Consider the following 41050-nt stretch of genomic DNA (forward strand, 5'->3'; position numbering starts at 1 on the left):
GGGGAGGGGAGGCTCCTGGCGGCCCTGCCGGTGCGACTGGTGCCGGGCTCCACCTCGGGCGAGGAGGGCTCCTCGGGCGCCCTGTCGTCCCTGCCGCTCGTCCTCACGGTGGCCTGGAGCGGCGTGGCGCTCGCGGGGGTGGCGGTGGTGGCGCTGCTGGTGGGCGTGATGGCGCTGAGCGAGCGACGGGGCGCCTTCGTGTCGGCGGTGACGCACGAGCTGCGCACGCCGCTGACGACGTTCCGCATGTACACGGAGATGCTGGCGGCGGGCATGGTCCCGGACGCCGCGCGGCGACAGGAGTACTTCGACATCCTCCACCGCGAGGCGGAGCGGCTCAGTCACCTGGTGGAGAACGTGCTCGCCTATGCCCGCATCGAGCGCGGGCGCGCGCCGGCCCGGCTGGAGCCCGTGGCGGTGGACGCGCTCGTGTCGCGGATGGAGCCCCGGCTCGCCGAGCGCGCGCTCCAGGCGGGCCTGGTGCTGTGCGCGGACGTGCCCCCGGACGTCACCGTGCTGACGGACCCGTCGGCGGTGGAGCAGGTCCTCTTCAACCTCGTCGACAACGCGTCCAAATACGCCGCCGGCGCCACCGACCCACGCCTGCACCTGGAGCTGGAGCGTCGGGGCCGCCGGGTGGGGCTGGTGGTGAGGGACCACGGCCCGGGCGTGGACCGGGCCACGGCCCGCAAGCTCTTCGAGCCCTTCTCCAAGTCCGTTCAGGCCGCGGCCCGGTCCGCGCCCGGCGTGGGCCTGGGGCTCGCCCTGTGCCGCCAGCTGGCCCGGAGCATGCGCGGGGAGCTGCGCTACGCCCAGGCCCCCGAGGGCGGCGCCCGCTTCGTGCTCTGGCTACCCACCGCGTAGCCCGCGTCCAGATCGACCCAGGACCTCGGGGTCGCCCACCCTCCAGGGCGTGGTGGGAAGCCGAGGCGTGCCCACCCCCCATGCGCGGGGCCCCGAACGCTTCCTCGCTGGCACGTGCGCCAGTCGCCTTTGGAAATGTGGATAAGAGAGAATAGCCCGCGAAGTTGGCGATCCTGCGTTGCGCCAGGACGGCCATGAGCGCAGCTTGGCCATCCCGGCGGGCAGGGAATTGTCGGTATTCACGAAAACAATTCTTTGTTCTCAAGGTTTGCGGGGGATTTCGTTCGACAGGCTAGGCAGGCGTGGCGAAGCGACTCGATGGGATGTGAGACCCAGGAGGACACCATGGGCATGTCGGAGAAGACATCGCTGCTGGAAGGCGCTCGCAACGAAGGAGGAGAGGGCCGGGACGCCCTTCAGGGGGTGGCGTACCAGGAGCTCCGCGAGATGACGCATGCGGCCATGAGCGGAGAGGCCTCGAGGGCCACGCTGCGTCCCATGCTGCTGCTGCGCGACATCTGCGGGCGGTGGGCGGGGGAGTCCGCGGACCTGGAGCGACGTCGCCATGTGCTGGGGGTGGGGGCCCAGGCGATGCGTCGGGCGTTGGTGGAGGCGGTGCGGGTGCGCAACGCCCGCCGTCGGGACACGCTGCGTGAGCCGTTGTACCTGCACGACGAGGTGACGGAGTCCCCCGTGGGCGTCGACATCGACGTGCTGGGGTTGGAGCGGGTGCTGGTGGAGCTGGAGTCGTTCAAGCCCCGGCTGGCCCGCCTCGTGGAGCTTCGTTACTTCGCGGGCCTGGGCATCCAGGAGACCGCCGCGGTGCTGGGCGTGGCGCCCGCCACCGTGCGCCGGGACTGGGCCTTCGCGCGCGGCTGGTTGTGCGAAGGCGTGGGGCACTGACGCTCCCCACGTCGTCGTCCTGGTGCGTGTTGCCTGGCAGGCAACGTCCTGGTTCGCCGTGTTGTCCCCGGGTCCTCGCGGGGTGGTCGCGTCGTCACGCGCCCCCGAGTGACACGCGCCGCGGCACAGCACGTGCTCTGGGGGCCGGCGGGCCGTGCCCGAAGCCGGCCCTCACCAAGGACGAAGCTTCATATGAACCAGGGGAAGAAAGTGGGTCTGTTGGGGAGCCCGCTGCGTTGGGCCGGAGTGTCGATGACGCTGTTGTCGGCGCCCGTGAGCCTCGCGGAAGACTGCCCGACGCCGTCGCTGCAGCAGTGCGTGGACGTCGACTACCGCTCGAGCAAGTGCGGCGAGGCCCACGACGGATATTGCCAGCAGATCATCGAGACGGAGTGGAGGGCGCGCTGGGACAACGCGCCCAAGCGCACGGTGCTGTTGCCGGAGGAGTTCGGCAGCGGGACGGCGACGGTGGCCACCCAGCCCGTGTCGCTCGGCACGACGCGCGTGAGCGGCATGGACCAGGGCCTGTCGGGCCAGGTGCTCAAGGGCCAGATTCTCTACCGCAAGAAGCTGGAGAACCTGACGAAGGCGGAGCTCGCATACCTGGGGCAGATGCAGGCCTGGGACAAGAACGGGACGCAGGTGACGTCCTGCCAGGAGTACGTGGACGAGAAGTACCACGACTACAGCCGCTTCGAGCGGCGCTCGGGCGTGCACGGCGACGACTACCGCGCGCTGTTCCAGTCGGCCTACGAGAAGGAGGGCATCGCCCACCGCACGCTGTACAGCCGCGACGGCAAGAAGCTGGCGTCCATCTGGGGTGAGACGCGGGTGGCGAAGAACGCGTACTTCGCCTTCACGCCCGGCCCCTACCCGAAGGGCGTCAAGCCCTACGAGTTCACCACCGAAGCCGCGCGGCTCGCCAACAACCCGGAGGCCCGGCAGTGGGCGGTGGCCTCGGACTCGTGGCACCAGGAGATGGCCGAGCAGCTCGCGCACATCCCGGATGACGAGCTCACCGTGCGCCAGGAGGAGCAGGAGGGCTTCATCGCGCTGCTCGCCCAGCGCGCGGGCATCTACGCCGACTGGCAGAAGGCGTACGCGCTCTTCCTGAAGAAGGACCGCGACACGAAGGAGCTGAACGCCACCACCGCCGAGCGGCTCTACGCGCTCGACAAGGTCATCGAGGAGCGCCTGGTCCAGGCCGAGGGGCAGGGCTGCCTCGACTCGAAGTACGTGACGTCCTGCGACTGGAGCCCGCGCCGCTACAAGCTGGAGCTGGACGCCGCCATGGGGCCGCGCCGCGCCGCGGACCTGCAGGCGTGCTTGTTCCTGACGGGCAACGACTTCAGCGAGACGAGCTTCGTGCGCAACGCCCACCTGCTCAAGATCTCCACCCTGAAGGAGAAGGACTACACCCTCAACACGACGATGCTGGCCCAGTACGTGCTCGCCTACGGCCAGTACATCCAGGCGCAGCAGGCGCCCACCAACCCCTCCACGGGCCTGGTGCGCCATGGCGGCGAGGCCGGTGACAGTGGCTACGCGGGCGACAGCTTCATGGGCGCCGGCTACGACTACAACGCCGGCTGGGAAGTCACGGCGCCGGGCGCGTCGAGCGCGCGGATGCAGGCGAAGGGCTTCGGCCTGACGGGCCCGTGGTGCGAGTACAACGCGCGCATCTACGGCGAGTTCAACGCCTACGCGAACCTCTTCAGCCCCACGCGCATGGAGGTCATCCACATCGACGGCTCCGCGGGCACCGAGGGCAACGGCATCCGGCTCACCGTGGGGGCCCGCTTCCTGGGGCAGTCCGTCTACACCCACGACCAGACCTACCCGCTGCGCGTCACCTTCGCGCAGACCAAGCCCGTGTACGCGTTCGACGAGGCCCAGACGTCCTACACCTTCATGGTCTGGTACATCCCCGTCACGCTGACGGCGGGCGTGTCCGCGGAGACGGGCGTCAAGTTCGACATCGGTGGCGCCATCACCCGTGACTGCGCGGCGGACCTGCTGGGCGTGGACCTGTTCGGCATCCTCACGCCGTACCTCACCGTCAATGGCTTCGCGTCGGTGGGCATCGGCCTGCCGAAGGTCCAGATTGCCGTCCGCGGCACGGTGGTGCTCACCCGCGCCAACCTCCCGCTGGAGACGGACATCGGCATCTACCTGAGCTCGCCCTCGCACCCGACGGACCCGAACACGCTGTTCCTGCGCCTCACCTCGAAGCTGGACATCGAGACGCGCTTCCTCGACGGGCGCATCTCGCTCTTCGCGCAGCTGTTCGACCTGAAGGCCGAGTTCCCCGTGTTCTCGTGGAGCGGCTTCGGCTTGAAGCACAACATCTACACCGAGACGAAGACGGTGCCGCTGGCGCGCATCTTCTAGTCACACGGTGGGGCCGCTCCGGCGCTCGCGCGTCGGGGCGGTCCTCCAGGGACGCCATGGCCCTCCAACGCCATGGCGCCCCGCCCCAGTCCCTTCCTTTCGAGGTCCTTCATGCGTCGCCCGAGGCTCGCCGTCCGTACGGCCGTGCTGTCCACCCTGCTGCTCACCGGCTCGCTGTCCGCCTGGTACTTCACGCGCCCCACCGTCGTCGCGGGCGAGGGCGCCCCGGTCGTCGTGAGCGACTCCCGCCTGCCCCTGTTCCAGTGGACGCCAGGCGAGGAGCGCGTCTATCGGTTCGCCTGGGATGACCTGCAGCGGGTGGAGCTCCCGATGCCCGTCCCGGGTGGCGTGGCGGCCTCCGGCGCGGTGGAGGGCACGCTGCACCTGGAGGGCTCGCTGGCCCTGCGCGCGCTCGAGGTCCGCCCGGACGGCACGCGGGTGCGGCTGTCGTTGAAGTCCCTGGAGCGACACGACGCGGTGCTCTCCGGCCAGCAGCTCTTCCCCGACGCGGCCTCCGTGGTGACGCAATTGCCCGAATCCGCGTCCGCCTGGGTGGAGCTGGACGCGAAGGGCGCGCTCCTGGCGGTGCGCTTCTCGGAGTCGGAGCCCGCGATGTTCCGCCAGCTCGCGCAGACGCTCGCCGCGGAGCTGTTCCCCACCACCCTGCGCGATGCGGCCGAGTGGGACGTCGTCGAGTCCAACCAGACGGGCGAGGTCCAGGCCCGCTTCCAGTTCGACGGGGACTCCGTCCTGACGCGGCGGCGCACGCGCTACGTGGCGCTGAACGCCGCGGGGAAGGGGCGGCCGTTCCAGCAGGAACTGCGCTCGCTCACCCGCTTCGAGCGCGCGCCGGATGGCCGGATGGCCGGGGTGTCCCACGACGAGTCGCTGGACGCGACGCGGACGGATGGCGCCCCGCTGATGTCGCGCCGGATGCGCCTGCGCGTGACGTTCTCCGCGCGGAGCATGGCGCCGCTGCTGGCGAAGAACGAGGACAAGCCCCTCATCCGCAAGCCCGAGCAGATCATCTTCGAGGGGGACAAGGAGACGGCGCTCCTGCGCAGCCAGGCGGACGGCATGACGGTGGACGAGGTCCTCCGCGTGCTCGCCTCCGCCACGCGCCCGGAGTCCATCCCGGAGCTGGACCGCTTCGTGCGCCGGGCCATCGCCGCGCTCAAGCTGGAGCCCGGCAGGACGCGGGAGCTCGCGGCGTCCTTCCTGCGTCCGGGCGTGAATCCGGGACTGCGTGAGCTCACCATGGACGTGCTCGCGGGCACGGGGCATGGAGCGGCCCAGGCGCTGATGCGCGAGCTGCTCCAGGCCCCCGCGGCGCGCGAGCACGAGACGTCCTACGGGCTGATGCTGCAGCGCGCGGGCTTCCTCGAGGCGCCCGAGCCGGAGACGGCGCGGATGCTGACCATGCTGCGGGAGCAGGCCCGCGCGGGCAACGACGTGGCCACCCGGCGCGCGTCCGAGTACGCGCTGGGCGGCGTGGTGTCGAAGCTCCCCTCCGGGGACCCCAACGTGGCGACCTACCTGCGCCCGCTCCAGGACTCGCTGCGCGACGCGAAGGACCCGCAGGACCGCATGCATGCGTTGCGCGCACTGGGCAACACGCGGCAGGAGGCCGTGTTGGATGAGGCGCAACCCTACCTGCGCGACGACTCCGCCGAGGTGCGCGCCGCGGCGGCCGAGTCCCTGCGCGGCGCGCCGCAGGAGATTGCCACGCGCATGCTGCTCGACTCGCTGGTCCAGGAGCCGGAGCGACTGGTGCAGGCGGCGCTGCTGGACGCGCTGGACGCGCGCAGGCTGGATGGGGCGGACCTGGAGCGGCTGCGCGCCTGGGTCGTCTCAGGGGGGATGGTCTCCGGGGTGGAGGCCACGCTGCTCAACCTCATCACCCACCGCATCGATGGCGGGGGCGCGCCGGTCCTCCAGATGCTCCAGGCGCTCGCGCTGCGCCCGGGCCAGCAATCCTCCACGCGCGCTCGAATCATGTCGCTGATGGCCCAGTCCTCCGCCGAGCTGGGGGGCTGAGTCCCGTCGCGGCCTTCACTTCACTCCCACAACACCTCCGAGAACTTCATGACACGCATCCTCAACGGGCTGGGCCTGGTGGCCCTGCTCGGCCTCTTCCTGGCGCCAGTCGCCCACGCGGACATCGTGGACGACGTGTGGCGCGGCACGAACGTCCGCCTCAACGCCGCGCGCATCCACGTGCGCGGCAACGACTACGCCACGGGCTACTGGCTCTTGCCCAAGTCGGCGGGCACCCTGAACCTGCACGTCCCCGCGCGCACCTTCGGCGTGAACTCCGACCTGGTGCTGAACCTGTGGGGCTCGCGCAGCGGCAACGTCATCACCTGGACCTTCGACGACACGCTGCCCTCGCCGTACTACCTGGGCGACGCCAACAGCGTCACACGCGTGCGCGGCACGCTCAAGGCCTTCGCCCGCCAGGTGCGCGGCGCGGATGACCCCTACTGCGAGAGCGCCTCGTGTCCGCACAACGTCGAGCTGGTGCTGACCGGCGGCAGCCAGGTCTGGGTGGATGGCTACACGGACATCGTCTTCAAGTTCTACTGGACGGAGCCGGTGCAGGTCCGTCAGTTCGTCGCGTATGCGGGCGTACCGCGTCCTCGCCTGGCGGCGCTCCGGGTGCTGACATCCACCAACCGCTGCCCCTCCTCGAGCGCCACGGAGCTGTCGGGTGAGGTCGTCCTGAGCAGCCCCGCGCCCGCGGGTGGGACGCTGGTGGAGCTCTTCAGTGTGGATGCGAGCGTGGGTGTCCTCAACGTGCGCGTGCCCGAAGCCCAGCGCACCGCGCGCTTCGCCATCCGGCTGCCCCCGCATTGGGGTGGACCCACCGTCATCCAGGGCTCCTCGGGCGGCATGCTCCAGTCACAACGGGTCGCCCTCAACCGGTGCGTCACCCAGGTGTTCGAGTTCACCCGATGGCGTCAGCTCCCGGAGGTGGCGATTGCCCGCCTCCTCACCAACGAGGGCGCGGTCATCGCCCGTCTGGCGAACGACGAGTCGGACAGCCTCATCACGAGCAGGTCCACCGTGCAGTCGCTGCGCGAGGCGCTCGGCGCGGACCGCGTCGACGTGAAGGGCGTCAGCGCCAGCGGCGACCTGTTCGCCACCGCGTACTCGTACAAGGGCCCGGCCGCGGTCCGGATGAAGGCGAACGAGGTGAAGGCGGGCGCGCAGCTGCGGGTCGACGGCTACGAGGCCCTGGTGGGCAACGCGCACGGCACGCCGCTGGTGCGCTGGCCCGATGACAAGGACGTCGTCTACGTCGTCGACGAGGTCGGTCCCGCGAAGCGCGAGGCGCTGACGGGGCTCGGCGCCGGGCGCCTGTTCTTCAACGCGCTGGGTGAGTCGGCGGCCGTGGTGCAGACGGAGAGCGGCCCCCGCGCGGCGCTCATCGCCGGCAAGGAGCGTCACCTCCTCCTGGAGCTGGAGGCGGACCTCGCCGCGCTCAACGACGTGGGCACGGTGCTGGGGACCGCGCGCATCTCCAGCAAGCAGAGCCGGCCCTTCCGGTGGACGCGCGAGAAGGGCGGCGAGCTGCTGCCCCTGCCCGAGGGCGCGCTGTCCGCGAGGGCCTGGGGCCTCAACGCCAGCAACTGGGTGGTGGGCACGGCCACGGGCGAGGACAAGTCCCAGCTCGCGTTCATCACCCCGCCGGACGGGGAGAAGAGCTACCCGCTCTCCCAGCTCGCGCCCAAGGAGCTGGAGAAGGCGGGCCTGCGCGTGGTGGAGGCCTTGTCCATCTCCGACAACCTCGAGGTGCTGGTCCGCGCCGTGAATGGCGACGGCAAGTCCGTGCACCTGGTGCTCAGTCCGTGAGCGGCGCGGAGCCGGTGCACCCCATGTCCTTCCAAGCAACGAGGAACCCCATCGTGAACCTGAACTCGCCCCTGCGGGGGCTCCTGATGCTGTGCATGGTCGTCATGGCGGGCTGCGGAAGCTGCCAGGGCGGCAACTCCGGATGCGACCCCAGTCAGTATGGAACCAGCGGCTGCGAGTGCCGGACGGACTCCGCGGGCTGTGACACGGGCCTGGCCTGCAACAGCGGCACGTGCGTGCCGTGCGGCGGCGAGGGGCAGGAGTGCTGCGTCGCCGCCTCCGCCACGTACTGCGGCGGCTCGCTGATGTGCGTGATGGAGTCGGGCGGGGAGCTCTGCCGCAACTGCGGCGACGTCGGCGAGGCGTGCTGCAACTCGTCGGGCAGCCAGGTCTGCAACGCCGGCGGCAACTGCATGGGCGGGACGTGCCAGTCCATTGCCGCCACCGCGTGTGACGCGGGGGGGACGGTGTTCTCCCTGGGCATCGAGACCAAGCAGTTCTGCGCGGTGCGCGTCGTGGACGTGCGTGCGACGTCGGCGCAGAGGGCGATGGAGTGCGCCACCGCCAGCGCGCTGTTCGACCCGATGACGGAGGTGCTCACCGCCACGCCCAACCTCCCCATCCAGGACATCGAGGTCTGCGTGGAGACGGCGGCGGAGGGCCGGCGCACCACCACCGTCCGGGCCTTCGGCGAGTACGAGGCCCAGCGCTGCGCGCGCTTCACGCGCTGCGGGAGCGACGGCTGCCTCTCCGTCCGGCTGGGGGCCTGCCGGTAGCGTGCGAAGGAGAACTGGAGCGAGGCCGCCTTGGGGGGCGACCTCGCTCCCACGGGCCGCGGCGAGGGTCATCGAAGGCCCTCGTCGTGGCCGTGGTTTCAAGGGCTCAGGGCTTGCCCAGCAGCTCCAGCGCGGACGTCGTCAGCGCGGTGACACCCGTGCGCAGCGTGCGCTCGCGGTCCGGGATGAAGCCGGAGGAGTGCAGGGACGGGAGCGGCTCACCCCCTGAGCGGGCCTGGAGGAAGCGCTGCGGCTCCACCGCGCCCAGCCACAGGAGCGCGGCGGGGACTCCGGCGCGGCCGTACTCGGAGAAGTCCTCGCCGCCCATGACGGGCTGGGCCTCTCCGACGTTCTTCTCGCCGAGCACGCGCACCACGGCCTCGGTGAGGCGGCGGGTGAGGGCCGGGTCGTTGTAGGTGGCGGGCGTGCCCTCGGTGACGTCGACCCTGGGCGGCCGCGTGGCGCCGGAGGCCAGGGCCTCCGCCTTGGCGATGCGCTCGATGCCCGCCAGGAGCGCCTTGCGGACCTCGGGCTTGTAGGAGCGCACGGTGAGCTGCAGGCGCACGTCGTCCGGGATGATGTTGTGCTTGGTGCCGCCGTGGATGGAGCCCACCGTCACCACCGCGGGCTCCAGCGGGTGCTTCTCCCGGCTGACCAGCGTCTGGAGCGCGAGCACCGTGCGCGCGGCCATCAGGATGGGGTCCACCGTCGTGTGCGGGTACGCGCCGTGTCCGCCCTTGCCGAAGAGCGTGATGTCCACCGAGTCCACGTGGGCCATGGCGTAGCCGGACACGTACTCCACGCGGCCCGCGGGCGCCGCGGTGGTGTTGTGCAGCGCCACCGCGAAGTCGGGTTTGGGGAAGCGCTTGAAGAGTCCATCCGCGAGCATCTTGCGCGCGCCGGCCCCAATCTCCTCCGCGGGCTGGCCCACCATCATCAGCGTGCCCTTCCACTGGTCCTTCTTGCGCGAAAGCAGCGTCGCCGTGCCCAGCCACACCGTCATGTGCACGTCATGCCCGCAGGCATGCATCACCGGCACCGTCTGCCCGTCGCCGCCCTTCACCTGCACCTTGCTGGCGTAGGGCAGGCCCGTCTTCTCCTCCATGGGCAGCGCGTCCAGGTCCGTGCGCAGCATGACCGTGGGCCCGGGGCCGTTGCGCAAGAGCGCCACCACGCCCGTGCCGCCAACGCCCGTGGTGACGTCGAAGCCCAGCTTGCGCAGCCGCTCGGCCAGCTTCGCGGCGGTCTTCTCCTCCTGGAACGACAGCTCGGGGTGCTGGTGCAGGTCGCGGTACAGCGCGTCCAGCTCCGGATAGAGGCCGTCGAGTCCACCCAGCACGGGGGACGGCTGCGCGCGTGAAGCGGACGCGGTCAGCAGGACGACGAGCACGGCCAGCAGGGAAGGGCGGTTCACCAGGAGGTCTCCGGTCCGTTTCGAGGGCCGGGCTACTACAGCACATCGCGCGAGGCCCCGGCGTCCACGCCCCTTGGTCGCCGGGTCATCCCGGACGCACCGACGCGAGTCGCGCCCGCTCCACGTCCGGCGCGAAGCCCGTGCCGCGCAGGAAGTCGAACCAGCGCTCCAGCACCGTCTCCACCGGCGGCAGCTCCACGCCCATCCGCCGGGCCATCGCGAGTGCGGGCTCCACGGGGTAGCGGGCGGTGTCGAGGAAGTCGAGTGACTCGGTGGCCGCGCCCAGCAGCCGCTCGGGCAGCCAGCGCACCCACGACACGGGCAGTGACAGGCGAGGCGCGCGTCGGCCCGAGCGTCGCGCGGTCCAGCGAATCAGCTCGTGGAACGTGGGCGAGCCCGGGTCCATCAGCGTGTACTCCTGCCCCGCGGCCTCCGGAACCTCCACCACTCCCGCCATGAAGCGCGCCACCGTGTCCACCGCGACCACGGGGACGAAGGTGTCCTTCGAGCCCAGGAGGACGGGCATCTTCCCGGCGTGGACGTGGGCCACGGTGTCGCCGAGCCCCAGGCGCTGCACCGTCGCCCCGGTGCGACTGTCTCCGATGACGGAGGACGGGTGCACGGTGGTGATGGGGACGCCCAAGCTCCCGGCGGTCTCCACCGCCACCTGGTGGGACAGCGCCTTGGATGCCTCATAGGCGCCGGAGTCCTCGAAGCTCAGCGGGGGGGCGGGGACGATTCGCCCCGAGGCGTCGAGCCGCGGTCCGATGCGATAGCCCCCCACGAGCACGAGCCGGCGCAGCGCGGGCAGCTTCGAGGCCAGCTCCACCACGGCGCGGGTCCCCTCCACGTTGGTGCGCTGGGCCTCCTCGGGCGACAGGTGCCAGGCGAAGCGCGCGCCCAGTTGGAACACGTCCCGCACGCCCTGGAGGGCTTGGGTGTCCGCTGGCGTGAGCCCCAGGCCCGGCGCGTCCAGGTCTCCTTCGAGGAACACGAGCCGCTCGGGTGCGCCTCCGAGCGCCGCCACCCAGTCCCGGTAGGGCTGGCTGCGTCCCTGGGCGTTGCGAGCGAGCACGGCGACGTGTCGCCCGCGCCGCGTCAGCTCCGGCACGAGCCAGCGCCCCAGCAATCCCGTGGCGCCGATGACGAGCGAGTCCGGTGACGAATCCTTCATGATGACGACCTCTGTATCTAGACCAGTCTACATATTCTGGAGTCGCGCCGACGCGGCCCATCCGCGCACGGCGTGGGCCGCGCTCAGTCGAGTGAGAGCAGGCGCTCCAGTTCCTTGGAGAGCTCCTCGACGGGAGCCCGGCTGCGGTGGGCACGCATGAGCAGCAGCGCGCCCTCGATGGAGGAGAGCACCAGGGCGGCGCGACGGCGCGACTCGGCGGGCGTGAGTCCTTCGGTCCTGAGCCGCTCGGTGAGCAGCTGCTGCCAGGACTGGAGCGCCTGGGCGGCGGCGGCGCGGACCGGCTCCGGCGTGGCGCCGGAGGACAGCACCACGGCGGAGACGGGGCAGCCCTTCTCGAAGCCGGAGGACTCCGCGCGGTCCGCCAGCTGCGCGAGCGCGCGACGCAGCCCGGTGACGAGGCCCTTGGATGTGGCGAGGTGCTCACCGAGCAGCCGCGTCACCTCCGCGGACGAGGCCTGGAGGGCTTCGATGGCGAGCTGCTCCTTGCCCCCCGGGAAGTGGAAGTAGAGCGAGCCCCGAGGCGCCTTGCCGGCCTCGAGCAGCTCGTTGATGCCCGCGCCGGCGTACCCCGAGCGCTCCAGCATCTCCGCCGCGGCGGCAATCATCCGCCGACGAGTGTCCTCTCCCTTGCTCACGACCGGATGAATATACCAGTCATCATATTCTGTCGAGCCCTTCGACGCCGGGGCTCAGCGGCGGCCCTTGCCCAGGCGGGCGATGAAGAGCACGTGGCGGGGGCCCTTGGTGCCGTGGGCGTGGGGGTGGAGGACCTCCACGGTGAAGCCGCACTTCTCCAGGCGCCGCTCGAAGCCAGGGGCGGGGCCGGCGCTCCAGACGCCGAGCGTTCCCCCGGAGCGCAGGGCGCGCGCCGCGTTGGACAGGCCAGGCAGGCCATAGAGGCCCTGGTTGTCCGGGTGGGTGAGCGCGGTGGGCCCGTTGTCCACGTCGAGCAGGATGGTGTCGAAGGTCTGCGGGTTGCGGGCCATGACGCGGCTGACGTCGGCTTCGACGACGGAGACGCGCTTGTCCTCCAGCGGCGCGCCGGCGAGAGGCGACAGGTGGGGCCCTCGGTTCCAGGCGACGACGGTGGACAGCAGCTCCGCCACGGTGACCTGGACCCCCGGGCCCACGGCGTCCAGCACGGCGCGCACGGTGTAGCCGAAGCCGAGTCCACCGACGAGCACCCGTCCGGTGCCTCGGCTCGCCAGCTCCGCGCAGCCGGCCTTCGCGAGCGCCTCCTCGGAGCCGTGCATGCGGCTGGACATCAGCGTCTGTCCTCGCACGCGCAGGACGAGCTCGTCCCCTCGGCGGACCAGGGTGAGCTCCCCCACGTCCGGGACATTGGCGCTCTCGAGTGTCTCCCAGGGCTTCATGCGCCCGGCTCATCGCCCGGAGCGGGCCCGGGGTCAAGCACTCCGCGCGGCACGCCCGGCCCTCGTGCCTCTGCCTGTGTGCAATGCCCTGTCCCGTCCTCATCCATATCCCCGCGAGGGCGCCAGGTCGCGGCGTCCCACCGGAGGAGGCATCCAGGCCATGAACGAGCGCGAGGCTTACCTGCAGAAGATGGACGCCGAGAAGCAGCGCATCGACGCGCGAATCGCGGAGGTCGAGGCACAGGCTGACATCCGTCAGGCACAGGACGAGATCCAGGAACTGAGGGGCGTGAAGCAGCGCCGCGAGGCATTCCACCGCAAGCTGGAGGAGCTGCGCCAGCGCGGCACCGAGGACTTCGAGCGGGGCAAGCAGGAGCTGCTGCGCGCCTGCGACGACACCCGCAAGTCGCTCGACGACGCGGAGGAGCAGGCGGGCCAGCGCCGCGCGGCCTACGAGCGCAAGCGCGAGGCGGAGCTGCGGCAGTTGGGGGCCCAGTTCGACGGGTACGAGGCGGACATCTCCCGCTCCCGCGCGGAGGACTCGCTGCTCACGAAGGAGGAGCTGCGCTTCCTGCGCTCGTCGTTGTCCAGCACGGGGGAGTCGCTGCGGCGATTGATGAAGGCCCAGGGCGGCGAGTGGGCGAGGCTGCGGGGGGAGTACGAGGCGTCCTGGCGCGAGCTCGTCGAGAACTCGCGCAAGATTCGCGCGGACAGCCCCGATGCGTCGCAGACCCCGCCGTCTCCGTCCTGAGTTCGCGAGGGGACCCAGGACGTCCCATGCGCGTGGAGGACGTGCGCCGGCGTGACGCGGCCCTCATGGCGCGACACCCGGCGCATCCTGTCGGCGCTGGAGACGGGCACGGTACATTCCGAGTCTCTCCCGGAGGCATCGAATGGGCGTGTTCGTCGAGCCGTCACAGTCCTCGCGCGAGTCCACCTCCGCGTCCTCGGCGGGAGGTGGCGCCATGGAGGCGGGCTCGTCGCGCACGAAGTCGCTGGGCGCGCTCCAGCAGGCGCTGGACTCCTCCCCGAGGGTGGTGGCGCAGGCGAAGCAGGCGCAGACGCTCCAGCGCCGTGCCTCGCCGCGCAACGACACGGGCCTTCCGGACTCGCTGAAGTCCGGCGTCGAGTCCCTGTCCGGCATGTCGCTGGACGACGTGCGCGTGCACTACAACTCCTCCGCGCCCGCGCAGCTCCAGGCCCTGGCCTACACGCAGGGCTCGGACATCCACGTGGCGCCGGGCCAGGAGAAGCACCTGGCCCACGAGGCGTGGCACGTCGTGCAGCAGAAGCAGGGACGGGTGCGGCCCACGGCCGAGTTGCGGGGCGCCGCGCTCAACGATGACTCGGGCCTGGAGCACGAGGCCGACGCCATGTCCGCGCGGGCCGCGAGGCTCCCGGCGGAGTCCTCGCATGACGTCGCGACCGCGCAGCTCAAGGCGGCTCCGAGCACCGGCTCATCAGGGGCGAGCCTCCCCATCCAGCGGGTCGCGGTGCAGCTTGGCGCGAGTGCCGCGGGGCGCATCAACCAGGTGAACGTGGGCGGGCGCGCCGGCTCGTTGTGGCCCACGGAGCGCCACCACACCACGCCGTGGCAGACGTACCTCGACACCCTCGACCGCGCCCTGCTCGGCCGGACGCCTGCCACCGCCATCAACAACATGAACACCCTGGACAATCACCTGCACCAGCTACCGGGCTGGGACCTGGTCGACAGCCTCACTGACGACAGGCAGGAAGCCCTCCGGGAGGAGATCGACCTGCTGGCCGCCCATCGCGATGCCGCCAACAACGCGGCTCCAGGGACGATGGCCCAGGGATTCTCGCTCCAGGCGTATGTCCAGCAGTGGTTGGTCGTCCGCAGCAAGCTCCCCCTGTCTCAAGCCAACTTCGGAGGCGGCGCGGGCAATGTCGCGAACGACGCCGCCGTCGCCCGAGCGGGTAACGCGGCCGATGGGGGTGGCGTCACCAACGACGAACTCCGGGACGCGCTGTTCAGCCTCTTCGACTTCGATACCGTCCAGAACTTGCACACGGACGAGGACGGAGAGAACGACGAGGGCGAGTACGCCGCCCTGGGGCTCGACCCCGAACAGACGAACGAGAGCCTGGACGAGCTGCGCGCCATGCTCTTCGAGCAGCACGCCCGCTCCGTCCGGTTGGCCTATCCGGTGGCCTTTGGGAGGCTCTACGCGAACGTTGACGCGATGGTGGCCGCCATGGAGGCCCACTGGGGCGTCGGCGACGAGTCCGAGGCCGAGCTGTCGGATGACTCCGAGATGACGGAGGCCTCCGACTCCGACTGAGCCCGCCCACGAAGAAGCCCCCCGCCCGTCCACGAGGGACGGGGCGGGGGGCTTCGAGTGCTTCCATTCCCGCGGCCGTGCCTACGCCGTGCGCTTCACGTTCTTCGACGCGTCCACCAGCACCTTGGCGAACGTGAGCCCGTTGGGGCCCGCGTCGGCCTGGATGGTGTCGCCCGGCGCGAAGTCGCCGTTGAGGACCTTGATGGCGAGCGGGTCCAGCAGGTTCTTCTGCACGGCGCGCTTGAGCGGACGGGCGCCGTACGTCGGGTCGTACCCGCGCTCCGCGAGCAGCTCCCGGGCCGCGTCCGTCAGCTCCAGCGTGAGGCGCTTGTCCGCCAGCAGCTTGCCCAGCTTCGCCAACTGCAGGTCGACGATGCGGTAGATGTCCTTCTTGCGCAGCGGCTCGAAGATGACGATTTCGTCCACGCGGTTGAGGAACTCCGGACGGAAGTGCGCGCGCAGCGCGTCCAGCACCTCGTCGCGCGTCTTCTCGTCCAGCTCGTCCTTGCCCGCCATGCCCGCCTGGATGTCCGCGGAGCCCAGGTTGGACGTCATGATGAGCACCGCGTTCTTGAAGTCCACCGTGCGGCCCTGGCTGTCCGTCAGCCGGCCCTCGTCGAGAATCTGGAGCAGGATGTTGAAGACATCCGGGTGCGCCTTCTCGATTTCGTCGAAGAGCACCACGGTGTACGGCCGGCGGCGCACCGCCTCCGTGAGCTGTCCGCCCTCCTCGTAGCCGACGTAGCCCGGGGGCGCGCCGACGAGCCGCGCCACCGCGTGCTTCTCCATGTACTCGGACATGTCGATGCGGACCATGGCCGAGTCATCGTCGAAGAGGAACTCCGCCAGCGCCTTGGCCGTCTCCGTCTTGCCCACGCCCGTGGGGCCCAGGAAGATGAACGAGCCGATGGGCCGGTTGGGGTCCTGCAACCCGCTGCGCGCCCGGCGCACGGCGTTGGACACGGCCTCGATCGGGCTCCGCTGACCAATCACCCGGTTCGCCAGCCGCTCCTCCATGTGGACCAGCTTCTGGACCTCGCCCTCCATCAGCCGGGAGACGGGGATGCCCGTCCACTTGGCCACCACGGACGCGATGTCCTCCGAGTCCACCTCCTCCTTGAGGAACTTGTGGTTCTTCTGCAGCTCCATCAGCTTGGAGTTCTGCGTCTGGAGCTCCTTCTCCAGGGACGGCAGCACGCCGAACTTCAGCTCCGCGGCGCGGTTCAAATCGCCCTGGCGCTCGGCCGCGAGCTGGTCGTTCTTCACCTTCTCCAGCTTCTCCTTCAGCGTCCGGATGCCGGCGATGGCGCCCTTCTCCGCGTCCCAGTGCGCCTTGAGCCCGTCGAAGCGCTCGCGCAGGTTGGCCAGCTCCCGCTCGATGGTGGCCAGACGCTCCTGCGAGTGCAGGTCCGTCTCCTTGCGCAGGCCCTCCTTTTCAATCTGGAGCTGCGTCATCTTCCGGCGCATGTCGTCCAGCTCGGTGGGCATGGAGTCGATTTCGATGCGCAGGCGGCTGCCGGCCTCGTCGACCAGGTCGATGGCCTTGTCCGGCAGGAAGCGGTCGGCGATGTAGCGGTGGCTGAGCGTGGCGGCGGCCACCAGCGCGCTGTCCTGGATGCGCACGCCGTGGTGCACCTCGTAGCGCTCCTTGAGGCCACGCAGGATGCTGATGGTGTCGTGCACGCTGGGCTCGCCCACGTACACGGGCTGGAAGCGGCGCTCCAGCGCGGCGTCCTTCTCGATGTGCTTGCGGTACTCGTCCAGCGTCGTCGCGCCGATGCAGTGCAGCTCGCCGCGCGACAGCGCCGGCTTGAGCATGTTGCCCGCGTCCATCGCGCCCTCGGCCTTGCCCGCGCCGACAATCGTGTGGATTTCGTCGATGAAGAGGATGACCTGGCCCGCGGAGTCGGAGACCTCCTTGAGCACCGCCTTGAGCCGCTCCTCGAACTCGCCGCGGTACTTGGCGCCCGCCACCATGGCGCCCAGGTCCAGCGTGATGAGCTGCTTGTTCTTCAGGCCCTCCGGCACGTCGCCGTCGACGATGCGCCGCGCCAGGCCCTCCGCGATGGCCGTCTTGCCCACGCCCGGCTCGCCGATGAGCACCGGGTTGTTCTTGCTGCGCCGGCTGAGCACCTGGACACAGCGGCGGATCTCCTCGTCGCGGCCGATGACCGGATCCAGCTTGCCCGCGCGCGCCGCCTCCGTCAGGTCGCGCCCGTACTTCTCCAGCGCCTGGTACGTGGACTCCGCGTCCTGGCTCGTCACGCGGCCGGAGCCCCGGACCTCCTTGAGGCTCGACAGCACGCGCTCGCGCGTGACGCCCGAGGCCTTCATGATTTCGCCGACGGTGCCCTTGTCCTGTGTGAGCGCCAGCAGCAGGTGCTCGGAGGAGATGAACTCGTCCTTGAGCGCCTTGGCCTCGTCGTCGGCCTTGTCGAAGGTCTTCAGCAGGCGCTGGCCGAGCATCGCGCTCTCACCGCCCTGCATCCGCGGCAGCTTGCCGAGCGCCTCGCCCAGACGGGACGCGAACAGCTTCACGTCCGCGCCAATCTTGCGCAGCAGCGGGTCGACGAGGCCGTCCTTCTGACCCAACAGCGCGGCGGCCAGGTGCTCCGGCTCGTACTGGGGATTGTCGGCGCGGCGGGCCAGCGTCTGGCCCTCTTGGATGGCTTCCTGGGCCTTCACCGTGAACTTATCGAGTCGCATACACTCAACGTAAGAGTCGCGGAGGGCTTGGCAAGTTGGTGCGGTGCGTCACGAGTCGCGGCTTGGGCTGCGCCGGAAGCGGAATACTTTGGACTCCTGGTAGCGGCTGGCTTTTCGAGGTGCCTGGGTTGCCACGAGGGACGTGGCTCGGTTATAGGCGGCGCGCACCCGCGGGGGGCTGAACCTGGAAGCGCACGGCGGCTATCTCATTCGACTCGAAAGCTTCGGCGGGCTGGAGTTGCTCCGGCAGGCCCGCGAGGCGCTGCAACTGGACGGCGCGTCGGGCGCCACCGGGCTGCAGGTGTCGGTCAACCGTCGCCGCAAGGTGGTCCGGCTGGCCTACGTGGCGCCCTTCACCCAGGGCCGGCCCGGCGCCCACTGGTACGCGGCGCACCATGCGCTGCCCCGGCTGCTGTCCCGCGCGGCCAACACCACCGTGCACGCGTACGTGTACGACCCGGACGAGGGCGAGGAGGTCATCGCCTACGGCAACGGTCGGCGCGTGGGCGGCGAGCGGGTGGTCTACGACAACGTGGACCTGCCGGAGGGCCGTCCCGAGGATTTGGACGAGGCCGCCTTCCTGCACATGCAGTCACGCTGGCCCATGGGGCACCTGGCGCACGTCTTCGGGCTGTCGCGGCAGGCGCTCCTGAAGCTGCCCGTGACGGGGCAGGTGCTGGGGCTGGAGGACTCCACCGCGGACGTGGAGGCGGTCCTGGAGTCCCTGCTGCCGGGCTCCGTGGCGCCCCACGCCCACTGAAGGACGGCTAGCCGTCGACGGCGCCGTCCTGGGTGACGAGCGCCTGGCGCACGGACTCGCTGCGGAAGAACTGGCCAATCACGGCGAAGGTCCCCGCGATGAGCGTGGTGCCCGCCACCGTCATGCCCAGGGCGAGCCAGGGAGCCACGGTGGTGACGGCCTCGGCGGCGGAGGGGTTCTGATACTCGGGGCGCTGGGCGAGCGTCTGGGCCAGGGTGACGCCCACGCGTCGGGCCACCACGGCCCACTGGGCGCCGTCGATGGTGCGCAGCACCGCCACCGTGACGGCGGCGCGGCCGAGCATCCGTCCCATGGCGCCCCGGGGCAGGTCGCCGGGGCGGAGCATGCGCAGGGCGGACACGAAGACGAAGGCACACGCCACGGCGAGCACGCCCATCAGCGCGGCACGCGGCTCACGCATGGGCTCGAGCGCCTGGTACTGCGTCTCCAGCAGGTGCTGGAGCACGGCCGGGTCATTGCCGAGCAGCAGCGGCGGGCCCTTCTCCAGGTGCTGGGAGCGCACCTCGTAGAAGTGCGCCAGCTCCGTGGCCTCGTTCAGGGATGCCCAGCCCGTCAACGCGGCGAGGATGCAGGCCACCAGCGCCGCGAAGCGGATGTGCCCGGGCAGCGAGCCCGAGCGGGGAGCAGACACCGTCACCGCTTGCTTGCCTCCACGAAGCGCAGTCGCAAGTCGGCGAGCAACCCGTCGAAGAGCTTCTCCTCTTCGGCTGTCAGGTTGCCCCGCGTCTTCAGCCGCAACATCGACAACAGGTCCAGGTTCTGCCGGGCCAGCGGCAGGTCCTTCGTCGTCTGGCCCGTTTCGGGGTTCGGCGCATCACCCAGGTGGATGAGCACCGCGGTGCCCAGCCCCATGATGAACGTGGTGAAGCCGATGGGCTCCTCGGACGCGGAGCGCGCTTCCCCCCGCATGACGAAGGTCTCGCCGCGCTTCTCGTCCGCGGGGCTCATGGATTGTTCGGCTCGTCTTCGGAGGAGGAAGCGACGGCGGCCAGGTCGGCCTCGTCGTTGTTGGTGACGGGGGCCTCGTCGTCCGCCTCGTCGGCCTCATCGGACTCGTCCACGTCGTCCGTCTCGTCCTCGTCGTCGTAGTCATCCTCCACGTCGTCGAGCATGAAGGTCTCCACCGGGACGGACTTGTCCGCCACATCAGGCAGGCTCTCGAGGTAGCGCTTGTGCGCCTTCTCGTCCAACTGGCCCGAGCGCAGGTACCGCTCCGCGGTGCGCTTATCGAGGTGCTTGGGGTCCACCGTGTCCGCCATGTTTCAAATCCTCAGAATTGCTTGGAAAACAGCGCGCCACCTTATAGCAGAGGGGCCGCCTGTCAACGCCGCCGTCCCGTCTTCCCAGTGCCGATGAACGTCCCGCCCCGTCCGCTGCTTCCCCCCGGCCTCTATCTGTTGTGCGACGACACCGTGTTGCCGGGCATTCCGCTGGTGGCCAAGGCGGAGCGCCTGCTGGCGGGCGGCGCGCGGGTGGTGCAGCTGCGGATGAAGCGCACGCCCGTCCGCGAGGCGCTGGAGGTGGCGCGGACGGTGGTGTCGCTGTGCCGGAGCGCGGGCGCGGTGTGCCTGCTCAATGACCGGGTGGACCTGGCGTTGTTGTCGGACGCGCACGGGGTGCACGTGGGGGATGAGGACCTGCCCGCCCGGGATGCGCGGGCGCTGTTGGGGCCCGGCCGGCTGGTGGGCGTCACGGTGAGGGATGAGCGCGGCGCGCGGGAGGCGCTGGAGGCGGGCGCGGACTACGTGGGCGTGGGGCCGGTCTTCGGCACGACGACGAAGGCGGTGCCGGCGCCGGTGCTGGGGTTGGAGGGGCTTTCGCGCGTGGTGAAGGGCAGCGCGTTGCCGGTGGTGGGGATTGGCGGCGTGGGGCTCGCCAACGTGGCGAGCGTGGCGGCGACGGGCGCGCATGGCGCGGCGGTGGTGTCGGACGCGCTGCTCGCCCAGGACATCGCCGAGCGGGTGCGGCTGCTCGCGGGCGCGTTTGAACGAGGCCGTGTGGGGGGGTAGGTTCGTCCGACGGACTCCCCCATGAACAATCATCCGCGACACCACGGTCAGCCGCCCCGGCGGCCCAACATCGGCATCACCCCGGACTGGAGCCAGCCCGAGGACCAGCCCTTCGCGAGGTACGAGCTGAAGGTGCCCTACGCGGAGGCGGTGCTGCGCGCCGGAGGGCTTCCCTTCGTGTTGCCGTACGCGGACGACCCCACGTGCGTGGAGGCGTATCTGGACCGGGTGTCGGGACTGCTCGTCACCGGCGGCGCGTTCGACATCCCTCCCGAGGCGTATGGCGAGACGGCGCGCGAGGGGCTGGGCGCGCTCAAGGAGGGGCGCACCGCGTTCGAGGCCGCGCTGATGCGTGGGGCGCTCAAGCGGAACATGCCCGTGCTGGGCATCTGCGGTGGCATGCAGCTGCTCAACGTGGTGCTGGGCGGCACGTTGTTCCAGGACATCGGCCGCGAGGTGCAGGGCGCGCGCGAGCACGAGCAGAAGCACGACCGCACCCAGCCGCAGCACCCGGTGGACGTGCGCAGCGGTTCGCTCCTAGCGGAGGCGGTGGGCCACGGCCAGCTGATGGTGAACTCCACGCACCATCAGGCGGTGCGCACGGCGGGCAAGGACGTGAGCATCTGCGCGATGGCGCCGGACGGTGTGGTGGAGGCCATCGAGTCCACCGCGCACGCGTTCGCCGTGGGCGTGCAGTGGCACCCCGAGTACATGTCCACGACGATTCCCGTGCACGTGGGGCTGTACAAGACCTTCGTGCAGAAGGCGCGTGAGCATCGGCGATGAGCCCGAGGGTGGTGCTGCTCGCGGGGCTGGAGCCGACGGGGCGGGCGGGGCTGTTGGCGGACGTGGCCGCGGTGCGCGCGCTGGGTGGGCAGCCCGTCGCGGTGCCGCTGGCGCAGACGGCGCAGGGCCGGCGGACGTTCTCCTGGACGGCGTCTCCTCCGCGGGTGGTGACCGCGCAGCTCACCGCCGCGCGCGAGCTGGGGGAGGTGCACGCGGTGAAGTGGGGGATGGTGCCGGGCCTGCCGCAGCTGGAGGCCGCGAGCCGCGCACTGAAGAGCGCGAAGGCGTGGTGGGTGGTGGACCCGGTGGTCTTCACATCACGGGGGCAGCGGCTGTCGCGCCTGTCCGCGCGGCGCTACCTGGCGCTCGCGGGGCCGCGGGTGGTGCTCACGCCGAACCTCGATGAGGCGGGGTGGCTTCTGGGGCGGCCCGTGCCAGAGGACGTGGCGGGTGCGCGCGCGGCGGCGACGGAGCTGCTCTCGCATGGCTTCGGCGGGGTGCTGGTGAAGGGCGGGCATCTGCCCGACACGGGGGCGCTGGCGGACGTGCTGGCCACGCCTGATGGCGTGCTCGAGGTGAAGGGCCAGCGGCTCGCGCGCTCCCCGGAGAAGCGCGGGACGGGGTGCCGGCTGGCGTCGGCGCTGGCCACGGAGCTGGGGCGGGGCCAGTCGCTCGAGGCGGCCACGCGCACCGCGCGCAAGCTGGTGATCCGCTACCTGAAGACAGGCCGCGAGTAGGGCTCCACGAGTCGCGCTGGCCGCGGCAGCGCACTGGCGGCGTCGAGGTGAAGTCGGGCCGCGAGTAGGGCTCCACGGGTCGCGCTGGCTGCGGCAGCGCACTGGCGGCGTCGAGGTGAAGTCGGGCCGCGAGCAGGTGCATTCCTCGGGGCTGAGCTGGCTGCGGCAGCGCACTGCCGACGTCGAGGCGCGTGCAGCGGCGTCGAGGTGAAGCCGGACCGCGAGCAGGCGCACGCCTCGGGCCGCGCTGGCTGCGGCAGCGCACTGCCGACGTCGAGGCGCGTGCGGCAGCGTCGAGGGGAAGCCGGACCGCGAGCAGGCGCACTCCTCGGGGCCGCGCTGGCTGCGGCAGCGCACTGCCGGTGTCGAGGCGCGTGCGGCACCGTCGAGCTGAAGCCGGGCCGCGCGTAGCCGCACGCCTCGGGCCGCGCTGGTGCGGTGCGAGGCCCAGGGCGTCATCACGCACTCACTGGCAGCGCGACTCGCGCAGCGGCGCCGAGCCCCGCGGCGCCATGAGCCGTCGTGAGTCCGGCTCCGCCCGAGGTCCGGGCGGGGGACCTACTCGCCGCGGCTGCGGCTCTCGAAGCGGGTGTACTCGGCGAGGAACACCAGCGGGATTTCGCCGATGGGGCCGTTGCGCTGCTTGGCGATGATGAGCTCGACGGGGATGACGGTGGTGGCGCCCGTCGACGGGGGCGGAGCCTCGCCGCCTTCCTCCACCTCTTCACGGTGGATGAACATCACCACGTCGGCGTCCTGCTCGATGGAGCCGGACTCACGCAGGTCCGACAGCATGGGCTTGCCGCCCTTGCGCTCCTCGACCTTACGGCTGAGCTGACTGAGGGCGATGATGGGCACCTCCAGCTCCTTGGCCAGCTGCTTGAGCGCACGGGAGATTTCGGCGACCTCCAACTGGCGGCTCTCCACCTTGCCCTTCTGATGCATGAGCTGGAGGTAGTCGATGATGAGGAGCGACAGGCGCGGGTCCTTCTGCTTCACGCGCCGCGCCTTCGCGCGCAAGTCGAACGGCGACAGACCGCCGGAGTCGTCGATGTAGATGGGCGCGTTGTAGAGCGCGCCCGCCATCTCCTGGAACTTCTCCTCGTCATGCGGAGAGAGCCGGCCGCCACGCAGCTTCTTCATGTCCACCCGCGCGGTGGACGCGAGCAGACGCATGAGCAGCTGGTCGGCGGGCATTTCCAGGCTGAAGATGCCGACGGCCTTGTTGTCCTTGAGCGCCGCGTGCACCGCCATGTTCATGGCGAACGACGTCTTGCCGACACCCGGACGGGCCGCGAGGATGATGAGCTCGCCGGCGTGCAGGCCCGTGAGCTGGTTGTCCAGGTCGATGTATCCGGTCGACAGGCCGGTGATGCCCGTCGCCGCCGACTTCATCTTGTCGAGCAGGTCGAGCGTCTGCTCCATCAGCTCGCTGACCGGACGCAGATCTCCTTCGCGCTTCTTCTCCGCGAGGAGGAACACCTTGCGCTCGGCCTCGTCGAGCAGCACCTCCAGCTCGCCCGTCTCCTGGCTGGCGAGCTCTTGAATCTCCCGGCCCACGTTCGCGAGCCGGCGCCGCAGCGCCTGGTCCTTGACGATGTTCGCGTACTGGACGGCGTTGGAGGCCAGGGGGACGACCTGGTCCAGCCGCATCAGGTACGCGGGGCCACCCACGGCGACGAGCTGCCCGAGGACCTTCAGCTCCTCCGCCAGCGTCAGGTGGTCGACCTGCTTGCTCTGGCCGTCCAGGCGGATCATCGCCGCGAAGATCTGGGCGTGCGCCGGGCTGGAGAAGTCGTCCGCGTGGACGACTTCGCCCACCGCGGCGATGAGTGAGTTGTCGGCGAGCACGGACCCTAGGACCGCGCGCTCGGCGGCGAGGTCCTCGTGGACCTTTCGCCCGTCTCTGACGTCGAGGGAGTTCTCCATGGCTGCCCGTCCACTCTACAGGCGGCTCTGACATCCCCCTATTTTTCCGCCACAGACCTGTAGCAACGGGTGGGCACAAGGCGTCTTCCACCCCACCAGGTCACCCCTCCAAGCCCCAGCGCCGCAGGAAGGCTTCACGCCACGTGCGGCTGAGCACCACCGTCGTGCCGTTCTTCAGTACGAGGATGCCGTCGCCGTGCGTCCAGGGCTCCAGCCGGGCCACGGCCTCCAGGTTGATGATGTCGCCCCGGTGGATGCGCACGAAGCGCTCCGGGTCCAGGCGCTCCTCCAGGGCGCGGAGGCTCTGGCGGACCAGGTGCTCGCCGCCGGCCGTGTGGACGCGCACGTACTTGTCCTCGGAGGACAGGCGCCACACCTCCTCCAGGCGCAGCGGCACCCAGGCCTCGCCGGACTTCACCACCAGCCGCTCCAGCGCGCGTCGGGGGGCCGCGGTGGCCACCTCGCGCAGCAGCGCCTGGAGTCGCTCGGCTTCGCCCCCACCGCCGAGGAGCTGGGCGTGGGCCTTGTCCAGGGCGCGGGTGAAGCGCTCGCCGTCGTAGGGCTTGAGCAGGTAGTCCACCGCGTGGGCCTCGAAGGCCCGGAGCGCGAAATGGTCATAGGCCGTGGAGAAGATGACGGCGGGGCCCGGCTCGGCGCCGACTGCATCGAGCACCTCGAAGCCCGTCAGTCCCGGCATCTGCACGTCGAGCACGACGAGGTCCGGCCGGAGCGCCTCGATGCGCTCCAGCGCCTGCGTTCCATCCTCCGCCTCGCCCACCAGCGTGAAGCGCGTCTCGTGCTCGAGCAGGCGCTTGACCTTCGCGCGGGCGGGCGCCTCGTCATCCACCACGAGCAGTCGGAAGGTCGTCATGGCGTCAGGCTCCGTCCCTTCGTCCGAGCGAGGCTCGCGGCCTCCGTCGGCACGCCGCGCGACGACTCCCTCGCCTCGCGGGAACATGCGCCTCGTCGACCACCCATGCGCGTCCTCATGGCATGCCGCTCCGAGGCAGCGTGAGCGCCACGTGTGCGCCGCCCTCGGGCCCGCGTCCGCGCTCCAGTCGAGCCCGTCCCCCGTGCAGCAGCGCCAGCACCTGCCCCAGGTGGGAGAGCCCCACGCCCGGCCCCGAGGCCGGTGAGCTCTCGCCGAAGCCTCGCCCGGTGTCCTCCACCTCCAGGCGCAAGTCACCGCCGCTCTCGCGAGCGCGGATTCGCACCTCCAGCGGCTCGCGGCGGTCCTGGTTGTGCTTCACCGCGTTCTCCACCAGCGTCTGCAGGGCGAAGCAGGGCACCCGCGCCGAATCGAGGGCCGGCGCCACGCTCCAGCTCACCCTCAAGCGGTCCCCGAAGCGCGCGGACAGCAGCGCGATGAAGCGCTGCGCATGGGCCCGCTCCTCCGCCAGCGTCCACGTGGGCTCGGCCCGCTCCAGGCTCGCGCGCAGCAGCTGCCCCAGATCACTCAGCAGCCGGTCCGTGCGCGCCAGGTCCTCGTACATGACGGAGCTGATGGTGTGCAGCGAGTTGAAGAGGAAGTGCGGATGGAGCTGGCCGGTGAGGGACTGGAGCTGGGCGGCACGCAGCTCGCCCTCCAGCTCCGCCGCGCGCAGGGCCCGGGCCTGTCGCTCACGCCACGAGGCCAGCAGGATGACGAAGGCCGCTGTCAGCCCGTAGACGAGCACGTCCTTCACCATCTCCATCGGCAGCCGGAAGCCCAAGGGGCCGTAGTCGTACCGCCCCCAGCCGAGCAACACGTAGAGCGGATGGCGCGAGCCCATCATGAAGAGGATGTGCGCCGTCGTGTAGAGCGCGAAGCACACCGTGTGCAGCCCCACGAAGCGGGGCCAGCCGGAGGACCGGGGCGACGGCGCATTGAGCGCCGCGAACAGGATGAAGGGCGCCGCGAGCCACCCGGAGAGCGCTCCGGTGAGCTCCCACAAGTAGGCCCGTGACGCGGGCAGGGAGGTGAGCCCGTTGGCCAGCTGGTCCAGCCGCACCGCGGTGCCATACGACAGCCCGATGAGCAGGCTGAGACCCAGCGTCACGAGCACCGGACGGACACGCAGGTGTGGCCAGCGCCACGCGGGCTTCACGAGGGTGGGGGCGTCCATGAGGTCCTCGTCACGCAGTATGCCCCGGAGCCGCCACGCCCGGCGCGTGCACCCGGTGTGACGCACGGGCCTTCATCCCGAAGAGCGGCCTCAACCAGGGCAGGCGGGCGATGCCCTCGCTCAATCCCCAGGAGAGCAGGAAGGACACCGCGAGGACGCAGCCGAACAGCGCCCACGGCCCCACCGGCAACTTCAAGAGCGCGAAGCCCACCACGATGATGACCGTCTGGTGGACGATGTAGAACGGATAGGACAGCTCCTGCGCGTGCTTCAGCCACGGGCGCGAGGTGGTGATGGCGCGCCGCGCCCAGCCCAACGCCGTGAGGATGAACAGCCACTGGGAGGCCACCCGGCCCAGCGTCTCCGGAATGCGCGGGTACTCGTTCGGAGGCACCATCACCGCGAAGAGCACGGCCGACAGCCCCAGCAGCGCCCACCTGCGCTCCACCAGCGCGTCCCACAGGCGCGCCGTCCGCCCCATCAGGTGGCCCACCAGGAACAACAGTCCGTAGTGGCCCAAGGTCAATGGGTCATCGAACAGGCCGTGCGTCACCGGATGCCCGTGCAGCAGCACGTCGTTGAGCGCCAGCGGCACCCCCAGCCACAGCACGTTCAGGCCCCGGCACAGCCAGGCCTCCAGCCGCTCCACCCACGCGCGGGCGCGCGTGCTGCCCAGCCACGCGAACAGCGGCAGCGCGAGCATGCAGTAGACGAAGAGGTAGACGACGAACCACAGGTGATGCCAGCTCAGGCTGCCGCCTCGAGGGTAGGGCACGAGCTGGAACACGGAGGGGTAGAAGTCCGCGTAGCTCCCCTGGAACTGCCCCTGGAGCACTCGCTCCACGTAGATCTGCGGCGGGACGACGACGAGCATCCCGAAGAGCACCGGCACCAGCAGCCGCCGCACCCGGTCCGCCGCGAAGGCCCCCGTCGAGCGACGCCGCAGCGCCAGCGCCGTGCCGATGCCCGAGATGACCATCAACAGCGGCATGCGCACCAGGTGGAGCACCTCCATCGTCGGCTCCAACACCGGCAGCGCGACGGGCGACTTCACGTGCCAGTCCCACGTGTTGAACATCATCCCCGTGTGGAACAGGTGCAGCACGAGGATGGCCACGACGCGCAGCCAGTCCAGGTCCGGGTGATGGGCTTCGGAAGACGTCGTCGGTGCGGGCGTGCTCATGGGCGAGCCTCCTGTCCCCACCGGGATACGCACCCCGCGCTGGCCCCTCCACGCGTCTGTCGTGGGACGGACCGGCGACGGCGCCAGCCGGACAGGGCAGGGGACCGGAAATGAAGAGGCCGCCCGGGTTGCCCCGGACGGCCTCTTCGATGCGACGAGGGTGAAGGCGACGCGCCGTTACTCGGCGGCGACCTCGACCTTGATCTTCGCCGTCACCTCGCGGTGCAGGCGCAGCTCCACCTCGTAGTTGCCGAGCGTCTTGATGGGCTCGGGCAGGTGGATGGCGCGGCGGTCCACCGTCTGACCCTGGGCCGCGACGGCCTCCGCGATGTCCAGCGCCGTGACGGAGCCGAACAGCTTGTCCTGCTCGCCCACCTTGCGCTTGATGGTGACCTTGATGGAGCCGACCTTCTTCGCCTGCTCCTCCGCGGCGCCCTTCAGCTTGGCGTTGCGGGCGGTGATGACCGCCTTCTCGTGCTCGAGCTGACGGAGGTTCTGCTCGCTGGCCAGAACCGCCTTCTTGCGCGGCAGGAGGTAGTTGCGGCCGAAGCCGTCCTTCACGGTGACGAGCTCCCCGGACTTGCCGAGGTTCTCGATGTCCTCACGCAGAATGACCTTCATGTTCAGTCTCCTGTGCGGACCGGCGCTCAGCCGACCACCGCGTTGTAGGGGAGCAGCGCGATGCCACGGGCGCGCTTGATGGCCGTCGCCACCTCGCGCTGGTGCTTCGCGCAGTTGCCGGAGATGCGGCGGGGGATGATCTTGCCGCGCTCGGTGACGAAGTACTTCAGCGTCGCCTGGTCCTTGAAGTCCACCGAAGCGTCCTTCTCCGCGCAGAAGCGGCAGACCTTCTTGCGACCGAAGCCACGGCCACCGCCGCGCTTCTCGTCGTCACCACCCATGCCGCCGCGATCACCGCGGTCGCCACCACGGTCACCGCGGTCGCCACCACGGTCACCCCGCGGCCCACCGCCGCCGAAGCCGCCACTGCGGCCGCCCGACGACGCGCCCGTCTTGCTGTCCGTACCGTTGCTCATGAAATTTCTCGTTTCCTGGATAGGGCCCTAGAGAATGTCCCGGGTGGCGCTCAGGCCTCCTCGGACGACTCCTCCTCCGACTCGCCAACGGCCTCCTCGCCGCCATCGCCGCGGAAACCACCCTCGCGGTCGGCGGGAGCCCCAGGACGCGTCTCCTCCACGTCGCCAGCCAGCTTCAGGTCCTCGAGGACCGGGCGCGTGTCGGGGTCCACCTCATCCGCCTTCTTCACGGAGATGTAGCGGGTGACCTCATCCAGGTTCTTCAGGTTGCGCTCGATCTCCGCCACCAGCTTCGAGCCGCCCAGGTAGCTGGCGTGCACGTAGATGGCGCGGGGCTGCTTGGCCACGGGGAACAGGGTCTTCTTCTTGCCCCACACCGTGAAGCGGAGGACCTTGCCGCCCTCGCGGTCGACGATGCCACGGACGCGCTCCTTGAGCTTGTCCACGTTGTCGTCCGTCAGGTCCGGCTTGACCAGGAAGATGGTCTCGTACTCACGAAGCCGCTTGGCGGCCTGCGTCTCTGCCATGTTTTCTCTCCCCTTGGGGTCGAGTGCCCCTCGGACCATCCGAGGAGCGGGGAAACGGCGAGCGGCCTGGAGGGCCACCACCGGGGACGGGAAACCGCGCGCCCGTCACCTTCGCGCTACGTCCCGTGCAGAACACGGGAAGCTGGAAAAGAACATCCCGCCAGAGCAGCCTCCAGCGAGCGAACGGGCCTTCTAGGAGGCGCCCCAGGGCAAGTCAAGCACCCGGAAAGCCCGCCCGGCCGCTTCCCTGGAGGATCAGGCCTTCCGGTTGAACCGGTTCATCGCCACCGACAGCCCCTCCCGCACCCAGCACTCCGTCATGTCCAGCGCCCGGGGGATGAGGTCCTCCAGCTGGCGGCGCTCCCCGTCGTCGAAATTGGACAGGACGTAGCCGGCCACCCGCTCGCGCGCGTTGGGGCCCTCCGGCTTGTCGATGCCGAAGCGCAGCCGGATGAAGGCCTCCGAGCCCAGGCTCGAGACGATGCTCTTGAGCCCGTTGTGGCCCCCCGAGCCGCCGCCCGCTTTGAGCTGCAGCCGCCCCATGGGCAGGTCCAGCTCGTCGTGGATGACGAGCACGTCCTCGGGGGGGATTTTGTAGAACCGCGCCGCCTCGGCCACCGAGCGGCCCGACAGGTTCATGAACGTCTGGGGCTCCACGAAGAGCACGCGCTCGCCCGCGAGCGTGCCCTGGCCCACCCTGGCGGCGAACTTCTCCTGGTTCAGCTCGGCGCGGGCGCGCGACAGCATCGCCTCCACCACCATGAACCCGATGTTGTGCCGGTGCCGCTCGTACTCGCGCCCCGGGTTGCCCAGCCCGCAGATGAGCTTCATGGGAACTCCAAAAAGAAACGGGGCCCGCCTCCGACGAGGCCGGCCCCGTGTCCAGGGTACACCGGAAGAGGACTACTTCTTCGCGGGAGCCTTGGCCGCCGCCGCGGGGGCCGCCTTGTCGCCGGCCTTCGCCGCCGGAGCCGCCGCGGGAGCCGCCGCCGCCGGAGCCGCCTCGGCGGACTCGGGCGCGCTCAGCACGGCCAGCGTGTAGTTGACGTTCGTCTTGATGGAGACGCCCGTGGGCAGCTTCACGTCGTTGACGTGCAGCGCCTCGGCGATCTTCATCGCCGTCACGTCCACCTCGATGCGCTCCGGGATGGCGTTCGGCAGCGCCCACACCTCGAGCTCGCGGCGGGCCTGGGTGAGCAGACCACCGTCCGCCACGCCCTGCGCCTTGCCCGTCAGCACGAGCGGCACGTTCACCTTCACCTGCTCGTTCTCACGCACGCCGATGAAGTCCACGTGCAGGATGGCGCGCGTGACCGGGTCCATCTGGTAGTCCTTCAGGAGGACCTGCTGGTCGCCGCCGGCCAGCTTCAGCTGGATGAGCGTGTTGAACTTGTGCGGCGTGTTGATGGCCGCCTTCACGCCCTTGGGGTCCACGGCGATGTGCACCGGCTTCTCCAGGTGCTTGCCGTACACCACGGCGGGGACCAGACCCTGGCCGCGCAGACGGCGGGCAGAGCCCTTGCCGGAACCTTCACGCGCCTTCGCCTCAAGGGTGCTCTTGTCGGTGGACATGGAAATACCTTTGTTGGGGGATGCAACGACGGTTGCCAACAGCCCCCGGCGCCCTCGGCATCCCGCCCCAGTGGCGGGCCCCGAAGACGGCGCCCATGGAAAGAGGCCGTTGGAGGAGGCCGGACATGCCAGCCCCCCGACATGGAGTCAAGTCGCCCGGTGGCCGGGCGACTGGCTCCTCAGACGAACAGCGAGCTGAGCGAGTCGGCCCGGTGGATGCGGGCGATGGCTTCCCCGAAGAGGCGCTCGGTGGTGAGCACGCGGATCTTCGAGCAGGCCAGGGCCGCGGGCGACAGCGGCACCGTGTCCGTGAAGACGACCTCCTCCAGCACCGAGTCCTGGATGCGCTGGATGGCGGGGCCGGAGAGGATGGGGTGCACCGCGTAGGCGACCACGCGGCGGGCGCCCTTGGCCTTGAGCGCCGCGGCCGCCTGGGTGAGCGTGCCGGCGGTGTCCACCATGTCGTCCACCAGCACCGCGTCCTTGCCCGTCACGTCGCCGATGAGGTTCATCACCTCCGAGGCGTTGGGGCGCGGGCGGCGCTTGTCGATGATGGCCAGGCCCGTGTTCAGCCGCTTGGAGTAGGCGCGCGCGCGCTCGACGCCGCCGGCGTCCGGCGACACGATGACGAGCTCCTGCGACTCCGGGAAGCGCTTGCGCAGGTCCTCCAGGAACACCGGCGAGCCGTACAGGTGGTCCGAGGGGATGTTGAAGAAGCCCTGGATCTGCCCGGCGTGCATGTCCATGGACACCACGCGCTCGGCGCCCGCGACCTCCAGCAGGTCCGCGATGAGCTTGGCGGTGATCGGCGTGCGCGGCGCCACCTTGCGGTCCTGGCGTGCGTACCCGTAGTACGGAATCACCGCCGTGATGGAGCCCGCGCTCGCCCGCTTCAGGGCGTCGCACATGATGAGCATCTCCATCAGGTGGTCGTTGGCCGGCGGGCACGTGGACTGGAAGATGAAGACGTCGTGACCGCGGACGTTCTCTCCAATCTCGACGTGGATTTCACCGTCGGAGAAGCGACCCACCTCGGCCTTGCCGAGCGGACGCTTGAGGTACTCGCAGATTCGGTGAGCCAGGCCGGGATTCGAGCTCCCGGCGAAGATCTTGAAGTCGCGCGGCTGCATGATGGAGCCGCTGACTAACCTGGACACGCGCCGATGTGAAGGACGTTAGTCGAGATCCGCTGGCATCGGACCGAGCATCCCGGCTTGCGCCTGATGGAGGTGCCGCTCGTACTCCATGAGGATGACGCGCTCCATCTGACTGCGCGTATCCGCGTTGAGCGGGTGGGCTATGTCCTTGTACGTCCCATCTTTCCGCTTCTTCGCCGGCATCGCGATGAACAGCCCCGAGGAGCCGTGGATGACCTTCAAGTCGCGAATGACGAAGCAGTGATCCAGGGTGATGGTGACGTACGCCTTGAGCTTGTCCTCTTCGACCGGAAACACCCGGACGTCGGTGATGTTCATGGTCCCCCCCCGAACCCGAAAGGTCGGAGCTGGCGGGAAGCCTGGGACATCCCGGGTGCAAAATGCAAGTGTATGGTGATGGCTTCGTGTTGCGATTGTTCCACTCGCGCACAGTCCGACAGGCGCGAGCGGGACTACCCGAGGGCTCCCGGCCAGTGCAGGACCAGGTGGGTCAGAAAAGCCAGATGGTAGACCACGATGATGCCGTACACGACGGCGCCCGCCCGGATGGCGACGCGGCTGGCCCTCAGCCGGCGGTGCAGGCACAGGAGCCACAGGCCCGCGTTCACGATGAGCAGCTTGGAGAACATGAAGAACATCGGTGACTGCTCGTAGGCCAGGCGCATGAGCGGGTTGAGCTCCTCCGCCACGCCCAGCTGCAGGAACAGCAGCGTGAACAGCCCGTCCATCAGGTTGAGCATCAGCAGCGCCACCGACGCCGGTGACGCATAGAAAGAAGCCCGACCACCCTGGATTGCGCCCTGGACCTGCTCCACCGTCGTCGTCGCCACGCCCCACCTCCCCGCCCACGCCTGCGTCCGGACCACTCCCTTTCAAGCGGCTTGCCAGCGCTCGAAGGCGGCGTGGAGGGGCAGGCGGGCGGACGGGCGGGGACGACATGGCGGGCCGTGTCACGGGCACGCGGATGGCGGTTGACTCCAGCGGGGGGGTGACAGACTATCCGCGCCCCTCCGCCCCCAGGCCAGGCGAGCTAACTTGCACCAATTCCCCAAAGATATCGGGTGGATAGAGGTCATCTGCGGTTCGATGTTCTCCGGTAAGACGGAGGAGTTGATCCGCCGCGTCCAGCGTGCCGTGTACGGCAAGCAGAAGGTGCAGGTGTTCAAGCCCCGCATCGACAACCGGTACGACGAGACGTCGGTCGTCAGCCACTCGAAGCTCCGGGTGACGTCCACGCCGGTGGAGCGGGCTGAAGAGATTTTTTACCGGTTGGCGCCCGACACGCAGGTGGTGGGCATCGACGAGGTGCAGTTCTTCGGCACCGAAGTGGTCGCGGTGGTGGAGGCGCTCGCCAACAAGGGCCTGCGGGTCATCTGCGCGGGGCTGGATCAGGACTACCAGGGGCGCCCGTTCGAACCGATGCCGCAGTTGATGGCCGTCGCGGAGTACGTGACGAAGGAACTGGCCATCTGCGTGGTGTGTGGGAATCCGGCCAATCGCTCCCAGCGCATCGTGTCCAGTGGTGAGCGGGTGGTGGTGGGCGCTGCGGGCGCGTACGAGCCGCGCTGCCGCAAGTGTCACGTGCCGGAGCCCTCCGAGGGCACGCCGCCGCAGACGCTGGAGTTGTTCGACTGACAGCAGCGTGGGCGCCCGCGGGGGCGCGGGCGCGAGAGGAGACGACCGGATGCGCGACACCCTGTACGCGAACGTGCCCTTCAAGCTGAACGAGATGACCCACCACTATGGACCCAACGTCCACCTGGTGGGCAATCCGTTCCTGCTCTCCCAGCTGGCCACCCTGTGCGCCAAGGGCGTCATCCAGCCGCAGATCAACCGGCTGGTGGAGACGCTCTACATTGATTTGGTGAAGACGGTGGTGAACGCGGAGTTCCCCCGGAAGATGGTGAGCCTGCCCACCCGGATGATCGACTCCACGCCGCAGGGGCTCTACCAGGGCGAGGTCATCGACCCGCAAGTGCGGGTGGTGACGGTGAACATCGCGCGGGCGGGCACGCTGCCGTCGCAGGTGACGTACGACCTGCTCAACGCGACGGTGGACCCGACGGTGGTGCGCCAGGACCACATCATCATGAGCCGGATGATCGACGCGGCCGAGGCGGTGGTGGGCTCGCAGATCGGCGGCGCGAAGATTGGCGGGGACGTGGATGACGCGTTCGTGCTCTTCCCGGACCCGATGGGCGCCACGGGCGGCAGCCTGTCCACGGCCATCACGCTTTACAAAGACAAGGTGCCCGGCACCCCCCGGCGCATCATCACCCTGAACCTCATCGTCACGCCGGAGTACCTGCGGCGCATGACGACGGACCACCCGGACGTCATCATCTACGCGCTGCGGTTGGACCGGGGGTTGTCCCCGCCGGAGGTGTTCGGCACGGCGCCGGGCGCGCTCTGGGAGAAGGAGCGGGGCCTGGATGACAGGCAGTACATCGTCCCCGGAGGCGGCGGCTTCGGGGAGATCATGAACAACGCCTACGTGTAGCGCGGAGGAGACCTTGGCGTTCTACGAGCAGGAAGTCGGCGTCCTGATTCCCGAGGACAAGCTGCAGGCGCGCGTGAAGGAGCTGGGTGCCGAAATCACCCGGGACTACGCGGGCAAGGAGCTCACCCTCGTCTGTGTGTTGAAGGGCTCCACGTTCTTCGCCATGGACCTGGCGCGCGCGGTGGACCTCCCGCTCACGCTGGAGTTCCTGGGCGTGTCCAGCTACCAGGGCGGAACGGAGACGACGGGCGAGGTGCGCATCACCACCGACGTCAGCAAGCCGATGGCGGGCAAGCACCTGCTCATCATCGAGGACATCATCGACACGGGGCTCACCATGAGCTTCCTGTTGGAGAACCTCCGCGCGCGGCACCCGGCGTCGCTGAAGCTGTGCTCGCTGCTGGAGAAGCCGTCGCGGGCGCGCACGAAGATCGACATCGACTACAAGGGCTTCATCATCGACGACCTCTTCGTCGTCGGCTACGGCCTGGACTTCGCGGAGAAGCTGCGCAACGTGCCGTTCATCGGCGTGATGAAGGGCAAGTAGGCCCAGGCGGGACCCGGCCGTGTGGGAGGAGGCCCGTCCTCCCGCCGGCTCGAGGGTGACGGCGCCTCGGGCGCTCCGCGTGACAACTGGCCCCCGAGCATGGAGCGGGGTGGCGCTTTGTCACCGGAGCGTGCGTGCACAGCGTCCCGGTTGGGACTGCTGGCGCCGCGAGGCGCCGGGCGCGAGTGTCCGTGTCCGGCAGGAGCGCGGCGAGAGAGGATTCGCATGCGTTCGCCGACGGACAGAAGGACCCCGGCTGCGGTGTCAGCCGGGGTGAATGACGGGATGCGGAAATACCTGGCCGAGTTCATCGGGACGTTCGTCCTGGTGCTCGGCGGCGTGGGAGCGGCCGTGCTGGCGGGGGACCGCATCGGTTTCCTGGGCGTGTCGTTCGCCTTCGGGCTGTCCTTGCTGGCCATGGTGTATGCGATTGGCCCCATCTCCGGCTGCCACGTGAATCCGGCGGTGACGGTGGGGCTGACGCTGGCGGGCAAGTTCGAGACCAAGCACATCCTGGGCTACGTGGTGGCGCAGTGTCTGGGCGCGGTGCTGGCGGCGGGCGTGGTGCTGCTCATCGCCAAGGGCGTGCCTGGGGGCTACCAGGCGTCGGTGGCGGGGCTGGGCTCCAACGGGTACGGCATCGCGTCTCCGGAAGGGTATGGCGCGGGGGCGGCGTTCCTGGCGGAGGTGGCGCTGACGTTCCTGCTGGTGCTGACGGTGCTGGGCGCGACGGACGCGCGGGCGCCGGTGGGCTTCGCGGGGCTGGCGATTGGCCTGGTGCTGACGCTCATCCACCTGGTGGGAATCCCCGTGACGAACACCTCCGTGAACCCCGCGCGCAGCCTGGGGCCCGCGGTGTTCGCGGGGGGGCAGGCGCTGGGCCAGCTGTGGATGTTCATCATCGCGCCGCTGCTGGGCGGTGGCCTGGCGGCGGCGGTGTACCGCTCCGTGTTCGCGCCGGCCGCGGCGATCTCGGCGCGCACGGCGGAGCGCTCGCTGGACGCCGAGCGGGCGGAGCGCATCGCCCAGGACCGGAGCCGCACGCGCTCGCCGGTGTGAGTCCGGGTCGCGGTGCGCGTCACCGCATCGCTGAATCAAGGGCCCGTCGCCGGGAGGTTCACGGTGGCGGGCCTTGCTCGTGGGGGGAGGCGCTCGCGCTCCGGGCGCCTTAGCGGAGGACCGTGGTGCCCAGCAGGTAGACGACGTAGCAGGCCCAGGGCAGCGCGAAGGCCATCATCAGCAGGTTGAGGCTCGCGGCCCAGACGGGCACGCGCTCGCGCTGGTTGCGCCACGGGAGCATCACGAGCGAGCCGCCCGCGAGCACGGGCAGCGGCAGCAGGTTGGCGGCGGCCACCTTGGCGCTGAGCAGGCCCCAGGCGCGCAGGAACTCTCCGTCGCGCAGCACGGCGACGAAGCGCTCGATTCGCTCCGGGAGGAGCGAGACCTGGAAGGGCAGGGCGAAGCCGGTGACGAAGTGGCGCAGGCCCTCACCAGGGCCCAGGCAGGCCATGGCGACTCCGACGAGCACGGCCCACGGCAGCACGATGGTGGCCGCGTGCAGCGCGACGGGCAGCTGGCGCAGGCGGTTGTCGGCCGGCGCCTTCGAGGACGCCGCGTCCTGCGTCGGGTCCTCGAAGCTCACCGCGCTGCCGAAGGGGACCAGGGGCCGCAGCGCCCACTGGATGCCACCGAGTGACAGGGTGAAGAGGCGCGGGCCGACGCCCAGCTTCACCAGCGTGGGCCGGACGCCGAACGAGCTGGCCACGGCCGCCTGACTCAGCGCCCACAGCGCGTTGACGGTGAAGAAGAGCATCCAGAGCCAGAAGAGCAGGGCGGCGCGGTCCATGGTGTGCCCCCTGTCTATCACGTGACACCCGAGGGATTCACCGCGGGCGCGCTCCGCCGATGGACACCCGCCCGTTCTTCGTCGACGTGCCGCCGATGTCTCGGATTGCGTCCGGAGGTGATTCGTGGCGGCCATGCTGGTGCAGGGGCTCGCGCGCGCTCGGTCTCCTGAGAGGCGGCAGCCGGCGCTTGCTGAGGTAGGTATGGAGGTCGGAGTCGAATGACGCGGTGATGACGCCCTGTCCCTGCAGCTCGATGCGAGTCTGGTTGCCCCAGACGTCGTGGTCATGAGTGTAGACCTGCCAGGTGTCGCAGCTCGTCCAGCGCGCGTGGGTCTTCAAGTCCCACGGGGGCTCGTCATGGGTCATCCGCTCCCAGCTTTGGGCGATGGCCAAGCGCGGCTCGAGGCCCTGTGTGCCTGGAGGCACCGTCAGCTCGATGGAGCAGGCGGCGCAGCCGCCGGGGTCGATGTGCTTTCCAGTACTGACGGCCATGGTCACCTTTTCGCGGAGCAGGGCTTCGCCGACGACAGCGACGTGTCGGGACACGGTGTCGTGCGCCATCCGCTGGATGGTGGTGGATGTCTTCTGTTTGAGCTGTCTCTTGTGGGGGGGATTGAGGGGCCAGCGCAAGCCGAGCCGAAGTGGCCTTTCGGGGCCGCCGTACGTGATGGTGTCGTCTGGCGTTCGAGCACGTCGTGCGCGCGGGGGCGTGGCATCGCGATGTCAAAGACAATCGCCCGGGTGGGGTCTGTTTCGACGTGCCTGGAGGTCTCAGGTCGTTTCGGGATGCGAGGCGCCAGGAGGTGCGCCGTCAGCCTCTACCGAGACGACTTCCCACGAAGAACGACGGGCCCGGTCGTGCTCGGGCCCGTCGTCGAACCGACTCAGAACGTCGCGTCGAGCACGACGTCGCCCGCGGCGCCCACGCCCACCGCGACCTGGTAGGCGGACACGCGGCGCTCGAAGAAGTTGGTGAGCTCCTGCACGTCCTGCAGGTCCATGAAGGACAGCGGGTTCTTCGTCTTGAACACCGGGGAGATGCCCAGCATCTGCAGCCGCTGGTCCGCCGTGTACTCGAGGTAGCCCCGCATCTCCTGCACGGACAAGCCCGCGACGCCGCCGCTCAGGAGGTCCTGCGCGAACTGCGTCTCGCACTCCACCGCCTCGCGAATCATCGCCTCCACGTCGCGCTCCATCTTCGCGTCGAAGAGGTCCGGCTCCTCCTTGCGGGCCACCTGGATGCACTCGAAGGCGAACGCCATGTGCGCGCTCTCGTCGCGGAACACCCAGTTCGTCCCCGCCGCGAGCCCGTTGAGCAGGCCCTTGCTGCGCAGGAAGTACACGTACGCGAAGGCCGCGAAGAAGAAGAGCCCCTCGATGCAGCCCGCGAAGCAGATGAGGTTCAAGAGGAACCGGCGCCGGTCCTCCTTCGTCTTCAGCGTGTCCACGTCGTGGATGCTGTCCATCCACTTCATGCAGAACCGGGCCTTGCGCTGGATGGAGGGGATGTTGTCGATGGCCGCGAACGCCTTCGCGCGCTCACCCGGGTCCGGCACGTACGTGTCCAGCAGGGTCAGGTAGAACTGGACGTGCAGCGCCTCCTCGTAGAGCTGGCGCGACAGGTACATCCGCGCCTCGGGCGCGTTGAGGTGCTTGTACAGGTTCAGCACCAGGTTGTTGCCGACGATGCTGTCGCCCGTCGCGAAGAAGGCCACCAGCCGGTGGATGAGGTGTCGCTCCGCGTCCGTCATCTTCGAGCGGAGGTCCACCAGGTCCGTGGAGAAATCCACCTCCTCCACGGTCCAGGTGTTCTTGATGGCATTCCGGTACATCTCGAAGAAAACCGGATACGCCATGGGGCGCAGCGTCAGGTTCAGGCCGGGTTCGAGCAGCATGGGCGCGATCCATACCATGCAGGCTGCTGCGTGGATCCTCCGCGACCGCTGATTCTCCCGAGGGTCGTGCGCGTCCGCGTGCGCTGAACAACTCTTGCTTACGTGCGCCTTCATGCGGGTTCCGCACCGTGCGTGACACACCCGCACAAAACAAAACGAGCACGCGTTCTCACGCGTGCTCGCCAGGACGAAAAGTCTGTGAATCAGGAACTCTTTACTGGCACGCCTCGCAGGCCTCGGGGTTCTCCAGCGAGCACGCCACGGCCTCCGCGTCCGTCACCTTGGCGGCCTTGGCCTCGGGGGCGGGCGTGACGGGCGCCGTCGCGGTGGCGCCGTTGCCGGCGATGGTCGCCTTGGCGATGCGCGTGGCCGGACGCGAGCGCAGGTAGTACGTCGTCTTCAGCCCCTTCTGCCACGCGTAGAAGTACATCGAGGAGAGCTTGCCGATGTTCGGCGTCTCCACGAAGAGGTTGAGCGACTGGCTCTGGTCGATGAAGGCGCCGCGGTCGGCCGCCATGTCGATGAGCGAGCGCATGGGCAGCTCCCACGCCGTGCGGTAGACGGCGCGCAGGTTCTCCGGCAGCTCCGTCAGGTCCTGCACGCTGCCCTCGGCCAGCTTGATGCGGTTGCGCACCGACTCGTTCCACAGCCCCAGCGCCTGGAGGTCGCGCACCAGGTAGCGGTTCACCTGCAGGAAGTCACCCGAGAGCGTCTCGCGCTTGAACAGGTTGGACACCTGCGGCTCGATGCACTCGTAGCAGCCCGCGATGGACGCAATCGTCGCCGTGGGCGCAATCGCAATCATCAGCGAGTTGCGCAGGCCGTGCTGCTGGATGCGAGCACGCAGCGCCGCCCACCGCGCCGGGTCCTCCGGCGTCACGCCCCAGCTCTCGAACTGCAGCTCACCCTTCGCCGCCCGCGTCTCCGGGAAGGACGGGTGCGCGCCGAACTGCTCGGCCAGCTCGCACGAGGTGGTCAGCGCCGCGAAGTAGATCTCCTCGGAGATCTTCTTCGACAGGGCCCGCGCCTCGGGCGCGTCGAACGGGAGCTTGAGCTGGAAGAAGACGTCCTGCAGGCCCATCAGCCCCAGGCCCACCGGCCGCCAGCGGCGGTTGGAGTCCGCCGCCGTGGGGATGGGGTAGTAGTTCAGGTCGATGACCCGGTCCAACTGCTTGAGCGCGAGCTGGGCGTTGGCGCGCAGCCGCTCGAAGTCGAACTTCCCGTCCACCACCATCCGGCCCAGGTTCAGCGAGCCCAGGTTGCACACCGCCGTCTCACCCTGGCTCGTCACCTCCAGGATTTCGGTGCACAGGTTGGACAGGTGGATGACGTTCTCCGGACGGCCCGTCTGGTTGCTCTTGCGGTTGCAGATGTCCTTGAAGGTCATCCAGCCGTTGCCCGTCTGGGCGAGCGTCTTCATCATCCGCGCGTAAAGGTCACGCGCCTTCACCTTGCGCATCGCCAGGCCGGCGGCCTCGGCTTCGACGTAGGCCTTCTCGAACTCCGCGCCGTACAGGTCCGTCAGGTGCGGGACCACCTTCGGGTCGAAGAGGCTCCAGTCGCCCTCCGTCTCCACCCGCTTCATGAACAGGTCCGGCACCCAGTTGGACAGGTTCAGGTTGTGGGTGCGGCGGGCCTCGTCGCCGGTGTTGTCGCGCAGCTCGAGGAAGTCCTCGATGTCCGCGTGCCACGTCTCCAGGTACACGCAGCACGCGCCCTTGCGCTTGCCGCCCTGGTTCACCGCGGCCACGGACGCATCCAGCGTCTTGAGCCAGGGGACGATGCCGTTGGAGTGACCGTTGGTGGAGCGGATGAGCGAGCCGCGCGCGCGCACGCGGTGGTAGCCCACGCCGATGCCGCCGGAGAACTTGGACAGCATCGCGATGTCCGAGTACTTCCGGTAGATGGCGTCCAGGTCGTCCGCCGGCGAGTCCAACAGGAAGCAGCTGGACAGCTGCTCGTGGCGCGTGCCGGAGTTGAACAGGGTGGGGGAGCTGGGCAGGTACTCCAGCGAGCTGAACAGCCGGTACAGCTCGATGGCCTCGCGCGCGTTGTCGCCGCTGAGCGCGCACGCCACGCGCAGGAAGAACTCCTGCGGCGTCTCCAGCACCTCGCGCGTCTGCGGGTTCTTCAGGAGGTAGCGGTCGTAGACGGTGCGCAGGCCGAAGTACTCGAACAGGTCATTGCGCGACGGGTCGATGGCCGCGTTGAGCTTGCGCGCGTTGGCCTGGACGAACTGCAGCAGGCGGTCCGCGATGAGGCCGTGCTTGTGGCCCGCCGCCACCGACTGGCTGAAGGAGTGGATGTCCTGGTTGCTGACCTCCTTCTGGATGAACGTGGCGAGCAGCCGCGCGGACAGGCGCGCGTACTCGGGCTCCTCGACGATGAGCGCGGCGGCGGTCTGGATGGACAGGCTGTCCAGCTCGCGCGTGGTGGCGCCGTCGTAGAGGCCGGAGATGGTCTTCGTGGCCACGCGCATCACGTCCACGCGCGACAGCCCCACGCAGCTCTTGCCCACCGCGCGGACAATCTTGTTCAGGTCCACCGACTCGGCGGTGCCGTTGCGCTTGCGCACGCGCATGGTGGTGGGGGCGAACTCGCTCTGCGTGGGCTCGGGGGCCGCGACGGGTGCCGTACTCGCGCCCGGTCCGGATT

The 41050-nt window shown here is 69.8% G+C and carries 40 protein-coding genes; 16 read left to right on the plus strand and 24 right to left on the minus strand.

Features of this window, described 5'->3' with window-relative positions:
* The 6 genes from FL311_RS11745 to FL311_RS11770 all read left to right on the plus strand — a co-directional run.
* On the plus strand, positions 1–864 hold an 864-nt coding region (locus FL311_RS11745; RefSeq protein WP_141325130.1), incomplete at its 5' end, for a sensor histidine kinase KdpD.
* A gap of 351 nt (positions 865–1215) precedes the next feature.
* Positions 1216–1767 (plus strand): ECF-type sigma factor, encoded by a 552-nt coding sequence (locus FL311_RS11750; RefSeq protein ID WP_141325131.1) that lies wholly within the window; start codon positions 1216–1218, stop codon positions 1765–1767.
* A gap of 252 nt (positions 1768–2019) precedes the next feature.
* Positions 2020–4158, plus strand: a complete 2139-nt coding sequence (locus FL311_RS11755) for a hypothetical protein (RefSeq protein WP_228556824.1) — start codon at positions 2020–2022, stop codon at positions 4156–4158.
* Between the two features lie 111 nt (positions 4159–4269).
* Entirely contained in the window at positions 4270–6195 is a 1926-nt protein-coding gene (locus FL311_RS11760; RefSeq protein WP_141325133.1) for a HEAT repeat domain-containing protein, read from the plus strand.
* Positions 6196–6243: 48 nt separating this feature from the next.
* Positions 6244–8013, plus strand: coding sequence for a hypothetical protein (locus FL311_RS11765; RefSeq protein ID WP_141325134.1), 1770 nt, complete (start codon positions 6244–6246; stop codon positions 8011–8013).
* Between the two features lie 53 nt (positions 8014–8066).
* Positions 8067–8789 (plus strand): hypothetical protein, encoded by a 723-nt coding sequence (locus FL311_RS11770; RefSeq protein WP_228556825.1) that lies wholly within the window; start codon positions 8067–8069, stop codon positions 8787–8789.
* Between the two features lie 106 nt (positions 8790–8895).
* Here the strand turns inward: FL311_RS11770 and FL311_RS11775 are convergent, their stop codons facing one another.
* From FL311_RS11775 to FL311_RS11790, 4 genes are all read right to left on the minus strand, one after another.
* Positions 8896–10188, minus strand: a complete 1293-nt coding sequence (locus tag FL311_RS11775; protein ID WP_228556828.1) for an amidohydrolase — start codon at positions 10186–10188, stop codon at positions 8896–8898.
* A 100-nt stretch (positions 10189–10288) separates the two neighbouring features.
* Positions 10289–11377, minus strand: coding sequence for an SDR family oxidoreductase (locus FL311_RS11780; RefSeq protein WP_141325137.1), 1089 nt, complete (start codon positions 11375–11377; stop codon positions 10289–10291).
* An 83-nt stretch (positions 11378–11460) separates the two neighbouring features.
* Positions 11461–12003: a TetR/AcrR family transcriptional regulator gene (locus FL311_RS11785; RefSeq protein WP_141325138.1), complete on the minus strand. Its 543-nt coding sequence runs from the start codon at positions 12001–12003 to the stop codon at positions 11461–11463.
* Positions 12004–12087: 84 nt separating this feature from the next.
* A complete protein-coding gene (locus tag FL311_RS11790) occupies positions 12088–12771 on the minus strand; it encodes a hypothetical protein (protein WP_141325139.1) in 684 nt (227 codons plus the stop codon).
* Positions 12772–12931: 160 nt separating this feature from the next.
* Between FL311_RS11790 and FL311_RS11795 the strand changes: the two genes are divergently transcribed.
* Both FL311_RS11795 and FL311_RS11800 read left to right on the plus strand, forming a co-directional pair.
* Positions 12932–13522, plus strand: coding sequence for a hypothetical protein (locus tag FL311_RS11795; protein ID WP_141325140.1), 591 nt, complete (start codon positions 12932–12934; stop codon positions 13520–13522).
* Between the two features lie 142 nt (positions 13523–13664).
* Positions 13665–15077 (plus strand): DUF4157 domain-containing protein, encoded by a 1413-nt coding sequence (locus FL311_RS11800; RefSeq protein WP_141325141.1) that lies wholly within the window; start codon positions 13665–13667, stop codon positions 15075–15077.
* Positions 15078–15158: 81 nt separating this feature from the next.
* Here the strand turns inward: FL311_RS11800 and clpB are convergent, their stop codons facing one another.
* The gene (clpB, locus tag FL311_RS11805) at positions 15159–17783 is read right to left on the minus strand and encodes an ATP-dependent chaperone ClpB (RefSeq protein WP_141325142.1); all 2625 of its coding nucleotides are present in this window, start codon (positions 17781–17783) and stop codon (positions 15159–15161) included.
* 238 nt (positions 17784–18021) lie between these two features.
* Here clpB and FL311_RS11810 point away from each other — a divergent pair, with 238 nt between their 5' ends.
* Positions 18022–18543, plus strand: coding sequence for a hypothetical protein (locus FL311_RS11810; RefSeq protein WP_141325143.1), 522 nt, complete (start codon positions 18022–18024; stop codon positions 18541–18543).
* A gap of 7 nt (positions 18544–18550) precedes the next feature.
* On the opposite strand, the gene FL311_RS11815 is transcribed toward FL311_RS11810, so the two are convergent.
* Genes FL311_RS11815 through FL311_RS11825 form a run of 3 tightly spaced genes read right to left on the minus strand, consistent with a single transcriptional unit; the run spans position 18551 to position 19823 of the window.
* Positions 18551–19201: a hypothetical protein gene (locus FL311_RS11815; protein ID WP_228556826.1), complete on the minus strand. Its 651-nt coding sequence runs from the start codon at positions 19199–19201 to the stop codon at positions 18551–18553.
* Positions 19198–19512, minus strand: coding sequence for a DUF1844 domain-containing protein (locus tag FL311_RS11820; protein WP_141325144.1), 315 nt, complete (start codon positions 19510–19512; stop codon positions 19198–19200). The genes FL311_RS11815 and FL311_RS11820 overlap by 4 nt, the downstream gene beginning before the upstream one ends.
* Positions 19509–19823 (minus strand): RNA polymerase subunit sigma, encoded by a 315-nt coding sequence (locus tag FL311_RS11825; protein ID WP_141325145.1) that lies wholly within the window; start codon positions 19821–19823, stop codon positions 19509–19511. Before FL311_RS11825 ends, FL311_RS11820 begins: the two co-directional genes overlap by 4 nt.
* A 93-nt stretch (positions 19824–19916) precedes the next feature.
* On the opposite strand from FL311_RS11825, the gene thiE reads away from it, so the two are divergent.
* Genes thiE through FL311_RS11840 form a run of 3 tightly spaced genes read left to right on the plus strand, consistent with a single transcriptional unit; the run spans position 19917 to position 22096 of the window.
* Positions 19917–20573 (plus strand): thiamine phosphate synthase, encoded by a 657-nt coding sequence (gene thiE, locus FL311_RS11830; RefSeq protein ID WP_141325146.1) that lies wholly within the window; start codon positions 19917–19919, stop codon positions 20571–20573.
* A gap of 21 nt (positions 20574–20594) precedes the next feature.
* Positions 20595–21359, plus strand: coding sequence for a gamma-glutamyl-gamma-aminobutyrate hydrolase family protein (locus tag FL311_RS11835; RefSeq protein ID WP_074956041.1), 765 nt, complete (start codon positions 20595–20597; stop codon positions 21357–21359).
* Positions 21356–22096, plus strand: a complete 741-nt coding sequence (locus FL311_RS11840; protein ID WP_141325147.1) for a bifunctional hydroxymethylpyrimidine kinase/phosphomethylpyrimidine kinase — start codon at positions 21356–21358, stop codon at positions 22094–22096. Before FL311_RS11835 ends, FL311_RS11840 begins: the two co-directional genes overlap by 4 nt.
* Before the next feature lie 558 nt (positions 22097–22654).
* On the opposite strand, the gene dnaB is transcribed toward FL311_RS11840, so the two are convergent.
* The 12 genes from dnaB to FL311_RS11900 form a co-directional block, all read right to left on the minus strand.
* Positions 22655–24025, minus strand: coding sequence for a replicative DNA helicase (gene dnaB / locus FL311_RS11845; protein ID WP_046715141.1), 1371 nt, complete (start codon positions 24023–24025; stop codon positions 22655–22657).
* Between the two features lie 100 nt (positions 24026–24125).
* The gene (locus FL311_RS11850; protein WP_141325148.1) at positions 24126–24896 is read right to left on the minus strand and encodes a LytTR family DNA-binding domain-containing protein; all 771 of its coding nucleotides are present in this window, start codon (positions 24894–24896) and stop codon (positions 24126–24128) included.
* 115 nt (positions 24897–25011) lie between these two features.
* Positions 25012–26130, minus strand: coding sequence for a sensor histidine kinase (locus tag FL311_RS11855; RefSeq protein WP_141325149.1), 1119 nt, complete (start codon positions 26128–26130; stop codon positions 25012–25014).
* A 10-nt stretch (positions 26131–26140) separates the two neighbouring features.
* Positions 26141–27313, minus strand: a complete 1173-nt coding sequence (locus FL311_RS11860; RefSeq protein ID WP_141325150.1) for an acyltransferase — start codon at positions 27311–27313, stop codon at positions 26141–26143.
* Positions 27314–27490: 177 nt separating this feature from the next.
* Positions 27491–27934, minus strand: coding sequence for a 50S ribosomal protein L9 (rplI, locus tag FL311_RS11865; protein WP_046715138.1), 444 nt, complete (start codon positions 27932–27934; stop codon positions 27491–27493).
* A 26-nt stretch (positions 27935–27960) separates the two neighbouring features.
* A complete protein-coding gene (gene rpsR, locus FL311_RS11870) occupies positions 27961–28350 on the minus strand; it encodes a 30S ribosomal protein S18 (RefSeq protein ID WP_141325151.1) in 390 nt (129 codons plus the stop codon).
* 50 nt (positions 28351–28400) lie between these two features.
* On the minus strand, positions 28401–28877 hold the full coding sequence (rpsF, locus tag FL311_RS11875) for a 30S ribosomal protein S6 (RefSeq protein ID WP_046715136.1): 477 nt from the start codon (positions 28875–28877) through the stop codon (positions 28401–28403).
* Positions 28878–29132: 255 nt separating this feature from the next.
* On the minus strand, positions 29133–29708 hold the full coding sequence (gene pth, locus FL311_RS11880) for an aminoacyl-tRNA hydrolase (protein WP_141325152.1): 576 nt from the start codon (positions 29706–29708) through the stop codon (positions 29133–29135).
* Between the two features lie 72 nt (positions 29709–29780).
* Positions 29781–30449, minus strand: a complete 669-nt coding sequence (locus FL311_RS11885) for a 50S ribosomal protein L25/general stress protein Ctc (RefSeq protein ID WP_141325153.1) — start codon at positions 30447–30449, stop codon at positions 29781–29783.
* Between the two features lie 179 nt (positions 30450–30628).
* On the minus strand, positions 30629–31579 hold the full coding sequence (locus FL311_RS11890) for a ribose-phosphate pyrophosphokinase (protein ID WP_046715133.1): 951 nt from the start codon (positions 31577–31579) through the stop codon (positions 30629–30631).
* 45 nt (positions 31580–31624) lie between these two features.
* Entirely contained in the window at positions 31625–31924 is a 300-nt protein-coding gene (spoVG, locus tag FL311_RS11895) for a septation regulator SpoVG (RefSeq protein ID WP_046715132.1), read from the minus strand.
* A 134-nt stretch (positions 31925–32058) separates the two neighbouring features.
* Positions 32059–32436 (minus strand): DUF5658 family protein, encoded by a 378-nt coding sequence (locus FL311_RS11900; protein WP_174816712.1) that lies wholly within the window; start codon positions 32434–32436, stop codon positions 32059–32061.
* 205 nt (positions 32437–32641) lie between these two features.
* Between FL311_RS11900 and FL311_RS11905 the strand changes: the two genes are divergently transcribed.
* The 4 genes from FL311_RS11905 (at position 32642) to aqpZ (ending at position 35712) form a co-directional block, all read left to right on the plus strand.
* Positions 32642–33241 carry a thymidine kinase gene (locus FL311_RS11905; RefSeq protein WP_046715130.1) on the plus strand — a complete coding sequence of 200 codons (600 nt, stop codon included), beginning with the start codon at positions 32642–32644 and terminating at the stop codon, positions 33239–33241.
* A 49-nt stretch (positions 33242–33290) separates the two neighbouring features.
* Entirely contained in the window at positions 33291–34106 is an 816-nt protein-coding gene (locus FL311_RS11910) for a uracil phosphoribosyltransferase (protein WP_046715129.1), read from the plus strand.
* 13 nt (positions 34107–34119) lie between these two features.
* The gene (hpt, locus tag FL311_RS11915) at positions 34120–34653 is read left to right on the plus strand and encodes a hypoxanthine phosphoribosyltransferase (RefSeq protein ID WP_141325155.1); all 534 of its coding nucleotides are present in this window, start codon (positions 34120–34122) and stop codon (positions 34651–34653) included.
* 285 nt (positions 34654–34938) lie between these two features.
* Complete coding sequence (aqpZ, locus tag FL311_RS11920) at positions 34939–35712, plus strand: aquaporin Z (protein WP_228556827.1); 774 nt, start codon at positions 34939–34941, stop codon at positions 35710–35712.
* Positions 35713–35821: 109 nt separating this feature from the next.
* Here aqpZ and FL311_RS11925 read toward each other — a convergent pair whose 3' ends face one another.
* The 4 genes from FL311_RS11925 to FL311_RS11940 all read right to left on the minus strand — a co-directional run.
* The gene (locus FL311_RS11925; RefSeq protein ID WP_141325157.1) at positions 35822–36499 is read right to left on the minus strand and encodes a site-2 protease family protein; all 678 of its coding nucleotides are present in this window, start codon (positions 36497–36499) and stop codon (positions 35822–35824) included.
* 37 nt (positions 36500–36536) lie between these two features.
* Positions 36537–36992, minus strand: a complete 456-nt coding sequence (locus FL311_RS11930) for a hypothetical protein (protein ID WP_141325158.1) — start codon at positions 36990–36992, stop codon at positions 36537–36539.
* Positions 36993–37384: 392 nt separating this feature from the next.
* Positions 37385–38395, minus strand: coding sequence for a ribonucleotide-diphosphate reductase subunit beta (locus FL311_RS11935; protein ID WP_141325159.1), 1011 nt, complete (start codon positions 38393–38395; stop codon positions 37385–37387).
* Positions 38396–38609: 214 nt separating this feature from the next.
* The coding region (locus tag FL311_RS11940) for a ribonucleoside-diphosphate reductase subunit alpha (protein WP_368668565.1) at positions 38610–41050 on the minus strand (2441 nt) is incomplete at its 5' end.

Source organism: Myxococcus sp. AB025B, assembly GCF_006518215.1.
GTDB lineage: Bacteria > Myxococcota > Myxococcia > Myxococcales > Myxococcaceae > Myxococcus > Myxococcus fulvus.

Excerpts from the sequence above, each read along its gene's own strand:
- FL311_RS11790 (WP_141325139.1), bottom strand. The coding sequence starts at position 12,771 with ATGAAGCCCTGGGAGACACTCGAGAGCGCCAATGTCCCGGACGTGGGG.
- spoVG (WP_046715132.1), bottom strand. The coding sequence starts at position 31,924 with ATGAACATCACCGACGTCCGGGTGTTTCCGGTCGAAGAGGACAAGCTC.
- FL311_RS11930 (WP_141325158.1), bottom strand. The coding sequence starts at position 36,992 with ATGGCCGTCAGTACTGGAAAGCACATCGACCCCGGCGGCTGCGCCGCC.
- FL311_RS11825 (WP_141325145.1), bottom strand. The coding sequence starts at position 19,823 with ATGGCGGACACGGTGGACCCCAAGCACCTCGATAAGCGCACCGCGGAG.
- FL311_RS11925 (WP_141325157.1), bottom strand. The coding sequence starts at position 36,499 with ATGGACCGCGCCGCCCTGCTCTTCTGGCTCTGGATGCTCTTCTTCACC.
- rpsR (WP_141325151.1), bottom strand. The coding sequence starts at position 28,350 with ATGAGCAACGGTACGGACAGCAAGACGGGCGCGTCGTCGGGCGGCCGC.
- FL311_RS11885 (WP_141325153.1), bottom strand. The coding sequence starts at position 30,449 with ATGTCCACCGACAAGAGCACCCTTGAGGCGAAGGCGCGTGAAGGTTCC.
- FL311_RS11755 (WP_228556824.1), top strand. The coding sequence starts at position 2,020 with ATGACGCTGTTGTCGGCGCCCGTGAGCCTCGCGGAAGACTGCCCGACG.
- FL311_RS11785 (WP_141325138.1), bottom strand. The coding sequence starts at position 12,003 with ATGATTGCCGCCGCGGCGGAGATGCTGGAGCGCTCGGGGTACGCCGGC.
- FL311_RS11750 (WP_141325131.1), top strand. The coding sequence starts at position 1,216 with ATGTCGGAGAAGACATCGCTGCTGGAAGGCGCTCGCAACGAAGGAGGA.
- FL311_RS11820 (WP_141325144.1), bottom strand. The coding sequence starts at position 19,512 with ATGAGCCCCGCGGACGAGAAGCGCGGCGAGACCTTCGTCATGCGGGGG.
- FL311_RS11860 (WP_141325150.1), bottom strand. The coding sequence starts at position 27,313 with ATGAGCACGCCCGCACCGACGACGTCTTCCGAAGCCCATCACCCGGAC.
- FL311_RS11760 (WP_141325133.1), top strand. The coding sequence starts at position 4,270 with ATGCGTCGCCCGAGGCTCGCCGTCCGTACGGCCGTGCTGTCCACCCTG.
- FL311_RS11850 (WP_141325148.1), bottom strand. The coding sequence starts at position 24,896 with ATGACGACCTTCCGACTGCTCGTGGTGGATGACGAGGCGCCCGCCCGC.
- FL311_RS11890 (WP_046715133.1), bottom strand. The coding sequence starts at position 31,579 with ATGCAGCCGCGCGACTTCAAGATCTTCGCCGGGAGCTCGAATCCCGGC.
- clpB (WP_141325142.1), bottom strand. The coding sequence starts at position 17,783 with ATGCGACTCGATAAGTTCACGGTGAAGGCCCAGGAAGCCATCCAAGAG.
- FL311_RS11835 (WP_074956041.1), top strand. The coding sequence starts at position 20,595 with ATGAACAATCATCCGCGACACCACGGTCAGCCGCCCCGGCGGCCCAAC.
- pth (WP_141325152.1), bottom strand. The coding sequence starts at position 29,708 with ATGAAGCTCATCTGCGGGCTGGGCAACCCGGGGCGCGAGTACGAGCGG.
- FL311_RS11765 (WP_141325134.1), top strand. The coding sequence starts at position 6,244 with ATGACACGCATCCTCAACGGGCTGGGCCTGGTGGCCCTGCTCGGCCTC.
- rplI (WP_046715138.1), bottom strand. The coding sequence starts at position 27,934 with ATGAAGGTCATTCTGCGTGAGGACATCGAGAACCTCGGCAAGTCCGGG.
- FL311_RS11935 (WP_141325159.1), bottom strand. The coding sequence starts at position 38,395 with ATGCTGCTCGAACCCGGCCTGAACCTGACGCTGCGCCCCATGGCGTAT.
- FL311_RS11780 (WP_141325137.1), bottom strand. The coding sequence starts at position 11,377 with ATGAAGGATTCGTCACCGGACTCGCTCGTCATCGGCGCCACGGGATTG.
- rpsF (WP_046715136.1), bottom strand. The coding sequence starts at position 28,877 with ATGGCAGAGACGCAGGCCGCCAAGCGGCTTCGTGAGTACGAGACCATC.
- FL311_RS11800 (WP_141325141.1), top strand. The coding sequence starts at position 13,665 with ATGGGCGTGTTCGTCGAGCCGTCACAGTCCTCGCGCGAGTCCACCTCC.
- FL311_RS11795 (WP_141325140.1), top strand. The coding sequence starts at position 12,932 with ATGAACGAGCGCGAGGCTTACCTGCAGAAGATGGACGCCGAGAAGCAG.
- FL311_RS11840 (WP_141325147.1), top strand. The coding sequence starts at position 21,356 with ATGAGCCCGAGGGTGGTGCTGCTCGCGGGGCTGGAGCCGACGGGGCGG.
- FL311_RS11855 (WP_141325149.1), bottom strand. The coding sequence starts at position 26,130 with ATGGACGCCCCCACCCTCGTGAAGCCCGCGTGGCGCTGGCCACACCTG.
- dnaB (WP_046715141.1), bottom strand. The coding sequence starts at position 24,025 with ATGGAGAACTCCCTCGACGTCAGAGACGGGCGAAAGGTCCACGAGGAC.
- thiE (WP_141325146.1), top strand. The coding sequence starts at position 19,917 with ATGAACGTCCCGCCCCGTCCGCTGCTTCCCCCCGGCCTCTATCTGTTG.
- aqpZ (WP_228556827.1), top strand. The coding sequence starts at position 34,939 with ATGCGGAAATACCTGGCCGAGTTCATCGGGACGTTCGTCCTGGTGCTC.
- FL311_RS11910 (WP_046715129.1), top strand. The coding sequence starts at position 33,291 with ATGCGCGACACCCTGTACGCGAACGTGCCCTTCAAGCTGAACGAGATG.